The organism is Sphingopyxis sp. 10G20-10, from assembly GCF_057365075.1.
Genome location: NZ_CP195117.1, coordinates 2,386,386 through 2,444,056, shown reverse-complemented (window position 1 = coordinate 2,444,056; position 57,671 = coordinate 2,386,386). Strand labels below are relative to the sequence as shown.

Genomic DNA, 57,671 nt, shown 5'->3' with positions numbered 1-57,671 from the left:
GCGCAAAACCAGTTTGTGACCGAAATTGTGCGTTTGAAGCATATCGATTCGGTCGCGGCGGTCGAAACACTGCGCCCGCTGATCAGCCCGCAAGGGTCGCTGACCGCCAATCGCAACGCCAACAGTCTGGTCATCGCCGACTTTGCCGACAATATCCGGCGCGTTCGGGCGCTGGTTGCGCGCATCGACAAGGATAATTCGACCAGCCAGCTTGTGACCTTGCGCAATGCCGGAGCGCGCGAAATTGCGACCGCGTTGCAGGCATTGGCACCGGCGACGAATGAGGGCGGGGCGGCTCCGCTGACCGTGGTTCCGATTGACAGCAGCAATGCGATTGCCCTGCGCGGCGATGCCACCATGGTGGCGCGCTTTGTCCAGATGGCGGGCGAACTGGACCAGCGCGCCGCCGCTGGCACCGAATTGCGCGTTTATTGGCTGGAACATGCCAATGCCGAAACCTTACTGCCCACTTTGCAGCAACTGATTGGCGGCGGGAGCGGCCCCGCGCCTTCGGCTACGAACACAGCGTCGTCGGGCGGAGAGCAGGGCGGGGCGGGCGTCAAACCTGCCGCGCCTGTGGTGGCCGCTTCTTCTGGCGGCGACGGAAACGGTATCGCCAAGCGCGGGCCCGCTATCGTCACCCGTTATGAAGGAGCCAATGCGATTATCGTCGCCGCCAATCCAGATGTACAACGGATGCTGGGCGAGTTGATCCGTCAGCTCGACACGCGCCGCGAACAGGTGCTGGTCGAGGCTATTATCGTCGAAATCGGCAATGACGCGGCGAAGCGGCTGGGCGTCCAATTCCTTGTCGGCGGCAAAAATGCTCCTTTTGCGGCTACCAATTACAGCAATGCCGTCCCCAATATCCTGACCATTGGCGGCGCGGTGGCCGCGAATGAATTGTCGCAGCAAACCACGACGGTCAACGGCACGACGACAGTGACCCAGACCAGCAGCGCACTCGGCAACAGCTTGCAGGAAGCCGCCGCAGCCTCGATCCTCAGCGCCACGGGCGGGTTCGGCGGCTTTGCGGGGACGCTTGGCAAAAATACGGTGTTCGGAGCGATTTTGAACGCGGTGAAGTCGGACACAGAATCCAACCTGCTCGCAACCCCGCACATCGTCACGCTCGACAATCAACAGGCGAAATTCCTGGTCGGGCAAGAGGTACCGATTACGACTGGCGAAGCCCTCTCAAAGAATTTTGATAACGCCTTTCGCACCGTTCAACGCGAAGAGGTGGGCATCAAGCTGGAAGTCACGCCGCAGGTCAATGCGGCGGGCGAGGTCAAATTATTTCTGCGTCAGGAAGTGTCGAGCGTTGCGGGGCCTGTATCCTCGCGCAGCAGCGACCTTATCCTCAATAAACGTTCGTTCGAAACAACGCTGACGGTCGATGATGGCGAGATTTTGGCCATCGGCGGCTTGCTCAACGATGATGAACGGCGGACGATCGAGAAAATTCCGCTGCTCAGTGATATTCCGTTGATTGGCGAGCTGTTCAAATCGCGCAGCCGCACGCGGTCAAAGACCAATTTGATGGTATTTATCCGCCCTACAATTCTGCGCAATCGCGAGGACAATGCGGCGCTGACGGCGCGGCGATATGGCTATATACGTGACGTTCAGAAACGGCGCAATCCGGACGAAGAGCCCGCAATCGATGCTCTGGTACGCGACTATATGGGCACCGTTCCGCCTTCACTCCCGTCGCCGGACGATGTGCGGGTCGGCCCTGTCGATCTGCCCGCGCTGCGGAGTTCAGACGGTTCGGTGACGCCCGCCGATGTGCCGCCGTCCGCCGCTGCCACGACCGCTCAGCCCGACGGGGCACCAAGGTGAGCGATATCGCGCCTATCCCTGTGGCGCACGGCGCGGCGGTTGATATTCCCTACGGTTTTGCGCGCCAGCATGGCGTCGTGATCGCCGCCAACGACGAACGGGGATGGCTTGCGACTATGCGAGAAGGCAGCGATCCGGCGGTGTTGATCGAGGTCAAACGCTATCTTGCGCAACCACTGCGCGTCGTGACTGCCAATCCGACTGATTTCGACCGACTTTTGTCCGATCACTATGCCGTGGATAGTACGGCAGCCGCGATGGCGGGCTCGCTCGAAGGCGGGGATATCGACCTTAGCCTGCCGAGCGCAGAGGACTTGCTGGACAGCGCCGACGATGCTCCTGCCATTCGGCTCATCAATGCGATTATCGCTGAAGCGGTACGACAGGGGGTCAGTGATATCCATATCGAGCCCTATGAAAGCGGGCTTGTCGTGCGGATGCGGACCGACGGGGTGTTGCGCGAACATTTGCGGATGCCGCCGCATGTTGCTCCGGTCGTCGTCAGTCGTATCAAGGTGATGGCACGGCTCGACATCGCCGAACGTCGCGTGCCGCAAGATGGCCGCATCGGGCTGACCCTCGCTGGCAAGGCGGTCGATGTCCGTGTTTCGACTTTGCCCAGCCGCGCCGGGGAACGGGTGGTCATGCGTATCCTTGATAAGGATGCAGCGGGGATTGATTTCGATGTTTTGGGCTTGTCTGGGGAGGCCGACCGGATTTTGCGTGAGGTTTTAGCTGAGCCGAATGGGATCATTTTGGTCACTGGACCAACTGGATCGGGTAAAACGACCAGTCTCTATGCTGCACTCAAACAATTGAATGATGGTCAGCGCAATATATTGACCGTCGAGGATCCGGTCGAATTCGCCGTCGATGGCATCGGTCAAACACAGGTTAATACCAAGGTCGGCCTGACCTTCGCCGCCGGTTTGCGCGCCATATTGCGTCAGGACCCCGACGTGGTGATGGTAGGCGAAATCCGCGACCGCGAAACCGCCGACATCGCCGTGCAGGCGTCGCTGACCGGCCATCTGGTGCTGTCGACTGTCCACACCAATGACGCGGTCGGCGCGATTACGCGGCTCAAGGATCTGAAGGTCGAACCCTTTTTGCTCGCCTCGACTTTGCGCGCTGTGCTGGCTCAAAGACTAGTGCGTAAATTGTGCCAGACGTGCCGCGAACCGGTGCAGGCTGACAATGGCATCGCAGCGATGCTAGGGCTTGATATCGGGACGCTGATCTGGCGCCCCAAAGGTTGCGATCAGTGCGGAGGCACAGGGTATAAGGGCAGGATAGGGGTGTTCGAAGCGATCAAGGTCGACGAAACCGTACGCCACTATATCTACAATGGCGGCGACGAAGCGATGATCGCCCGCCATGCCTTTTTGAAATCGCCGACATTGGCATCTGCGGCGCGGGTGATGGTCAGCAAGGGGCTGACAACAGCCGAAGAAGCGATCCGCGTCGCGCGGCGCGAAGATGTCGATGCCTGATTATCGCTATATTGCGATTGATCCCAAGGGTCGTGAGCGCAAGGGTAGGTTGAGCGCCGTGAACGATGATGCCGCGCGCGCCGACCTCATCGCGCGTAAGTTTTACATTGTTGCCATTGACAGTGCCGGAGCCAAGCCGTCCGCGCGCGCGTTGCTCAACTGGCGGCGCACGCGCTTGTCGAGCAAACAATTATCACTGTTCACACGTCAGCTTGCGACTTTGGTCGAGGTTGCGCCGCTCGAAGAATCGCTACGCACGCTAATGCGGCAAAGCGAGGCGGAGACGGCGCGTATCGTGATTGGCGACGTCCATGCCGGTTTGCTGGAGGGGCGGCGTCTCGCCGATGCGATGACCCGTCAGCCTGACAGTTTTCCACCGCTTTATCGCGCTATGGTCGCGGCGGGCGAAACCACCGGCAGCTTGCAGACCATATTGGCGCGCCTCGCCGATTTGCTCGAACGTCAGGCCGAGGTGCGCGGCAAGTTGATCGCGGCGCTGGCCTATCCGGTTGTGCTCGCGATTGTGGCGATGGGCGTTGTCGCGGCGCTGATGATCTTTGTCGTCCCGCGCGTTGTCGAACAGTTCAACGACGTCGGCCAGCAATTGCCCTTTCTGACCCGCGCCGTCATCGGCTTATCCAATTTGGCGGCGCAATGGTGGTGGCTCTTTCTGTTGGTGTTTGCTGGCGTGACAATTGGCTGGGTTCAGGCGATGCGGCGGCCCGATTTCAAGGCGGCGGTCGATGCCCGCCTGTTGCGTCTGCCGCTGCTTGGCCGCCTGTTACGCGATCTCCATGCGGCACGCTTTGCTCGCACCTTGGCGACGATGGTGTCGAGCCGCTTGCCTTTGGTTGAGGGTCTGCGCCTGACGGTGCCGACGATCCGCAACCGCAAACTGGCCGACGCGACCGAAGCTCTGGTTGCGCAGGTGCGGGCTGGCGGCAGCCTTTCGGCCGGTCTGCGCGATGCGGGGGTGTTCCCGCCCTTGCTGGTCTATATGACCGCCAGCGGTGAAAGCGCGGGGCGTCTGGATGTGATGCTGGAACGCGCCGCTGATTATCTGGAACGCGAATTCGACCGCTTTACCGCTGCTTCGATGGCGTTACTAGAGCCCGTCATAATTGTCATAATGGGGTCATGTGTCGCTCTTATCATTCTCGCAATTCTTCTCCCTATCCTTCAGTTGCAGAATCTAGCCGGATTATAATGTATATGTCGCTGATGCAGTTGTTCTTTCGTCTTATGATCGATCCCACCCGTCCTCAAAGACGAGACAGGAAAAAGCGTGAATCCGGATTCACCCTGACCGAGCTGATGGTGGTGATTTTCATCATTGGATTGCTGGCTACGGTTGTCATCATCAACGTCCTGCCCAGTCAGGACAAAGCCATGGTGACCAAGGCCAAGGCGGATATTGCGACGCTGGAAAACGCCCTTGAAATGTACCGACTCGATAATCTGACCTATCCTGCCGGCAATAACGGGCTTGGCGCGCTTGTGACCCAGCCGCCTGGGCTGAGCCAGCCCGAGCGCTATCGCCGCGGTGGCTATATTAAGAAATTGCCTGACGATCCGTGGGGACGGCCCTATAATTATCAGTCGCCGGGCCCGCAGGGGAAGCCGTTTGACGTCTGGTCTTTGGGGGCCGATGGTGCGCCCGGTGGAACGGACGACAATGCGGATATCCATGGCGGCGATTTATAGAGGGCAGGCGCCCGTCAAAGACGACCATAAGACGGCTGGTTTCACGCTAGTTGAATTGATGGTCGTTTTGGCGATCATGGCGCTGACGGCGACAGTCGTTGTCCTGACCCTTCCCAATGATGACAGTCTGTTGCGTAGCGAGTCCGACCGGCTGTCCGCGCGGCTTGCCGCCGCGCGCGATGTCGCGGTGATCGACGGGCGCAGCGTCGCGGTCAGTTTTGCGCCGTCGGGCTATGGTTTTGAACGCAGATTTGATGGTGCTTGGCAGGCGTTGCCCGGTCGCGCCTTTGCCCAGCGCAACTGGCCCTCGGACATCCGATTTTCGAGCGACAATGCGCAGCCGGTGGCGCGGGTGATCTTTGACACGGTCGGGACAAGCCCGACGCCGAAAGTGATCGTGCTGACGGCGGGGGATGCGCGTCAGACTGTGCGCGTCACGGCGACCGGAGAGATCAGCCGTGGGAAATAATTTGTCGTCGCCTGATCCTTTGGACGAAGCGGGCTTTACGCTTATCGAAATGCTCGTCGCGCTGAGTATTATCAGCATTGCCGCGCTGACGCTGGTGCGGCTCGATGCCTATGCCATTCGCACGGCTGGCGATCTGGATGACACGACGCTGGCCGGAATAGTCGCCCAGAACCGCAGCGTTGAATTGCTGACAGATACTGCACCGCCGACCATCGGCACACGCCGCATCACCGTCACCAATGCGGGGCGCAACTGGACGGTCGAGCAGCGGGTGGCGCCCACCGCCGACAGTTCGCTATTGCGCATCGACCTGATCGCTCGCCCGCAAACAGGGCGCGGTCAGGCGGCGCTGACCATCATTAGGCCCAGCCAATGATCAGGGAAACGCCCCTCCGCCTCAGCCCCGAACAGACCGGCTTCACGCTGGTTGAGATGCTGGTTTCGCTGTCGCTGTTTGCGGCCATCGCCGCCATGGGTGTCGGCCTGTTGCGCAGCAGCGTTGGCACGCAAGGCGCCGTGCAGGGTCGGCTTCAATCCATGGGCGGCATCAACCGCTTGCGCGCCATCATGGGCAACGACCTTGCGCAGTCGGTGCCGCGTGCGACACGCGGCGTTGGCGGAGGGGCTGTTCCGGCCTTTTTGGGGTCGGCCAGCGGCTTTGCTTTTGTCCATGCCGGTGCGGCGAACTTTGACGGAGCGCCGCGCCCACGCCTGCAACGGGTCGGCTATGCGCTCGTCGGCGATGAATGGCGCCGCGCGACCCAGCCGATGCTCGACGGGAAAAATCTGGGTGACGGGGACCGGCTGATCGACGAAGTAAGCGGCGTTGCGGTGCGCTATCGGGACGCGCGCGGGCAATGGCACCAAAGCTGGACCTCTGACCCCGGCGACGTGCTGCCTGTGGCGGTCGAGGTGCAGTTGACCCGACGCGCGCGTCCGTCGCTGACCATGCTCTTTCTCACTGCACCAACACCGCCGCTATCCAAGCAAGCGCCGGGCGATCCGGTGTCCGTGCCATGAACGGTCCGCAATCCGGAGAACGCGGCGCGGCGCTGTTGAGTGTGTTGTTGCTCGTGGCGGTCATGGCGGTCATTGCTGCGACCGCGCTCGACCGGCTGACCGTGGCCACCCGCATCGCTGCCAGCGCGGCGACGGTCGATCAGGGCCGCGCCTTTGCCATGGCGGCGGAGCAAATCGCTTTGCGTCGTGTCGCTGACCTGAAAAACCGCGACCCCGGTAAGCTCAGCTTGGCAGGCGATTGGTTGGGCCGCGATTTCATCCTACCCTTGCCGTCCGGCGAGGGTCGGGCAAAGTTGAGCGACGCCAATAATTGTTTTAACCTCAACAGCTTGGCGGCGGAGACATTCCCCGGCAGACTAACCCAGCGGCGACAGGCGGTGGCCCAATTTGCCGCGTTGATGACCGCGGTTGGCGTGGAAGCGGGGCAGGCCGCGCCAATCGCCGGAGCCGCGGCGGACTGGATCGACAGCGACAATATTGCGGGGCCATTGGGGGCCGAGGATGCGGCCTATCGGTCGATGGCGGGCGGTTATTTGCCCGCAAACCGCAAGATGGCGGACGTTAGCGAGCTGCGTGCGGTGCGCGGCGTCACACCGAAAATCTATGCGCGGCTGCGTCCCTGGATTTGTGTCTTGCCGGTCGCCGAACAAGTGAAACTGAACGTCAATACACTGGCCCCCGCGCAGGCGCCGTTGTTATCAATGCTGTTGCCCAATGACATCAGCCTGTCGGCGGCGCGGGCAGCGCTGGCGGCGCGGCCTGCGGGCGGCTATGGCAGCAGCGTAAGATTCTGGCAGTCGGGTCCCCTGCGCGGGATTGATCCGCCTGTCGATGTCGCCGAACAAGCCGGCGTGACCAGCCGTTGGTTTGCGCTTTCGACCAATATTGCGATGGGGGACGGACAATTGACGGCACAATCGCTCATCGATGCCAATGGCGGCGCGCCGACATTCGGGCCGGAAAATCCGCCGCGCATTGTGCGACGCGACTGGGGCGAGCCTGATTAGCATGGGGCAGACCCTTATCCTGTGGCTGCCCCCGTTAGCGATGCTTGCCGATGAACAGGCACCAGTGACGTCGGTCCCGTGGTTGCGCGTTGACGATTCCGTCGTTGTCGATTCGGGACAAGACGATCTTTGGGTTGATGCCTGGGTCACCAATACCAAAGCAGATGCCCCGTCTGATCAGCTTGTTGCGCTTGCCCCGGCAATCGACGTTCCCGTCCGCTGGCGGCACTATCCCGACGCCGCACCAGCACAGGCCGCCGCCGCCGCACGCATCGACACGCTGCGTGATAGTCTGGGCGATGCCGCAGACCTGCATATCGTAGCGGGATTGCCGGCGACTGCGGGGCAGGCGGTGCCGGTTGCGGTGACAACGCAGGCGGCGATGATAGCGTGGCAGGACTGGCTTACGGCGCATAAGCTGACGCCGAGCGCGATCATTCCCGCGGCAGCCATGATCCCGCCGCCCACCGACGATGCGGCCTGGTCGACTGAAGTTGGCGACGAGCAGCTGATCCGCTTGCCCGATCAGGCGTTCTTGTCCGACCCTGACCTTGATACTTTGATCATCGGGGATCGGGTGCTTACGCCGTTGCCGCCGGAGCAAATGCGCGAGGCGCTGATGCTGTCTCTGGCCGCACCGCCACTCGATTTGTTGAGCGGGGCGTGGAAGGCAAAGCGGACGTTGGCGCTCGATCCGGCATGGATCTGGTGGATGAAGCGGCTGCTTGTGGCGCTCATCCTCGTCACATTGCTTGTCCCTATTGTCCACGCGGTTCGCCTTGGAGCCGATACACGGCGTGCCGATGCCGCCGTTCTGGACACAGCAAAAAGCATTGGTGTCACCGCAAATGACGCCGCCGGGGCCGAGGCCGAACTCGACCGCCGTCTTGCCGCGAGCGGAGGGGGGCCGCTGGCCTTTTCGGTACCGGCATCGGCTCTTTATGCCGCGATACGCGACATACCGGGGCTTTCGCTGCGGACCCTGTCGCATCGCACCGACGGAACGCTGACGACAACGCTCGCCGCGCCGCGCGTCGAAGATATTAATCAGGCGCTGCTCGCGCTCCAGTCGCGCGGTTATCGCATCACCGCGCAGCCAATGGCCGGAACCAATGGTGAGCAGCAAGCCGTCGTCACGATAAGGACCGTGCCATGATCGAGCGCGCGCGGACATGGTGGAGCGGGCTGTCATCGCGCGAACGCTGGTTGGTCGCTATCGCCGGTGCGCTCGCCGCTGCGGTGTTGCTCTGGGCGCTAGGTCGACCGGTCTATGCTGGCTTTGCCAATCTCGACACGGCCCATCGCGCCGCGATCGAGCGCGAAGGACGGGTGGCGACCAAGGTGCAATTGCTCGAACATATCACCCCCGCGTCGTCGACTGCCCCGGCTTCCACGACCAGCATCGAACAATATCTTGCGCAGTCGGCCAGCGAAATCGGCCTGACGCTCGACCGGAACGAGGCGCGCGGTGACCGGCAGGCAAGCATCGCTATCGCAAGCGCGCGGGCGTCGGTTCTTACCGGCTGGCTTGCGGCACTCGAAGATCAGGGATTTGTCGTTGATCAGTTGACCATGACGCCGGGAACCGACGGAAATGTCGGGATGACCGCAGAGCTGCATCGGGGCGGGACATGACGATGCGCGCGCGGTGGTGGACTGCTGCGGCGCTGTTCGCGCTGCTGTTGATCGTGGCAACCTTTCCGATGCGGCTCGCACTTCAGCTGGCGGGCGCCGGTCAGTCGGGCTTCACCGCGCGCGAAGTTGTTGGGCCGGTATGGTGGGCGGGTATTGGCGATGCGCGGCTTGGTGTGTTTCAGCTCGGGACGCTCGACGCATGGCTTGCCCCCGGGCCGCTTTTTTTGGGGCGGACGGAAATTGGTTTTCGGCGGCTGGACCCCCGACTTGGGGCACTGTCGGGGCGATTGCGTAGCGGTTCTATGCTCGGCGTCACAGACCTGAGTGGATCGACAAGCGCCGCCGCCGGATTGGGCATTGTCCCTGTCGATACAATCAGTTTTGACGGTGTCGAGGCGCTGTTCGACAAGGATGGACGCTGCCAGTCGGCCCATGGTCGGGTGCGGTTGAACGTCGGCGCGTCGATTGCCGGGCTGGATTTGTCGCGCGGGCTGTCGGGCGCGCTGCGTTGCGTAAAAGGGCACATTCAGACGACGCTTTCCAGCCAGTCGGGAATGGAAAAACTGACCGTCAATTTTACCGCCAATGGTGCCTATCAGGCGCGCTTTGCCATTAGCGTAGATCGCGACCCGTCGATGGCGGAGGCGCTCGGCGTATTGGGGTTCCAATCTGCGGCGGGCGGCTATGTGCTGACCAGTTCGGGCCGCTTTTAGACTATGCTGTCGATGCTGGATCGGCTGCCGACCAGTGCCGGGATGGCGCTTGCGGCACTGCTCGGCGTTGCCCTTGGCAGCTTTATCGCGACGCTGGTGCTGCGATGGCCTGCAGGCCGATCGGTCCTGTCGGGGCGTTCGGCCTGCGATGGCTGCGGGCGACGGCTGACGGTCCGCGACCTTATTCCCATAGTGTCGAGCCTAACGTCGCGCGGGAAATGCCGGACCTGTGGCCAGTCAATCGACCCGTTACACAGCCGCACCGAATGGGCAGCGGGATTGATCGGGACGGCGGCGTTACTGGTCATGCCGGGAGCCGGCGGCTGGCTATGGGCGCTGTTCGGCTGGTTTCTGCTGCCCCTCGCGCTGTTCGATGCCCGCCACCATTGGCTTCCGGACAGGCTCACCGCCGTGCTGGCCATTGTGGGATTGTTGGTCGCCGGGCCGTTGCTTGGCACCGTTCTGCTCGACCGCTGGATTGGCGCCTTGCTCGGCGGGGGGGCTCTGGCGCTGATCGCCTGGGCCTATCGTCGTTGGCGCGGCGTCGTGGGAATGGGCGGCGGCGACCCCAAGCTGGTGGCCGCAATTGGCACGTGGCTCGGCTGGCAGGCGCTGCCGCTGATGTTGTTACTGGCCAGCGGCGGCGGGCTGCTCTGGGCGCTCGCTACAGCGCGAAAAGGGGACCTGACACCGGCGCGGCGACAGATCCCCTTCGGAGCTTTTGCGGCGCTCGCGGCATGGGCCGCAGTGCCGTTATGGCCGCTTGTTTTCGGCCGCTTTGGTTAGCGCGCGATGACCACGGTCACGGCGCGACGGTTCTTGGCATAGGCTTCTTCGGTCGATCCCAGTTCGGCAGGTCGTTCCTTGCCATAGCTGATAACCTGAATGCGCGACGGGTCGATGCCCAGCGTCGCGAGGTAATTTTTGGCCGAGTTGGCACGGCGTTCGCCGAGGGCAAGGTTGTAATCGCGTGTTCCGCGTTCGTCGGCATGACCTTCGACAATCACGCGCACAGCGGGGTTGGCGCGCAGCCATGTTGCCTGACTTTGCAACGTCGCCATGTCTTCGGCATCAATATTATACTGGTCAAAATCAAAGAAGATGCGGTCGGCAGAGATTTTGGAGAGGAAGTCCTGCTGTGATCCCGGAATGATGGCATTGCCGATGTCCGAACCAGAGCCGGCAGAGGTGTCGCCGCCATCGGGCGCAGGCGGCAGGGCTTTTGGCGCTTTGGGTGCACAGGCCCCGACGGCCAACATGGTAATGGCCGCCATCATGGCGGTGGTTTTCCGTATCGTCATTGTTTTCGTCCCTTTGCTGTTGGTCGCGAAAGTCTGTCGGTTTTGCGATTAATCCATGTTGACCCTAAATATGCAACCCTAATGACGGGGTTTTGGTTCCGCAGAGCGCGGATTCGGTCGAGTCAGGGCAATACAGGCCCCCAACTCGGGTCCGATCCGTCCTGCGGGGTTGGCAAGCGGCGCAGATTTACGCCAGTCAGGTCAACCTGCCACAGGCTGGATTTTCCGTTTTTCCCGCGCGTGGTGCGAAAAAACTGCAGCACGCGGCCATTGGGCGACCATGTCGGCGCTTCGTCTTGCCAGTCATTGGTCAGCAAATGCACGCTGCCGCCGCTCGGCGTCATCACCCCGATGCGGATTTCGCCGCCACCGATGCGGGTAAAGGCGATCAGGTCACCGCGCGGCGACCATTCGGGTGTGGCATAGCGTCCGCCGCTAAAGCTGATCCGCTGCTGGTTCGAACCGTCGATGTTCATCGTATAAAGTTGCTGCCCGCCCGACCGGTCGCTTTCGAACACGATCTTGCGGCCATCGGGGGAAAAGCTGCCGCCGACATCGATGCCCGGATTGTCGGTCAGCCGCACCGGCGTCCCGCCCTCGGCGGAGATTCGATAAATGTCGGTATTCCCGCCCTGCGCCATAGAGAACAGGATTTGGCGGCCATCGGGGGACCAGCGCGGAGCAAAAGTCGTGTTGCTGCTTTCGGTCACCAGTTTCTGGGTGCCTGCTGCGACATCATAGATAAACACGCGGACCCGGTTGTTCAAATAGCTGACATAAACGATCTTTTTATAGTCGGGGGAAAAGCGCGGGGAAATGGCCAGTGCCTGACCATTGGTGATGAAGCGGTGGTTGCCGCCGTCGCTGTCCATAATCGCCAGCCGCTTGATCCGGTTCCCCTTGGGGCCGCTTTCGGCGATATAGGCGATGCGGCTGTCGAAAAAGGGCGCTTCGCCCGAAAGCCGCGAATAGATGCTGTCGGCGCATTTATGCGCGGCGCGGCGCCAGTCGCCTGGCTGGATAACAAAACCTTGCCGCACCAGTTCGCTTTTCAGGGCGACGTCATACAGATAGCAACCAACGGTTAGGCTGCCGTCGCCATTGGCGCGGACAAAGCCCTGAACCAGATTTTCGGCATCGCGCGAGGCCCAGTCGCTAAAAATGGGCGCCGTCACTTCGCTCATCCCGATGGCGCGCACGCCGCTGGGTCCTTGCGGAGCGTAAAGGCCGCTGCGTTCCAGATCGGCGGAAATAACTTCTGCCAATTGACGCCCCAGTGTGTCTGTACGCAGCCCGGCGACGGTAACAGCTGCGGGGGTGGCGAGCGGGGGAATGGCAATGACCGTGCGGTCTTGCGACAAGGTGCCCTCGATGGTTTCGCGTGGTTCGGTTTGCGTCGGTGCGGGTGTCGGCTGCGGCGCGGCATCCTGCGCCAGCGTGGGCGTAGCGGTCAGCAGCAGGGACAAGGTTGCAGCCAGAAGGCGGAGGGCCATGATCATTACCTCTTGATGAAATCGAGTGTGTAATTCTGCCAAAAATCATAACTGTCGGCAGGAAGGTCGAACGGGGCAGCGAGTTCAATAGCACGTTTGGCGCATTCCTGATGACGCGAAACTTGCGACTTGTTGCTGTCATTCTGGCCACTGGTGCTGACGCTGGTGAAACCCGCCAGCGCCCCCGACTGGGTCAGGCGAAAGCGGACGACCGTTTTAAGCTGGGCAACCTCAAAACCGCTGACGGTGCAACTGTTCCAGCGCGGGGCGATGGCTGACTTGATACTGACGTCGATGGATTTTCTGACTTCGGCGGCTGTGGCGGCGGCGGGCGCGCCTTTGCTGGTTGATTTGGTCGCATTGGGGGACAGGCCATCGACCAGACCGTCGAGCCGCCCAGTGGGCCGCGTTGTCTTGGGTTTGGCCGGTTTGGCTGCGGCGGCCTTGCGCGGGGTCGGTTTACTCGCTGCCGGCTTGGGTTTGGCGGGTGCCGAACGCTGCGTCGCTTTGGCGGCGGGGGCCGGAGTGGGCGCTGCTATTGGTTCGGGAACCGGCGCGGCAACGACGGGTTGCGGCGGCGACAGGTCGGTCGAATATTCATCACCCAGCCGCGCGGCGGGCGGGGTGTCGCTGAGGATCGGCGCGGTCGAGGTCGCCGCCGTTTCGGCGATCAGGTCGACTTCCATCGGGGGATTATCAAAGCGACGGTCGCCCGCCGTCCACTGCACCGACAACAGACCGATGACGACGACATGCAGGACAATGGCGGCGGTCAGACCCGCCTTTTCGCCTTTGCTCCTGTTTTTCGTCATACTGACCATTGTCCTGACCCTATTGGTCGCTGTCTGAACCGGTTGTGACCAGCGCAATGCGGCTAAGCCCCGCGCGATTGAGCTCACCCATCACCCGCATCACCCGGCCATAATCAAGGCCCTTGTCGGCGCGCAGCATGATCTGGCGCGGCTTTTCCTTGCCCGCGTCGGCTTGCGCAATCGCCTGCAACCGGTCGGGCAGTGCGGATTCACTAATCTCTTCATCGCCGAGATAGAGCTTGCCGTCGCCGATGATCGACAGTTGCACAGGTTCTTCTTCTTGCTGCTCGACCGGCTTGGCGCGGCTGTCGGGCAGGTCGACCGGCACGCCTGCGACGAGCAAAGGCGCGGTGATCATGAAGATGATAAGCAGCACCAGCATCACATCGACCAGCGGGGTGACGTTGATTTCGGCCATCGGCGCGCGGCGGCGGGTTCGCGCGCGCCCGCGGCTGGGGCCTTGGGGGACACCCATCGCCATCAGCCTTCGACCTCAAGCTCGCGGCTGAAGGTGGCGTGCAGGCCGTCTGCAAAGCGGCCGAGCCGCGATTCCAGACGATTGAGCCGTTGCGAAAAGCTGTTGTAGGCGATGACCGCCGGTATGGCCGCAAACAACCCGATGGCGGTCGCGAACAACGCTTCGGCAATGCCCGGCGCAACGACGGCGAGGCTGCTGTTATTTTCCGCCGCAATCGCGGTAAAGCTGCGCATGATGCCCCATACGGTGCCGAACAAGCCGACGAAGGGCGCTACGGATCCAATGGTGGCCAGCACACCGATGCGATCGGCCAGCCGGTCGGTCTCGGCGGCCAGCGCAGCGTTCATCGCCACGCCCAGCCGTTCGCGCGTCCCTTCGCGGTCGACGTTTTTGCCCTTGGTCGAGCGTCGCCACTCGGTAATTCCGGCGGTCAGAACACGGGCGCTGGGCAGTTCATCGCGCCCGTTCTCGTCAAAGAATTTGTCGATATTACCCGCGCGCCAGAAGTCGCGTTCAAATTTTTCCGACGCCCGCATCATCTTGCTGACACTGTGGCCATGGCCGATGATGACCGTCCAGACATAGATGGATGCAACGAGCAGACCGATCATCACGGCCTTCACAACAATATCGGCCTGAAGGAACAGCGCCACAGGGGACAGGGTCGCGGCGTCGGCGGCCAAGGATATCTGGTCTAACAAGGCGTGGGTTCTCCGTTCATGATGCGGGTAAATCGGTCGGCCCAACCGGCGGGTTGGCGGCGTGGGCGGCCAGTAGGGGACAGAAAGGCGGCGGTGACAAGGGCTTCGGTCAACGTCTCATCGCCGCGAAGGATGCGTTGGGCGATAATCACGCTGGCGCCGCGCACCGCCTCGACCGTGCTGACCACCAGCATGTCGTCGTCGAGTTTGGCGGGGCGGCGGTATTTGATGGCGAGATCAGTGACCGCCCAAGCGCCTTCGCCAGCCTCCATCGCGGTGCGCTGGTTGATACCGGCTAGCCGCAGCATGTCGGAGCGGGCGCGTTCCATATAGCGCAGATAATTGGCGTGATAGACGATGCCCGACAGGTCGGTGTCCTCGAAATAGACGCGGGCGCGATAATGATGCGCCGCACCGACGAACGCGCCGGGAATGAAGGGAGGTGGAACTTCGGTCATTTCCGCGTGGAATAGCCGCCATGCGACTCGGCGGAAAGAGGAGATATGCACTTTGTCGCAGCTTCGCACCCGTTCGCGGATGCCCGGCTTTGAAAAGAGGGCGGACGAAGGCGGAAAACTGTCCTGTCCTGCAGATAGAGGAAGCCGCCATGCGCACTCGCGGTGGAGGCAATGTTCGCGGCAGGGCGCGGCGGTGGGTGATGAGCCACTGCCTTCACAGGGGGGCGCGTTATTTGCCTTCGTTGAACAGGCTGTCCTGCGATCCGGCGGGGGGATTGAGGCCGAGATGTTTCCAGCCCGAGGCGTTGAGGCAGCGCCCGCGCGCGGTGCGGGCGATGAGGCCGACTTGCAGCAGATAGGGTTCGATGACATCCTCTATGGTGTCGCGCGGCTCTGACAATCCTGCCGCGAGGGTTTCGACGCCGACCGGTCCGCCGCGATAAATGTCTGCAATCATTGTGAGATAGCGCCGGTCCATCGCGTCGAGGCCAAGGGCGTCCACTTCGAGCCGGTTGAGCGCCGCGTCGGCGGCGGCGCGGTCGACGATGTCCTGGCCCGCGACATGCGCAAAGTCGCGGACGCGGCGGAGCAGCCGACCCGCGATGCGCGGGGTACCGCGCGCACGGCGGGCGATTTCGAGCGCACCATCGGGAGCAACGGCCAGGCCGAGCAGCTTGGCGGCGCGGGTGATGACCTGTTCCAGTTCGGCATGGCTATAGAAATTGAGCCGCACCGGAATCCCGAACCGGTCGCGCAGCGGGGTGGTGAGAAGCCCCTGCCGCGTCGTCGCGCCGACAAGGGTGAATTTGGGCAGATCGATGCGGACGCTACGCGCCGATGGCCCTTCGCCGATCATGATGTCGAGCGCGCGGTCCTCCATCGCGGGATAGAGGATTTCTTCGACCGCGGGGCTGAGCCGGTGAATCTCGTCGATGAACAGGACATCGCCGTCCTCCAGATTGGTGAGCAGCGCGGCGAGGTCGCCCGCCTTGGCGATCACCGGGCCGCTGGTCGAGCGAAACCCGACGCCAAGTTCGCGCGCGACGATCTGCGCGAGGGTGGTTTTGCCGAGCCCCGGCGGGCCGAAGAACAGCACATGGTCGAGGGCATCGGCGCGCGATTTCGCCGCCTCGATAAAGATACGCAAATTCTCGCGCGCCGCCGCCTGCCCGACAAATTCAGCGAGCGTTTTCGGGCGCAGCGCGGCGTCGGCGTCTTCCGGCGTGCGGATGGGGGTGGTGAGGGATTCGGTCACTTCGCCGCCTTCTTCAGGGCCACGCGGACCAGCGCGTCGAGGGTTGCTCCTTCGCCCAGTTCGGCGTGGGCCGCCGCAACCGCCGCGCTGGCTTCGCCCGGTTTGAAGCCGAGACCGGTGAGGGCGGTTATGGCGTCGGTGAGTGGGCCGCCTGCGGGGACGGGAACGCCGCCGCTACCTGCGATGCCGCCAAGCGCGCCAGCCTTGTCCTGAAGCTCGTTGCAGATGCGCAGCGCCAATTTGGGGCCGACGCCGTTGGCGCGGGCGACCATTGCGCTGTCGCCGCTGGCCAGCGCGCGTTGGAGGTCGGCGATTTCGAGCGCGGAGAGGATGGCGAGGGCGACTTTAGCGCCGACGCCCTGAACGCTGGTCAAAAGACGGAACCAGTCGCGTTCCTCGGCCTTGGCAAAGCCGAGCAGGCGGAGGAAATCTTCGCCGACGAGCATTTCGGTGTGGATGGTGACGTCGCTGCCAATCGCGCCCAGCGCGTCGAGCGTGCGCGCCGAAGCCTCGACCAGATAGCCGACCCCGCCGACGTCGATGATGGCGGATCCTGCGCTGCTGCTGTCCAGCCGTCCGGTGAGTTTGGCGATCATGTTTTACGGGTTAGCGCGGGCGACCGGCGACCGCAAGAAAAGAGAACAGGAGGCGAACTTCGTTTGTCCCACTCCAGCGGGTAAGGGTGAATTAGCGCGGGCGGTGGTTGGCGTGGGTAATGGCGACGGCAAGGGCGTCGGCGGCGTCGGGGCCGGTGACTTTGGCGCCGGGGAGGAGGATGCGAAGCATCGCCTGAATTTGCTCTTTGGCTGCGGCGCCGGTGCCGACGATGGATTTTTTGACGAGGCGCGGGGCATATTCAGCGACGTCGAGACCGGCGCGGGCACAGCCGAGCAGCGCGACGCCGCGAGCGTGCGCGAGTTTGAGCGTCGATTGGGGGTTGTCGTTGACGAACACTTCCTCGACCGCCGCTGTTTCGGGGGCGTGATCAGCAATGACGGCGGCGAGTGCACTGTCGAGATGCGAGAGGCGCATGGCGAGGGGTGATTTGGGATCGGTTTTGATCTGACCATTGGCGATATGGGTCAGCCGGCTGCCCTCGCTGCGGATCAGGCCCCAACCGGTGGTGCCAAGGCCGGGGTCGAGGCCGAGGATGATCATATTTTAAGCCCCTCCCCTTCAGGAGAGGGGGTTGGGGTGGGGGGTGCCGAGATTGAGCAAGACCGCTGGCCCCCATCCCCGGCCCCTCCCGCCTGCGGGAGGGGAGATTGTGGTCACCCCATTTTTTCCAATATCTCGTCGGGGATGTCGTAATTGCCCCAAACGGTCTGGACATCGTCGTCGTCGTCGAGCGTGTCGATGAGTTTGAACAGGGTTTCGGCGGTGCTTTGGTCGGTGACTTCGCTTTTCAGCGTCGGGCGCCAGGCGAGTTTGACGCCTTCGGCTTCGCCAAGTTTGGCCTCGATGGCCTTGGCCACTTCGTGCAGGTTTTCGACGCTGGTCCAGATTTCATGGCCGTCTTCGGACGATTCAACATCCTCTGCGCCGGCCTCGAACGCGGCCTCGAACACCGTGTCGGCATCGCCGACTGCGGCGGGGTAAGTGATCTGGCCGAGGCGGTCGAAACCATGCGCGACGCTGCCGCTGGTGCCAAGGTTTCCGCCGTTCTTGCTGAACGCCGTGCGAACGTTGGTGGCGGTGCGGTTGCGGTTGTCGGTCAGCGCTTCGACGATCAGCGACACGCCGCCGGGACCATAGCCTTCGTAACGCATCTCTTCATAATTGTCGCTGTCGCCGCCGGTTGCCTTGTCGATCGAGCGCTGGATATTATCCTTGGGCACCGATTGCGCCTTGGCCGCGTTGATCGCGGCGCGCAGGCGCGCATTGGCGTCGGGATCGGGCAGACCCATTTTGGCCGCGACCGTGATTTCGCGGCTGAGCTTGGAAAAGAGCGAACTGCGCTTTCTATCCTGAGCACCCTTGCGGTACATGATGTTTTTGAACTTGCTATGGCCGGCCATGGCAGGCTCCTTCGTTATGCTTGAAAACTGGCGTCGCCCTAGCGTGGGCGGCGAGGCTAGACAACCACTGCCGTGCCGCTGGCCGAGACCATCAGCATCGACCCGTTCTGGCCGATGACTTCATAGTCGAGGTCAACACCGATGACGGCATTGCCGCCGAGGCGGACGGCTTCGCCCTCCATTTCGCTCAAGGCTTCCTTGCGGGCGCGGGCGAGGACATTTTCATATTTGCCCGAGCGGCCACCGACAATGTCGGTGATACTGGCGAACAGATCGCGAAACAGGTTTGCGCCGACGATGACTTCGCCGGTGACGATGCCCAGATATTCGCGGACCGGATGGCCTTCGAGGGTGTTGGTGGTCGTGCTGAACATAAGCTCTCTCCTCAGTCGATTCCGAGCGCCGACTTGTAAACGTCCAGAATCGCTTCCATTTCCTTGCGATCATTGATCGGCAATTTGCGCAGGCGGACGATCTGGCGCATGATTTTGGGGTCATAGCCCTGCGATTTGGCTTCGTTATAGGTGTCGCGGATATCGTCGGCGACGCCTTTTTTCTCTTCTTCCATCCGCTCGATACGCTCGATGAACAGGCGCAATTGCTGGTCGGATACGGTGGCTTCGCTCATTATAGGCTCCATGGAATGGGAATGGGGTGGCGCAAGAATTGCGCCTGCCGCGTCCCTAACGAGGTCAGGGATTTTTCGCCATGCTTTCTTCCATCCGCGCGATTTGTTCGGGCGAGGCGGGGGTTTTGTGCAGCGCTTTCCACTCGGCGGTGGGCATACCGTGGACGATGGCGCGCGCCGCTTCCTTGTCGAGGTCGCCCGCTTCCGCGACCCAATCGCCGAGGCAATTGCGGCAGCATCCGGCGAGGCCCATCAGGTCGATATTGGCGGCGTCGCTGCGGTGCCGGAGCAGGCGGACGAGACGGCGAAAGGCCGCCGCGGCGACGGCATCGTCGAGACTGTCGAGCGCATCGGGGGCGGTGGGGCTGGTTTCACTGCACGACATGAAAATATCCTTGTCCATGGAAAGGCGGGATGAATAGCTATACGCGGCTTGCCTTGTCGCAATCAACGCGACTAGGCAAACGCAACCCTTATCATCGGAGCGACTGTGACCCAAAGCTTTACCCCCCGCCAGCGCAAGGTTCGGATTTTGGCGACGCTTGGCCCCGCCAGTGGTAATGCCGAAATGATCGCCAAGCTGCACCGGGCAGGGGCCGATGCTTTTCGCGTCAATATGAGCCATGGCGACCATGCCGGTCATGCCAAGGTCATCGCCGCGATCCGTGCGCTGGAAAAGAAAACGGGGCGGCCGACGACGATTTTGGTGGATTTACAGGGGCCAAAGCTGCGCGTCGGGACCTTTGCCAAGGGGGCGGTGGAACTGGTCAAGGGTAAGGCGTTTGCGCTTGATGCGGACAAAAACCCTGGTGATGCGACGCGGGTATGTCTGCCGCATCCCGAATTATTTGCCGCGCTGGAGGCGGGCACCCGGCTGCTGATCGACGATGGCAAGCTGGTGCTGCGGGTCAAGAGCGTCGCGCCCGACCGGATCGACACGGTGGTCGAGGTTGGCGGCACAATTTCGGACCGCAAAGGCGTCAATGTTCCCGATGTTGTCGTGCCGCTGGCCGCGCTGACCGAAAAGGACCGTCGCGACCTGTCCTTTGCGCTTGAGCAGCATGTTGACTGGATTGCGCTGTCGTTCGTCCAGCGGCCCGAAGATGTCGCCGAGGCGCGGCGGTTGATCGGGGGCAAGGCGGCACTGTTGGTGAAATTTGAAAAGCCGTCGGGGGTTCAGCGGATCGACGAGATATTGGAAATTGCCGATGCGGCGATGGTCGCACGCGGCGACTTGGGCGTGGAATTGCCGCCCGAGGCCGTGCCGCCGCTGCAAAAGCGGATCGTCGCTACGGCGCGGCGGATGGGCAAGCCGGTGGTGGTGGCGACGCAGATGCTGGAATCGATGATCACATCACCCTCGCCGACGCGGGCCGAAGTGTCGGACGTGGCAACCGCTGTTTATGACGGCGCCGACGTCATCATGCTGTCGGCCGAGACCGCAGCGGGCGCGTGGCCTGAAGAGGCGGTGACGATGATGGATAGTATCGCGCGATCGGTCGAGAGCGATCCTGATTATTTTCGCCGTCTGCACTTTACCGAAACCAAGCCCGATGCGACCACCGCCGACGCGCTGGCCGAAGCGGCAGGGAGTATCATCTCGACCATCGCCGCCGATGCGATCATCTGTTTCACTTCTTCGGGATCGACGGCGCGGCGGGTCGCGCGCGAGCGGCCCGGTGCGCCGTTGCTGGTGCTGACGCCAAAGCGCGAGACGGCGCGGCGGCTGGGGCTGTTGTGGGGCGCCCATGCGGTGCAGACCAAGGACATCGGCAGCTTTGAGGAAATGATCGCCAAGGGCAAACGTATGGCGCTGCGCCATGGTGTCGCCAAGGCAGGTGCCAAGCTGGTGATGATGGCGGGCGTGCCGTTCGGAACGCCCGGTTCGACTAATGTGCTGCACGTCGCAACGCTGACCGGCAATGAATTGCGCGGCTATAATGATTAGAGGCGGCGGCATTGTCCTGCCTTGCGACAAAGCATGAGTCGGTATGAACGGGCGTGGTTAAAGCCGGAATTGATTCATAGCGGGACGGCAAAATCTGGTAAATTGACTTTGCACCTTAGACAGTGCGAGGCATAGTCACTGCCTTAGTGATTGCCGATTTAGAGTCGCCGCCGCGCTGCAGTGTCGACGATTGATGCCAGGAGGGTCCTTACCGCGTGTCCGCCCCGTTTCGTTTCCCCCGATTTTTCGTCACCAGCCCGTCGCCCTGCCCCTATATAGAGGGAAAGACAGAGCGTAAGGTGTTTACCGAACTCAATGGTGCCAATGCGGGTGAGTTGAACGATGCCTTGGGCCGCATCGGATTCCGGCGCAGCCAGTCCGTCGCCTATCGCCCCAGTTGCAGCGATTGTGCTGCCTGTGTTTCAGTCCGCGTCTGCGCCGCCGACTTTTCCGCCAGCAACTCACAAAAGCGTAACCTGCGCCGCAATGGCGATCTGGTCGCCACCGCGTGCAAGGCCTGGGCTACGGATGAACAATATGCGCTGCTGCGATCCTATCTGAGCTCACGTCATCCCGAAGGCGGGATGGCCGATATGGACGAGCAGGATTTCACCGACATGGTTGAGCAGACCCCTGTCGATAGCTGTTTGGTCGAATATCGCGAACCGACCAGTGATGGCAGCCAGGGGCGTCTGGTCGCTTGTTGTCTGACCGATCGTCAAGGCGACGGCTTGTCGATGATTTACAGCTTTTTCGAGGCCAATCATCCGCTGCGTGAAGGGCTGGGAACCTATGTTATCCTGGACCATATCAAACACGCCGCGCGCGCAAAATTGCCCTATGTCTATCTGGGCTACTGGATCGATGGCTCGACTCGTATGGCCTATAAGGCGCGTTTCCAGCCGCTCGAAAGATTGGGTCCCGATGGCTGGTCGCCATTTGATTCTGTGCGCGCCTCCGCATCCGACGCGCAGTTGGAGTGGGCCTGACCGCACCAAAATTTCAGTGCAGGCGGTTGACCTTCGACCAGTATCAAGGGCATAGCTTTGTCATCAGGGCAAAAGCCCGGGTCGCATCCATTGAAATTCGCCGGGGGCTGGCGATCAGGGGGAAGGATGCCCGTTCGCGTGATGATTTCACTGATATTATCAAAGGGTGTTGACGCACCATATCGACGGGTGTGCGCATGAGCGAGCCGGTCAAGGTCGCTATTATCGGTTCGGGTCCTGCCGGCCTCAGCGCGGCATCGCGCGCGGCACAGCTGGGCATGAGCCATGTGTTGCTGGAAAAAACCGACCATCTGTCGGACACGATCTTCAAATATCAAAAGGGCAAGCATGTCATGGCGACGCCCAATCGACTCGACCTGCGGTCCGACTGTCGATTTGACGAAGGATCGCGCGAAGCCATTTTGGCGAACTGGGACGAAGATGCCCAGTCAAATACGGTCAACGTCGCCTATCATAGCGAAGTCGTTGAAGTGTCGGGCGCGCAAGGCAATTTCACCCTGAAAACGGCGAAGGGCGAAACGATCACGGCCGAGAATATTGTCATGGCCATCGGGACGCAGGGCAATCCGAACCGGATGCGTTGTGACGGGGCCGACCTGCCGCACATCATCTATCAGGTCGATGACCCTGCCGATTTTCAGGACAAGCATATCACGGTGGTCGGGTCGGGCGACGCCGGGATTGAAAATGCCTTGGGCGTTGCAGAAGAGGCGCTGGAAAACACCGTCACGATTTTGAACCGGTCGAAGGATTTTGCCCGGGCCAAGGCCAAGAATGTGTCCGACCTGATGGAGGCCGGGGCCAACGGCTCGATGAACGTGCGGACAGAGACGACGCCCGCGAAAGTCGAACCCGGCTGGTTGACGCTTGAAACCCCGACCGGCGAAGTGCGGATAGAGGCCGATGTGATTGTCGCGCGGCTGGGGTCGGTGGCCCCGCGCGGTTTTGTTGAGAGCATGGGGATTGAATTCACCGGTCCCGACCGTGAGGCCTTTCCCAAATTGTCGCCGACCTTTGAATCGACCGTGCCCGGCATTTTCGTGATTGGCGCGCTGGCGGGCTATCCCTTGATCAAGCATTGCATGAATCAGGGTTATGACGTTGTCGAGTTCATCAACGGCAATACCAGTCTGACCCCGGCCGACGAAAAGGATCTGGCGGCGATTTTCGCCAATCTGCCGCAGCAAAAATCGGTGTCCGAGTGGCTGGAGTTCCTGCGGACGAGAGTGCGCATCTTTGCCGATGTGTCGCCGTTGCAGATGCGCGAGTTCATTCTCGATTCCAAGGTCGCCTTTTATCAAAAGGGCGAGGTCGTGTTCGAACGCGATGATCCGGGGTCGTCGTTGTTCGCGATTGCCCAGGGCCATGTGCTGGTCGAAATTAACCCCAATGACCCCTCGGTCACCGTGCCGATTGAGGAAGGGTCGATCTTTGGCGAGGTGGGCCTGATTTCGGGGCGCAAACGCGGCGCGACCATCCGCGCGGGTGAAGACGGCATCTTTGTCGAAGTGTCGCGCACCGCTGCGATAAAGCTGATGGGAGCAGTGCCGGGAGCCAAGCGCGCAATCACCCGCATCTCGCTCGAACGACAATTGTTGCAGATTTTCCGTGGCGGGCTGGTCGCCGAAGATTTGGACCCTGTGCTCGAAGACGCCGAAGTGATGAAGCTGCGCGCGGGTCAGGTCGTGCTCGCCGAAGGCGATGAGGGCGATGATATTTTCATTGTGCGCACCGGATCGATGGTGGTCGAAAAGGATATTGGCGGCAAACCCATCTTCCTGTCCTATCTGCCCGCCGGTTCCTATTTTGGCGAGATGGCGGTGCTGGGTGGCGGTCGCCGTACCGCGAGCGTCAAGGCAGCGGTGAGCAGCGAAGTCATCAAGCTGAAGGGTGAAGCGTTCCGCAAATTGCTGGCCACCAAACCGAAAGTGCGTGAAGCGACCGAAAAAGCGATGACCGACCGCAAGGTGGTCAATGATTATATCGAGGGACGCAAATCGGGTTATGCGAGCGCGGTGGACCTTTATTCGGACACCGCATCCTTTCTGATCGATCGCGGACTGGGTGAGGCGACCGATGCTTTGCTGATCGACGAAAATCTGTGCGTCGGTTGCGACAATTGCGAAAAAGCCTGCGCCGACAGCCACGAAGGCTTGTCGCGGCTCGACCGTGAGGCGGGTAAGACCTTTGCCCATCTGCATGTGCCGACCAGTTGCCGTCATTGCGAGCATCCGCACTGCATGGCCGACTGTCCGCCCAATGTGATTCACCGTGGCCCCGACGGCGAAGTGTTTATGGAGGAAGGCTGCATCGGCTGTGGCAATTGTATGCGCAATTGTCCCTATGGCGTGATCCGCATGGAAGCGACGCCGCCGCAAAAGCCCAGCCTGCTCCGTTGGCTGCTGACCGGTTTTGGCCCCGGCCCCGGCGAGCCGTCGCCCAAATGGACCAAGTCGCAATTGCCTGAAGGCACCAAGCCCAAGAAAATCGCGGTCAAATGCGATATGTGCAAGGGAATTGCGGGCGGTCCTGCCTGTGTTCGCGCCTGTCCGACCGGAGCTGCTATCCGGGTTTCGCCCGAAGAATTTCTGTCGCTTGCGCGGCTGCAAGGGGATGAGGGCTGATGGCAGGAGGAGGGCTGTTTCGACGCAATCGCCGCGTGCGGGCGGCGCAGACCGAGCGGGTGCGCGAAAGCCGCCACGAAGGGTTCCTGCGCCATGCCAATTTCCGCTGGGCCAAAATTTCGGGCGGACTGTGCCTGCTGGTCATCCTGTCCTATGCACTGATTGATGTGACCCCGCGCCCCAATGGCGGGACGTGGTTCGGCTATACGCTGGGGACGATGGGGGCCGGGCTGATCCTGTGGCTGACCGCGCTTGGCTATCGCAAGCGCAAGATGACGAGCAACGCCTGGTCGCTGAAGGCATGGACATCGGCGCATGTCTATCTGGGGCTCAGCCTGATTGTCATCGGCACCTGGCACACCGGATTCCAGCTGGGGTGGAATGTCCACACGCTGGCGTGGGTGTTGATGATGCTGGTCATCCTGTCGGGGATGTTCGGCGTGGTCGCCTATGCGATGCTACCCGCAGCCTTGTCGAACAATCGCGACGAAATGACGCAAATGCAGATGCTGGAGGCGATCCGTTCCTTTGACCGGCAATTGCATGGAGCGGCTCAACCCTTGACCCCCGCCGATACCGAACCGGTACTCGCGGCGCTGGACCAAGACCCGTTCGGCGGCGGTATTCGCGCCCGACTGAGTGGACGATACCCCCATTGCGCGACGACAGCGGCGCACCGCGCGCTCGCCGGATCGCATGAAAGCGATGCCGAAGCGCGCGACAAAGTGATTGGACTGTTGGGGCAGAAAGAGGCGGCGCTGGCGCGGCTGCGTGCCCATTTGCGTATCCGTGCGCTGCTTGAAATATGGCTTTACGTGCATGTGCCGCTGACCTTTGCGCTGATCGCGGCGCTGTCGGCGCATATCATCAGCGTGTTTTTTTACTGGTGAGCGGGGAGGGTAAATCATGAGCTTTATCCTGCGCCGTATCTCGACGACCAAGTCGGGCAAGCAGATTATCCGCGACCAGCCTTTACCCGGGGAATCGCTGACGCTCGGCCGCGATGGCAGCAACGTCATTCATATCGCCGATCTGGCGGTCAATCCGCAGCATGCGACCATCACCAGCAGCGATGGCCGTCATGTGCGGGTGGCAGCGCAGGAAGGTCTGGGGTTCGACTTTAATGGCCGCACCGTTGACGTCGCCGATTTTGACAGCGCGTCGGGTGGTGAATTGCGCTTTGGCGGTCATCGACTGACGATCGCACGCGAGAGGGATGATATCATCCTGCTTGTCGAACGCGTCGATGAATTGTCGCAATCGAGCAAGGATGTTGATGAAGTCCGCGCTTTTTCGCTGCAAAGCGTGATGCCGGGCAAGCGCGTGGGCGCGTGGAGCTTTGCCATTGTCATGCTGATCGCCTTTCTGGTCGGACCGATCTGGGCATGGCACAGCTATCAAAAGGTCGATGTGCGCCCGCAGGGTTATCATGCCGATGAAAGCTGGATGTCGGGGCCGCTATCAAGCGCGCATGCCAACCTGAAAAATGACTGTCAGTCTTGCCATGTCGAACCCTTTGTCGCGGTAACTGACAAAGCGTGTGTCGGCTGCCACACTGGCGAGCATAAAGCGATGAGCGCAAGCCATGCCAATGCCTCGACAACGATGCTGATTGCCGCGCGTGCGCCGCCAGGACTGGGCAAGAAGGTATTGGCGAGTTTTGCCAGTGCCTTTAACCGGCCGCAGGGGCGGTGCGTCGAATGCCATACCGAGCATGAGGGCGCGGGACGTATGCCCGCGACACCACAGAAATTCTGTTCCGACTGTCACGACGGCATGTCGAGCCGTATCAAGACGAAGCTGGCCGACGCCAGCGACTTTGGCACCGGACATCCCGAATTCCGTCCGCTGGTCCGTATGGCACCGGGGGTCAAACCCGAGCGCGCTTCAACCAAAATGCCGCTTGATTATGACGGATTGAAATTCCCGCACGCGCTGCATCTCGACACTAATGGCGGCGTCGCCCGTATGGCGCAAAGCTTTCGGGGTAGATATAATTTTGGCAAGAAACTGGAATGCAGCAATTGCCACCAGCCCGAAGCCGACGGGGTGCGGATTGCTCCGGTCAAGATGGAACGTGATTGCGCGATGTGTCACAGCCTCGCCTTTGAAGAGGTCGGCGGCGTCACCCGCACGCTTCGCCATGGTGAGCCCGATCAGGTGGTTGCGGACTTGACCGCCTATTATCGATCAACATCACCGTCACGGCCTTTGCAGCTTGGCGGCATGTCGCGGCGTCGGCCCGGTCAATATGCCGAAGGGCAGGTGTATAATATCTATTTCCGCGAAGTTGCGGTGCGTCCCTCGCGGGCACAGGATGCGGTGCGTGCGGTCTTTTCCAAGGGCGGCGCCTGTTATGACTGCCACACCATCACGTCGCCAAAGTCGGGCAATAATTGGCAGGTGATGAAGGTGCATCAGACCGCGCGCTTCCTGCAAAAAGGCTGGTTTGACCATGACGCGCACAAGGAAACCGCCTGCGCCGATTGTCACACCATGGCACCGACGTCGAAAAAATCGGCAGATCTGCTGATCCCCGACCTGCGCCAGTGCCGCGATTGCCATGTCGGCGAACAGGGTGGTCATCTGGTCAAGCTGAAAGAACAAGCAACGCCATCGCCCTGTGCCATGTGCCATGAATATCATTCGGATGGCGGAAAACCGTGGACACCGCGCCGATCACGCAAGGATGTGACCCAAATCACAGAGCGCCCCAAGCGCAGCCTGTATCAATTGTCCTGGCGCCACGGGTCGGATTCGCTGGCGGGACTGGGCGGATGAGCGGGCGACCAGTCTGCATCGTCCGCAGCAGGGGAGCCATATGCTGATCGCGCAGATCACGGATATTCATATCGGGTTTGAACCGGATAATCCGGCCGAATATAACCGCAAGCGGCTCGATGATGTGCTTGATGTCCTTATCGACGGGCCGAACCGCCCCGATCTGCTGCTCGCCACCGGAGACATTGCCGATATGGGGGACGCGAGCAGCTATCGCCGCCTTGCCACCGCCTTTTCACGCTGCCCCTTTCCGGTATGGCCGAGCGTCGGCAACCATGACTTGCGTGTTCCCTTCAACGCGCAATTTCCCGGATTTCTGGATGCCAACGGTTTTGTCCAATATAGTATCGAACTGGATGCGCTGCGGCTGGTGACGGTCGATACGTTGGAAGAGGGCCGCCACGGCGGCGCCTTTTGCGAGACGCGCGCGGCGTGGCTTGATGCCGAGCTGGCCAAGGTGCCCGACAAGCCGACCTATATCATCATGCACCATCCGCCGGTCGAAAGCGGCATCGACTGGATGAACACCCACCCCGATGAACCCTGGGTCAGCATTTTTTCCGAGGTCGTGCGCCGCCACCCACAGGTGCGCGGACTGATCTGCGGCCACCTGCACCGGTCGGTGACCGTGTCGTGGGAAGGGCGGACGGTTGCAATTTGCTCGTCGACCGCGCCGCAAGTCTCGCTCGATCTTCGGCCCATCGACCCGGAAAATCCCGATGACCGCCCGATGATCATTGCCGAAGATCCGGCTTATGCGCTCCACCATTGGAACGGGCGCGAACTGGTGAGTTTTTATGACCATGCCGGTGGTCACACGATGCTGGCCAAATATGACGCGCGGTTGCAGCCATTGGTGCGCGAGTTGAAGGCCGAACGGCCAAATTAGGGATTTTATGATCTTTCGTTTGCAGAATTTATTTTAGACATTTTCATTTTTAATAAGGCACTTGTGCCATTTTTCTCTTCGCTTCCTCTGGTTTGCGTGGAGGCGGAGCAAATCAGAAAAGGGCTGTTGCCGATGAAGAAATTATACAGAATGCGTCTTTTGGGACAAAGTCGGTCCGGATTGACCTATGGGGCTGCCATGGCCTTGCTCACGGTTTCAGGTATCTCAGCAGCGACATTCAGTTCGTCGGCCTATGCGGAGCCACATCTCGATGGACTGACAGGTCAAAACGTCACCCGGGCCAATTTCGATCAAGGCTATTTTGCCGATAACGGCGGTGGTAAATGGATCGAATATGGAAGTGATGGCCGGCCCAGATTTACTTTTGAAGAAACGGGACGCGACGACTGGTCCGTCTACATGTTTGATCATTCTCGTAGTACAAGATTACAGATCGATATTTTCCGCAATATGATCTTGGTCGGTGATGGTCGGAACGGAGCGATGAACGATCTTTATCCTATATCGTCGGCTACTGCCCGTCGTCCAGTTCGTCGCAACTATCGCGATCATCGCCGCCAGACGCTCAATTATAATATTGAAGCCGGCCCGCTTTGGAATCAATCAGATGCCGAAAATAAGTGTCGAAAGATTGCGCAAGACGTTCGCGGACAGTGGACAGGAGAGTGGCGGACAACCATCCAGGGGAAAATGTCGGTCTGTGCAGTCCGATTTGGGCGTTAGCACCTGATGTCGGCTAGGCTGACAAGGCTCACATGCAGGCGACGGGTCTGTCGGCTCCGCTTTTGTGTTAATATCCCAGTTTCAAATCCACCCGCGGCTCAACGGCTTCGCCCTTGTGCCAGCGGTCGAGGTTTTCGAGGAAACGTTCGGCGGCGCGGATGAACATCTTGTCTTGCGCGCGGCCCGACAGGTGCATGGTGATATGCGCGTTGTCGAGGCTCCATAGTTCATTGTCGGCGGGCACGGGTTCGGGGGTGGTGACGTCGAGGAAGGCCGCGCCGATGCTTTTGGCTTTCAGAGCATCGATGAGCGCCGCCTGATCGACGACGCTGCCGCGCGCGATGTTGATGAGCGTGGCGGTCGGCTTCATCGCCTCAAGTTCTGCCGCACCAATCATGCCATCGGTTTCAGGGGTGGCGGGAACGGCCAATATGACCCAGTCGAAGTCGCCCAGTCGCTCGCGCCATTGATCGGGGGTCAGCGTATTGGGGCCAGCCGTGCGGCGGACCACGGTGACATCGACGGCAAAGGCTTTGAGCCGCTCCTCGACCAACTTGCCGATCGCGCCATAGCCGAGCAGCAGCGCCTTGCTGCCGAACAGCTCCGCCTTGCCGGGAGAATCCATCAACCATTCGCGGCGATCCTGCGCGTGGACGACTTCGCGAAAACCCTTTGCGGTGGTGAGCATGCCCATGACAACATATTCGGCGATGGTGATCGCGTTGATACCAGCGCCATTGGTGACGATGGTCCCGCGTTCGCGAAGCTGGTCGAGCGGCATACCATCGACCCCGGCATAGATGGAGTTGAGCCATTTCAGGCCGGTCGCGGCGGTGATGACGGCGGCCATGTCGCCTTTGTCATACATGTCGAACCAGCCGATTTCGGCGGTGGGCGCGAGGTCCAGTGCTTCCTCTTTGGTCATGAAAAAGCGCGGCTCGACCCAATCGGGCAGGCGGCCTTCGATCAAGGGGCGGATAAGGCCGGACAGGACGGTGATGGTTTTGGTCATGGGCTATTCCTCTACGAGCATAGTCGAGATGCCTATCGGTCACGCATTCCCTTGAGGTGTCTCGACTATGCTCGACACGAACGGAACGCGAGGTCGCTTATATGTCCAGCCGCCAGTCCCAGCCGAGCGGGTCGCCGTCCATGACTTCGACGCCTTGCGCCGTTAGTTCGTCGCGCAGCGCGTCGGAGCGGGCGAAATCCTTGTCGGCGCGAGCCTGTTTGCGGGTGGCGAGCGCGGTTTCGATTTCGGCCTCGGTGATGGTCGCGGATTTGGGACGGATGCGAAGATCGGCGCGGGTTAGGGTAAGGAGGTTGAGGCCGAGGACTGCGTCCATATCCTTTACTACGGCCAGCCGTTCGCCGGCGTTGTATTTCTTCAGACTCAAGACATCGTCCAGCCAGGTAAGCGCTTTCGGAGTGTTCAGATCGTCAGAAATTGCGTCCTCAAAAGCTCCCAGCCACTCTGCCCACCATTCAATCGGTTTCGCGGGCGGCTGAGAGCTGGTGGACTTCAACTGTTCAAAACCCATCACCATCCGCTTCAACCGCGTCAGTGCCGCACCCAAGCCCTCCCAAGAAAACTCCAGTTCGCTGCGGTAATGGGCCTGTAGGCACATCAGGCGATAGGCGAGGGGGTGATAGCCTTTGTCGATGAGCAGTTGCAGGCGGAGGAATTCGCCCGCGCTTTTGCTCATCTTGCCCGAACGGTCGATCAGGAAATTATTGTGCATCCAGATGCGCGCGCCGCTGTGGTCGGAGCAGCTGTGCGCCTGATTTTGCGCGATTTCATTGGGGTGGTGGATTTCGCGATGGTCGATGCCGCCGGTGTGGATGTCGAACGGCAGGCCGAGCAGCGCCTCGCTCATCACGCTGCATTCGAGGTGCCAGCCCGGCGCGCCTTTGCCCCACGGGCTGTCCCATTCCATCTGGCGCGTTTCGCCCGGCGGGGTGGTGCGCCAGATGGCGAAGTCGGCGGCGTTGCGTTTGCCCTTTACCGTGTCGATGCGGCCTTCGCCCTCGTCGGTCCTGGCGCGCGCGAGGCGGCCATAATCGGCGACCGTCGAAGTGTCGAAATAGAGGCCGCTGTCGAGTTGATAGCAATGTTTGTCGGCGATGCCCCTGGCATAGTCGATCATCGCGGGAACATAGTCGGTGGCAATCGACCAATGCGCGGGCTGGCGGATGTTGAGCGCCTTCACATCGTCCCAATAGGCCTGCGTATAATGGCGGGCGATATCCCAGATGGATTGGGCTTTTTCGGCGGCCATTTTCTCCAGCTTGTCCTCGCCCGCATCGCCGTCGTCGGTCAGATGGCCGACGTCGGTGATGTTGATGACATGGGTGAGCTGATAGCCTTTGAACGTCAGGGCGCGGCCCAATGTGTCGGCGAAGACGTAAGCGCGCATATTGCCGATATGCGGATAATTATAAACCGTTGGACCACAGCTATAGACGCGCGCCTCGCCCGCATGGACGGGGGCGAAGGTTTCAAGGCTGCGCGTCAGGCTGTTGAACAGCCGGAGCGGTGCGGGGGCAGGGGCGTCGGTCATGGCAGCGGCCATGCCCCGTGACGGGGCAAAACGTCAACTGCTGTCATCGCCGCGCCGCTTATTCGGCGGGCTTTGACCATAGATCATCATTGCCTGCGCCAGTGACCGGATCGTCGAGCAATGGTGCGCCGGGCAGGGGGTCAATGTCGCGCAATTCGATGAGCGGTAGCGTAATGCCGCCCGAGCCGTCGTCGGTATCTGCGTCGTCATCGCCATTGCTGTCGACGATATCCTGAACCGGGAAATCGTCGTGAATATCCGGTATGACCGGCGCCCCGCAGCTTGCAACATTGGCAATCAAACAGCCGTTGAAGGTGGACCGCGGATCAAAGCTGGCGGTGGTTGATCCGGTCTGGCTCGATCCGCTGCTGATATTCAGAAGCGCGATGGTGTCAATCCCGTTGACCGTGCCGTTGGGGCCGATCTGTTGTCCATTAACGACAATGCGGGTGGTCGAGGACGCGGTTGTGACATTGAACCCCAGCGCCCCGAATGTCAGCCCGCGACGTTGTGCAAAATCGGTTCCGGCCCCGCTATTTTGAACATAGAAACCGCCGACCACATTGACATCGATGCCGCCAGCATAAAGCGCGCCGTCATCGCTGGTGAAGCCGTCATTTAGGGCCAGTCGCGCCTCTATGGCGTCGGTGCTGCCCGCTGTCGCGACATCGTCGATGGCATCGGACGTCGCAACGATGATGTCATCGGATTGCAAGTTCAGCATACCAGCGGGGGTGCTGCCCGTGCCGGTGAGGCGGATCGTTCCCTGACCCATGATAACCTCAATCGCGTCGTCGGCGTACAGGTTGAAGCTGTTGTTGTCCGACAGACCGGTCAGGCTGGCATTGCCGATCACGCGCGCTTTTCCGGGGGTCAAAATCGTGAATCCGCCATTGGGACCAAGGTTGGACGTAGGACCGCCCGCAGTGAGAACAAAATCGTCGATAATGACATCCGGCGGCGCGCTGCTGCCCACCGATTGGAAGCCCGACGAGAGAACTTCGGGGGCAAGAACGGTGATGTCCGCCCCGAAGATGCGGGTCATTTCGGCGGCGTCGAGATGATAGCCGTTGCGCGTTCCGGTGCCGCCGATGAACGTCTGATTATCGCTGTTATTGTTGCGAATATCGAGTGTGTCAGTGCTGCCCCCAGTGCCAAGACGGCCATCGGTGTCGATGACGATATCCGCCGAAAGGACCGACATGGCGCGGCCTGTGACGCCGCTTATGATGTTGATCGTCTGGTCTGCTTCGGCTTGCAGGAGATTGGTGGCGGTAACGGTCGACAATGTCATGTCGTTGCCTGCGGCAAGGATCACATCATTGGCGTCGAGCTGGACAATGTTGAGGTTGTTGCTGGCAGACAGATCAGCCCGCCCCGCGATTGCCGATGCGTTGACGTCGAGATTGCCGCTGGTGTCCACCACCGCATCGCCGACGTCGGTATCGAGCTGTTCGAAAACGAGATTGTTGCTGCCGCCAATCGCGATACTGTCACCGACGGCATAGACCGGGCCGGTCGACGCAAGGTTGTTGACTTGAACCGCGCCTGCGTCGCTGAAAAGATCAGTCTCTCCGCCGCCGCTGACGGAGTTTGCGAAAACGCCCGTGATGCCGTTGAGCGAGAGAAGGCCGCCGCCGGTGGTTGACGCACTCAATATGTCGATGTTGGTTCCGGCGTCGAAAACAAGATCGCCGCCAGCCAGCGAATGGCCGCCGGTGATTGCGTTGGTGGTGGTAATCGAAAGGTCGCGCCCGATCGTGAGCGTGTCGAGGACAACGCCCAATGATGTCGTCAAAAGCGCCATGTCGACGGAGTCCGCCGCGACGGTCATATCGCGCCCCGCAGCAACTGCGCCGGTGATCGACGCAGTGCCGGTCGAATCAATCTCTATATCGTCAAAGGCATCGAGATTGGCGAAACTGGCATCGCCGCTTTGCGTTGTGATGCTGCTGCCTGTGTCGGTCGAACCGACCCCCAGCGTCGTTGCACCACCGAGGGCCAGCGTCGTTGCAGCGGAAAGAAGGATGTCGTCGCCCGCGGACAGGGTGCCCGCGTCAATCGCTCCGTTGAAGGCGGTGAGAGTGATGTCGGCGCCGTCGGCGGCGGCGGCGCTGGTCTGGAACATCGAGGGCAGGCCGGTGCCTCCGCCCGCGACAAAGAGGAGGTCGCGGTCGTCGTTGCCGGTGCCGGTTGCACTGACGCGCAGGGCGGTGATCGTGCCATCGGCCTCTACATCCACATCGTCGCCCGCCGATACATCGGTCAGCGCCACCGTGGTTCCGGCAAGCAATTGCATGTCCTCGCCCGCACTTGCATTGGTGACCGATATAGCTTGCCCGGCATTGACCCCGAACATGGTCGCGGCGGCGCTGTTGGTCAGCGTCGCATTGCCCGCCGCGATGACAAAAACTGTGCCCTCCGAGAGGGCGCCATTGCCGTTAACAAAGCCGCCATTGGCGGTGGCTGATGCGTTGACATTGGCGTTGGATTGCAGGTCGACATTGCCGCCCGACACATAACTTCCCGACAAATCGCCTTCGGCAAAGACCGAAATATCGCCGACCGTATCGGCCCCGTTGATCGTCGCCGCACCGCCCGTGGCAGAAGCGAACAGCGTATCGCCGCCCTGCAGGCTGTTGTTGACCGCGATGCTGTTGCCGAACAGGCTGACGCTGCCGCCTGCGGCAATGTTGTCGCCGCTGATGCCTTCGGCACCAGGGGCCGTTCCGCTGGCGCTGAGGGTGACGGTCGAACCGGCGTCGAGGGCGACAAAGTTGATCGACTGGCCGAAAACCTGAATAAACCCGCCTGCGGTGGAGTTGCCCAGATCGACGGCACCGGGGGCGTTGATGTTGATGTCGCCGCCGGTGATGAGCGAGTTCAGCCCGGTACGGAAACTGGCGACATCGGCGGTGAAGTTATCCGCCGTTTCGCTGTGGTCGATGTCGGTGTCGCCTGCGGTGATGACAACATTGCTGCCATCCTCTTCATTATCGCCGCCCGATCCGTCGGTATTCATCGTTCCGATGGAGAGTGCGCCCGAAAAATTCAGGTTGATGTCATCGCCGGCGAACAGCGAATCGATCTGGCCGTCTGTTCCGGCGGTGATCGTCAGATCGGTGCCGGCGGTGATGTCGCCGCCGAAAACGCCGTCAAAAGCGTCAATATCGGTCGAGGTGCCGCTGTCGATCGAGCCGAAGCTGACGTCGCTTCCGTTTGAGACTAGCGTCGTGCTGCCGCCTGATCCTGCGAAGCCAACACCGACAAAGCCGCCTTCGGCGTAGAGATCGCCGCCTGCTTCGGCGACCGCAACGTCAATGCTTCCGTCTGCTAAAAGCGACAAATCGCCATTCGCACTGAGATAGGTGTTTTCATCGGAGAGAATATCTCCGCTGCTTGAAAAAGATAAATCGCCAGCGACCGAGACGCTGGGGTTGAAATTGTCCGCATTGCCGTTGCTTGCAGTAATCAGCGTGCTGCTGAACACGTCGAGCGAGCCATTGATCACTAGTTGTCCGTCGCCCAGCATATCAAATGCGATCGTGCCATCACTGGTCAGCGAGGTATCGCCATCGACAAGAATTTGGCCGTTGCTGCTAGCAATATAGATACCGCTGTCGAACGGCGAGGAGGGGACGGAGGTTGCCGGTGAACCAAATGCAGATGCGTCGAGGCTGGCCAATGAAATTCCCAAGCCGTCGCTGCTGTTCAAAATATTGATCCGGCCGGCGATATTGCCGCTAACGTCGATACTGGTGTCGGCAAAGTCGATTAGCCCCGAACCCGATTCTGAATCCTGGGATTCAAGTGTCACGACACCGCCACGGTTGAAACCGCTTACCCCAGACGCGCCAGCGACCGCTGTGCCAGAACCGCCGCTGCCGCCCGACCCTTCCGTACCGCCGCTTGTGATCTCAACCGGAAATCCGTTCGAGTCGATTGTGCCGCCGTTGGCAAGAAAGTGAACCGAGCCGCCGGTGCCATTCCCCCCATCGCCGCCGTTGCCGCCGACTTCGTTGCCGCCTTGTTGCTGGCTGATGTTCGCGGCTCCGGCGCCGCCATTGCCTCCCGTTCCATTCCCGCCGAAGGTCGCGATTCCTGCATCGTCTATGCCGAGCGAAGCGGAGCCACCATTGGCGATGATCTCGATTGTGCCGCCGGTGCCATTGCCCCCATTGCCGCCGTTCGGACCAACGGCAGGATTGTTTCCAAACGCCAGAAATGCGTCACCGCCATTGCCGCCGGTGCCGCCAGTGCGAAAGATCGACTGGTCGGCATTTGCATTTGCGTTTTCTCCCTCCAGCTGAACGCGCGACGTTCCGCCGGTCGCCGATCCGCCATTGCCGCCGGTGCCGTCCATACCGTCGGCACCACTGCCGCCAAGCGCACTGGAATCGATGCGGAGTATCAGAGTTCCGGCATCGAAATCATTGATCACAAACTGTGCCAGACCGCCCTGGGCTGTGCCGCCATTGCCGCCGATGCTGTTGAAGCCGCCCGCGCCGCCGAGACCCTGGGCGATGCTGCCGACATCGCCGGTCGCGGTGATGGCCGTCATCGTGGTGATGGTTGCGGTGCCGCCTGTCCCGTCGCCGCCATCGCCGCCGACGCCAATGCCGGTCGGCGGGCCACTGGCACTGAATGCACTGAAGGAACCGCCATCGCCGCCGATTCCCGACGCATCGGAGGCGATATTTCCGGCATTCAATGTGCCTTGAATGATATTGATATCGGCGGACCCGCCCGTTCCATCGCCGCCATCTCCGGTATCTTCGACTCCGCCGAAATCGGCGATATAATCGCCGCCATCGCCGCCGATGCCTCTGGATGACGCGTCGATATTCTGTGCGGTAACGCTGGATGTGCCGTTGAGGTTGATCACCGCTGTGCCGCCAAAGCCGCTGCCGCCATCGGTAGCCAGGGTTGGGGGAGAGTCGCTATCGCGGCCTCTCAGGCCAAAACCGCCATAGCCGTCGGCTGAGACTGTTATGTCCGTTCCCGTAAAATCGCCCGCAAAGAAATTGATTATCGCCGTGCCGCCAAATCCATCACCGCTTAGGCCGCTGCCATTGGAAAAGCCTCCGTTACCCTCTGCCGACACCCGTAAATCGGCGATATTCGCCGTGCCGCCGCTTTGGGTGAAGATCGCGGTTCCGCCAAATCCACTGCCGCCCAGTGCGTCGTTCTTGCCACCATAGCCGTCTGAAGAAATGTAGAGAGAGTTAGCTGTCAGGGTGCCGCCTTGAACATCGATGGCCAAATTGCCGCCTATGGCGTTGGCCGATCCCGGGCCATCGGTTGGCGGCGGCCCTTCGAACTCCATACCAGTGTATCCATTGGTGGAGAGGTCGACGTCGCTGAAGGAGATCGCGCTTGCTGACGAAAGATTATTGAGCAACCGCACAAGAATCGTGCCGCCAACACCCGTCGTTGCCGTGGTCGCATTGGAATCTGTATTGCCGCCCGTTCTGCCATTGGCGGAAAAGGATGAGAAACCTAATGGAAGATTGATCTGACCGCCATCGGCGATGAACTGAATTGTCCCGCCAGTGGCATTGGTGCCTCCGGACGAAAAACCGGTGACGGCGTCGGCATTAAAGAAATTGGAAGAGAAGGTGCCATCGGCTTCTATAACGCCATTGTTCGATGCGAGCAGGTCGATCGTCCCGCCCTGTGCTGAACCGCCAAGGCCATCCACATCGGCAGTTCCGGCATTGGCGGAGAGTGAAAATTCGCCTGCCATGATCGTGCCGCCATCGGCAGAGAAAAGGATATCGCCACCGGTGCTGCTGCCGACTGACGCCATGATACCAAAGTTGTATGATCCACCGCCTGCATCGATATTAAAATCGTTCAACGCGCTGATGGTTGCACCGCTGGTCGCTTGAACTGTTACAAAACCACCGGTGCCGCTTCCTCCATTTTCACCGAATAAGGCATCGCCGCTCGCATCCAGACCTATGTCACCGTCGCTTTCGATCGCGGACCCCGTATCGGCTGTCACAGTGATGGTGCCGGCGAGGGCATCACCGGTTGTGGCCGTCCTTGCCAAGGAGTTGTAGCCACCCCCAGCCTCTGCTCTGGCCGACAGGATAAGTGAATCGGGATTGGTATAGATTCCGCCTGTCGCCGAAACCGTGGCGGTGCCGCCGCGTGCGTCGCCGCCGCGCGATCCGTCCCCGTCGCTGCCGCCGCCCAATGCGCTGGCGGACACAGCAACATTGCCCAAAGTGGCAAATGTGGAGATGTCGCCGTTCAAGACCAATTCTGCCATCCCGCCCCTGCCATCACCGCCATTTTGGGTGACGAGTGGAGGGAGCGCGGGCCTGACTAGAAAGCCACCGCCCATACCGTCAGCGGTGATTACGGTCTGAGAAGCGCTGAAATCAGAACCAGTGCCCGAAATCTGGATGCTTGCACTGCCGCCTGTTCCGTTGCCCGATTGGATGGTTCCGGTTTGGCCCTGCCCATTGGCTTCGGCTGTGACGGACGTGTCGGCGTTGATTCTGCCGCCGTTGGATACCGAAACGACGGCTGTTCCACCCACAGCGTCGCCGCCATTGTCGACGGCCAATGTCTCGCCGTTCTGTCCCAGGAACAGACCACCGCCGGTGGCGCTTGCTTGCGCTGTGACGTTACTGGCGAACAGGATACCGGTTCCCGCAACCGAGATGCCAGCGTCGCCGCCATTGGCATTGCCGCCATCACCATTTGCGTCAAGACCCCCTGTCGCATTGGCGGCGACAAGGACGTCGCCGGTGTTCGCGGTGCCAGCGGATATCACAAGGCTGGCATTGCCACCGCGACTCGATCCATCCGGCTGCACCGTGCCATTCGCCAGAATCGACAGATCGCCTGAAATGGTCAGATTGCCGCCATTCATCGTGATACTGGCGTTGCCGGGTGTCCCGTTTGCACCATTGGCCTGAACCGTTAAATTGCCGGTTGCACTGATGGTTTGGCCCGCCCCGACGGTGAGGGCTGCGCCGGCGTCGCCGATAAAGTTGGCGTCACCCGTGATTGTGATTGAGCCACTGGCCCCCAGTGGCGCGCCGCCAAATTCGCCGCTGGCCCGGGCCATGGTGTTGCTGAGAAAGTCCGTGTTGCGGACATTGATGCCGGCGGCTGTGCCGTTGACCGGCGTGCTGTCGATCGCGCCATTGGTGACGTTATAGCCTGCCGACAGGACCACGGCCCCGTCGGGATCGACTTGCGCCGCGGCGGCGTCCTGATAGCCGACCTGACCCGAAACCAGCATGGTGACGGCATCATTTTTCGGGATCGCGACCATATAGACGCGGTTGTCGTTGGTATCACCCTGCAGGTGCGCGGGGCCGGTGGTGGTGCCCGTGTGACTGATGACATTCCCACCCTCTGCGCCTACGAGGACATTGATGTCGAACAGGCCATTGTTGATGCGAATATCGGCCTGTTCGGCGGCGACATAAGCCGTTGATCCGTCAGCGCTGACGACGCCATTTTGCACAATGCGCGGTGCCACCAGTGCCACATAGGAACTGCCCGGATTGCCGTTGCTGGCTGTAATCGACGCGCCCTGACTGATCTGAACAGCCGACGTGCTGCCCGATGTGCCGCGAAAGCGGATGTTGTTGGTGTTGCTGAACAAGCCGCCGCTGGTGTCGATGTCATTGGCAGTCAGCAACAGGCTGCCGACATTGATCGCCGCGCCATTGCCGATCAGGATGCCGCCCGCATTGTAGAACCAGATATTGCCGCCCTGAACACTGTTCGGGTTGGTGGGCGCGCCGACAAAGCTGTTGACCGTCCCATTAAGCGCGACCACCCGGCTGAGCGACAGGCCGCCGCTGGAAACAAAGCGGTTGAGGACGGTATATTGGCCCGTGGCACCGTAAAAATTGAGCGTATTGCCTGCGGGTAGAAAGTCGATGGCTCCGCCGGTCGCGGCGTTATCAGTTGGGGTCCAATTGATTATGGTCTGAGCGGTGCTGGTGACGACATCGGTCGTGTTCGCAGGCGCGCCGGGCGCGATGGTTGCATTTCCAAGTGTGACATTTCCGCTGCCGACGACGCCTTGCGCATGTGCGGGACCGGCCATGGCCAGCGCCATCAAACCGGCGGCGACGGCGCAGCTGCCCAGCAGGCGCAGTTTTCCCTGATGAATGGTTCGCGGTGATGGGGTCGGACGCATGGTCAATATCCTTGGCAGGAAAAATCCTATCAGTGAGCTCGCACCCCGAATTGGGTCGTGAGCGAAATCAGTATGCGTGGGTCAGGTTTTTTGACGAGGAACCCGGCGCGATTCAGCGGAGCCGCCACTGTCACATCGAGTCGTCCCAGACCGCCATAGGCAAGGCGGACACCGCCACCTGCTGAGTATAGTTTCTGCGGATTGAGACCGTTGAAGGCCGTATCCTTGTTCCACACCCAGGCGGCGTCAAAAAAGACGAAGGGTTGAAATGACACCGAATGATTGTCGGCGGGAACGAGCGAGCCATAGCGTGCCTCTGTCGCGACACCGACGCCGCTATCCCCAATAATCGTGCCGGGATCAAAGCCGCGTCCGACTGTGAAATTACCCGCCGAAAACTCTTCATAGGCGAGCAGGGGATCATTGGCCCATTGCATACGGGGCGCGACCGACAGGGTGAATAATTTATGCGGCCGCCATTCGGCCTGTGCATTGGCGCGCACCACAAAGGCGTCGGGTTTGCCCTCGATGCGGGTGAGCGGGACGACGCCCGGGACGAAACATGCCGCGCCAGCGACGCCGCAATCGTCACTGGCACCCAGTCCCTTGATGCCTTTGCGCGCCTCTAAAGATGCGGAAAAGGACCAGCGCGGCTCGGCCGGACTGTATCCGCCGCGCCCTGCAATCGACGAAGGATCGATCCAGCTCGCATCGGCGCGCAGGTTAAAGACACGTAGCCGGTCCCGGTTGAGCGCCACGCCGCCAAGTCCGATGTCCTGATCGATAAAATCAACCCCGCCGCCAACATTCAGTCGATGGGCCTGGGTCAGCGTCACGGGATAATTTGCAAACAGGCTGGCGATTTGCGTGTCTGATTTCAGCGGCAAACCGGCAATGTCCGGGCGTGTCCAGGCATAGGTATAGCTGCCCCCGATTTTCAGGCCTTCGCTCCCGATCCGAAATTCATGGGCCGCCTGAATAACTTGCTGTTCCTTGAGGTCGGCGGTCGAGTAGATGCTGAGCGTCGTCATGTCGCCCAGCCCGGTCAGCCCGTTGATCCGCGCGCGCGCAATGCCGCCAAAGCGGCCAACGTCGCGGGGGCCGAAATTCTGGATATTCGCATCGAGGACTAACGGGGTCCGCGAAACCTCCACTTCGCCGACCACTTCGCCGGGTGTGCCGCTGGGCCGCAGGGTCAATCGTGCGTCCAGCCCGGGGATATCGCGCGCCAACAGCAAATAACGTTCGGCATCGGTGATATTAAAGACCGGCTGGCCTTCGATCTTGGACAAATAGGCCTGCAGCAATTTTTCCGACCGCCCGGCATCGCCGCGCACTTCGATCCGGGTCAGCCGCGCAGCCAGGATGTCGAGCCGAATGATGCCATCGTCAATCGTTTGCGGTGGAACGCGCACGGCGGCCAAATAGCCTTTTGACCGCAGCAATGTGGCGGCGCGATCACGAATGTCGCACACGACCGATATGGGCAGGGTTTGCCCCTGTTTATCGGACCAGCTGGACGTCAGAATGGACGCGTCAATGCCGTCGGGTGAGGTGAATTCCACGCCCTTCAGCGTGATGCTGACATTGGCAAATTCCGGGTTGGCCAGCGGACAGGGCGCCCGCTCGATGCTGTCATCGGCTGTTAAAATCTGCCCTGATTGCGTCGGGGCCGTCGTCGGGGCCGGTGGCTGCAGTTCCTCACGCGTCGGAATCTGCGGCGTCGCCTGCCACGCCAATGCCGCTACCGGCGCGCCAGCCAGCATCAACCCCATGGTGGCAAGCCCGATGCGTGCGGAGCGCCGATTGGCAGAAAAGTGCCATGTGACGCGCAAAATATTATGAAAATCAGCCGTCATCAGTCCCCCATGCGTGATCGCATATTACCAGTAGCGCCCCGGAATCGCCCCACGCGAACCCGATTCGTATCCCGTTTCGACCCGATAAGAAAACTTGCGCTCTTGCGGCAGCTTAGTTGGTTAGAACCTTATCAGAACAGGACCGGCGTATCAACGCCGGTCCACCGACATCAGCCAGCGGCCCCATCGGTTTCGGCCATGGTATCGACAAGCCGGTCAAGCTGTGGTGAGCAACTTTTGCTGACCAGCATATTGACCGATTCTTCGGCCGATTGTGGCGGCGTGTCGACCTTGGTGAAATGAATCTTGACCGGTGCAGTCAGGCCAGCGCCCGAAAGGCGATAATCGACGCCATATTGGATTGGCATAGTTTCGGTGGGCCATTTGCGGTAATTCGCTCCGCTGACTAGCGCCACCGTGTCCGACTTGGCGCTGGCGCCCTCACCGGTTTCGATCTTGAGTAGCGTATCGGTGCCCATGTCGGGACGCCACAAGAGCAAGGTTGCCGGGTCGAGGACGCAGAAATTGCCGCTCTGGCGATAATCGAGCAACCACAAATTGGGTGCCCGCACATCGGTCAGTACCGGGTCGGGAGCACCGCGCGAAAACCCGCCGCGCGGGCGACCGGGCGACCGGGCGATCATCCGCGACACGGTTGAGTTCAACGTCTGACTGGCCTGCACCGTTCCCGACGCGCCAAATGTGCCGGGTCCGGACAAAGTGCGCGTCTTGCCGCTTTGCAAGAGGACCACCCGATCACCGTTCACCAGCGATAGCCGGTCCGTCGGCTTGAATTTGGTACCGATAGGATATTTGCTCGCCGATGGGCCGGTCGAGCGCACAATCATCGATTGCGCCGCGGCGGTGCCGGTCCAGGCGACCGCCATGACGATGGCGGTCGCCGCGAACATCCAGCGGCGGTTGGTTTTAGGAAAGGGCATAGCTTTCTCCTTTTTGGGTTTGATCCAAACGATCTATCAAAAACATGATGGCTGTATCCTGACTCATTTCTGATCGTAGCTCTGTGGCACAGGTCACATAGGCCTTTTTATTCGCTTGATCATGCGCCGAGACCAGCGCCGACACCAGATCTCGCTGCTCCTTCGTGAGATCAGGGCGCGGCGTGAAAACATCGACCGGCTGCGCTCTGCCGCGCAAGGTGACGCGGCCCATAGGGATCAGATCGTCGCGCTCTGACCGTTCGGCGGCTTCGCGGCTGATGAGCACTCCGTTCTTGAGGCTCTTGTTCGCAGATTCGAGCCGCGCGGCGGTGTTCATGCTGTCGCCAAGCGCGGTATATTGTATGCGGCCTTCGCCACCGAAATTGCCGACAATCGCATCGCCGACATGCAGTCCGACGCGGGTCATGCCGATCGGCGGCACGCCCTCTGCCATGTCGCGGCGGAATGCTTCGCCCGCTTCGTGCATGGCGAAGGCCGCCGCGGCCGCTTTTTCGCCATCATCGGGCCGCCGCAGCGGGGCGCCCCAAAAGGCCACCACGGCATCGCCAACAAATTTGTCGATTGTGCCGCCATGCATCAGCACCACTTCGCTCAAACGGTCGAGATATTCGTTGAGCAAGCGCGCCACCGTTTCCGGTGTGATCGCATGGCTGAGTTTCGTAAAGCCTTCAAGGTCGGTGAAAACGCAAAAAATCTCGCGCTTTTCGCCGTGCAATGCCAGTTGGTCGGGGTCGCGCATAATCTTTGCCGCGACATCGACGGGCAAATATTTGCCGAGCGCCGACTGCGCAAAGGCGCGCTGTCGCGAGCCGATGGTACGCGCTGCCGTTCCCACGGCGGCATAACCGAGGAACCAGCCGACCGCCCAGCCAAAGGCTGGCAGGGTGGTGGTGTCGACACCTTGCCTTTGAAGCCAGAAGGGGAAAGCGACAAAAAATATCAATTGCCCGCCGAAAACCAGCGCAGCCCAGCGCGCGCGCAATTCGCTGAGGCTGGTCAGGCCACCAGCCGCGACCACCAAAATGGCGAGCAACCACAGCGAAACGGGCGGGATGGGATTGGGCCAGATGTCATCGAGCTGTTGTGCCAGCATATGTGCGTGCACCTCTAGCCCGATCATCGTTCCGCGGATGCCGGTCTGCAGGTCTGGGAGACGGGTGAGCGGCGTGTTAAATTGATCATTGCCGATAATATCGCCGCCGATCAGAACATAGCGACCTTTGACCGCCTCGGCAAAAGCGGCGCGCATGTCATCGTCCATATCGATAGCAAAGCTGTCGATAGGAATTTTGACGAAGACGGTTTCCTCCTGTCCCTTTGTCACACGCTTGGGAAGGAGGAAGCGGATATTGCCCTGATAATTGGCATAAGCCGGATTTACCGGCGCCATCGCATTGGCCATCAAAGGCGGCAGATTGGCGGGGCGATTGGGCCAGTGCCGGATCACGCCATCATCATCGGTTTGAAACAACACACTGGTGGGCCGGGTGTGTTCGGTCGTCACATCGGCCAGATAGCGTTTCAGATATTCTTGCTGTTCATATTGGATGGCATTGGGATTGCTCGATTGTTCGGCATAGGCGAGCCATGTTGGCGTTTGCATCGCGCGCAACTGCGCCTTGAGTTCCGGATCGTCGGGACGCGGTGAATCAAAGGCAATATCGATGCCGATCGCCTTGGCCCCCATTTTGTCGATATTGCCCAGCGCGCGCGCCAATAAAGATCGGTCAAGCGGCGACCGGATGCCGGTGTTGAACAGGGTTTCGTCGGTATAGGTGATCATGACGATGCGCTGGTCCTGTTCCACGCGCGGCGCCATCAGCGTGGCGCGGGTGTCATAGAGTGCGCGCTCGGCATCTTGGGCAAGAGGGAGCGACCAGCTTAGACGCGCAATCAAAATCGCGATCAACAGGAATAAGATCGTCGCCACCATCCGGGTGGGACCAAGCTGCATCACCATGCGACGAACGCGCTTTCGCATTGGAACGCGCGCGGGCGCGGCTTCAGTCGCGGGGTCCTGTACCGGATTATCCGTCATCAATCAGCGCGCAGCATCGTGCAGGGGCTTGCCAACCAGAGCTGTCGTGGTCGGGCTGGGGGTTTTGGGGCGGATGACCGGTTGGTTTCCGTCACCGATGATGGCGAAGCCCGCCCAATAATAAGGGTGTGAGGTCTGCGGGTCGGCCATTAGCCTTTTCTGCGCACCCCATAGTGCATCGACCATCGGCGTCCCGGCGGGCGAGGTGAACAGGCCGTCGATCAGGCGATTGGTTGCGTCAAAATCATCGGGGACCGGCCAGTGGCTGGCGACCACCGAACGGCTGCCCGCGCCGATGAAGGCGCGCACCAGCCCGTCGAGGGCGTTGCCGCCGCCGCTGGATATGCCGGCGGCGCGGGTGGCGCTGACCGATGCGGCGCCCGCCGTGTCACAGGCGGACAGGATGACAAGATCGGCGTTGAGTTTGAGGTCGAAAATTTCCTGAAAGGTCAGCAATCCATCCGAGCCGTCTTTGCCAAAGGATGTCACCAGCGCCGGGCGTGCAGGGCAGCCGATGCGCGGCGCCGTCACCAAGCCGTGGGTAGCAAAATGCAGGATGCGGTAATTGGCCAGATCGGTGCGCGCCAAGACGGCGTCGTCCGAAAAACCGGCCCCGGTCAGAACCATAGAGTCGTCGCGGCCCAATATCGACCGGGCTTTGATCAGTTCCTTGGCAGAGATGGGCCGGTTCCACACCGACAGATCCCATTGGCATTGCTGGTCAGGCCCGCCCGGAATCGCGCCGCGGTGGGCAACCGCGGGCTGGCTGGCCAGCGCCGGCTGATTCTGGCCAAAGCCGAAATATTCGTCGGTCGCGTTCGATGGCGCGGCCAGTCGGGCGTTGTGAAACGCCGACGGCGACACAGCCGTGCTGGCGCGGGTTGTTTTGCCCAGCCAGGCAATGTTGCGCATGTCAAAGGGGTTGGCGCTGGGATCAATCACCCGTTCTTCATAGGCGGCAAGCCCCGTATCCGACGTAATCAACAGGTTGATCGGAAGGCGCAGCATGGCGCCATCGGGTTCAAAGATCAGCTTGGCAATCTGGGGCAGGCGATCCGTGACGGGGCCAAAAAGCTGCTTATAGAGCTTACGTGATGTCGCGGCGTCAAAGGGATAGGTGAGGCGGCGACCATTTTCGACGACCGAGATTGTCGAGCGCAGCGCGTCGACTTCCTGAGTCAGATCATCATCGCTGATATCGGCGCGCCACAAATGCGCGTCATTGGGTTCGATCAGCATCACATAGACGCCTTGGCCAACCACGAGCATTTTTACATAGGCCTCGTCGTCTTTCAGCGTCGATTGCAGTCCAGCCAGATCGACCTTGTCCTGTGACACCGCACGATACTGCGGAAAGGCGCTGAGCCGGATCAAGGATTCGGACTGCTGGAAGGTCAAATTGGTCAGTCTGCGCGCGAGGTTGGTCCGTGTTGCCACAATGTCGGGCGTTGCTTCGAGTTGGGCGAGGCGGGCATCCTCAATCCGCGCGCGCTCTATATCGCGGTTGAGCGTCGTAACCTGACGGAAGAGTCGTGCGCTTTCGTTGGTGCCGCCCGATAGTTCGCGCGCCAGCACGGCCTGCGTGTCGGCGACACCAGGACGCACCTGAAGCTGGCTGGCAAAGAAAAAGTCGGTGATCGCGGTGGGATCGCTTGCCGCGCGTTCGGCAAGCAAGCGGTAATAGGGGGCCATCAGATTGGCCATGCCGGTGGTGGACCGTTGGGTCGCCGCGAGGTCGCCGATGATTTGCTTGTAAATCGTCAGCGCCGCGTCATCTTCTCCGTGTCGGGCCAGAAAAGATGCAAAGCGTGCGCGTGCCGAGGCCAGCGCATTGGTCTCGGGATATTCAACCGCGAGGACATTGACTGATTCCTGAAATCTGGAACGCGCCGTGTCCATCTTGCCCAAAGCTTCTTCGGCCAGTGCAAGTTCGCCCAAAATCTGGGACCGCAATCGGACGATTGACGTAACCCGCCCTTCGCGAACGGCCACGGCATCGGTGAGTGCCTTGTTCTGATCCCGTTCCGCCGCCTTGGGGTCGCCGCGCAATCGTTCGGTCGTGCCCAGCAAATGAACCGCTTGGGCATCGATGATCTGCGCCCGCTCTATCGGGGTTAAATGTTCGCGATCAGAGCTTTGCTGGACCGTGCGCGCATTGTCGCTGCTGTTGATTCCGGCTGCGATATCCGGCGTCAGCGTTACGGCACCATCACTTACCGTCAACGCGCTGGGAATCGCGGGGAGCGGATTGGTCAAAATCTCTGCGGCCGTCACATAATCGCGCTGGTTAAGTGCGTGGATAGCGCGAAAATTACGGCGCAGACGCATTTGCACCATGTCGACGGTCGGTATGGCTTCGACTTCTTTGAAAAGTCGCTCGGCCTCGTCAAATTCGCCCAGATTGGATTTCTGCAGGGCGCGGTTGAGCGTGAATTCGGTGGGGTCGAGCCCCGCGTCGCCTTCTTCCCCAATGGTGCGCCGCGACAGGGCCTCGAAAAATTCCGCGGCTTCGGCATAATTGCCACTTTGGTTGCGGCGATAGCCTTCGGCGAGAGCTTTATCGACGTCGATATTGCCGGCCAGCGTCCGCGCGAAACCATCATTGGCGCCCACCGATACCGAGGCAACATTGATGACCCCTGATTTGATCTTGTGATCCTTGATCGATTCCAGCGCGATGTTCAGCGCGTCGTCATAGGCGGCGAAGCCCTCTGCGACATAGCTGGTGTTTCCGCTTGATTCGAGGCGCGTTTTCCATGCGATGTTGCTGTCCTTGACCGTGCATGCGCCGTCCGCATCGCAAGAGACTGTATCGGCCCGGTTGCTGTTGATCCGTGCCAGCGCGGCGTCGGGGTCGGCGCGCAACATGCGGACATAGCCGACCGGTTGGCTGGCATCGCGGCAGATGATGACCCAGGCGCGATCGAACATGCCGGAAATGACACCATCGCGCACCGTTGCCTGCACTTCGCACAGCGATCCGCCCTTGTCGCCAATGGCAAAGCTGTCGCGCATTGTCGGGTCGTCGGTTTGCGCTTGTACCGTCGTCGGCAGGCTCAACGCAGCGATGGCAATGCCAGCCAACCAGCGGTGATGTAAAACGGACATAGCGCATTCCCCCAAATCACCATCGCGCACGCACAGCCATTCAAGCCAGACGATGGTGTTAAAATCAATTCTGTGGTGCGACCCATTCCCGTTGCGGGCAGCCTAACGCCCTATAACACAAAATGGAAGTGATCTGCCGCACAAAGCGAATGAAGGCGCCTGCGCGCTTGCGCCGCTGTTGCGGGCAACCTATCTGTGAAGGACAACTTTTGATGTGAGGGCATAATGCAAAGTTTCGACGACAGACAAAAAGCATTTGAGGCGAAGTTTGCGCGCGATCAGGAGCTGCAATTCAAAATTTCGGCCCGCCGCAACCGGCTGTTGGGCGAATGGGCGGCGGTGAAAATGGGGCTGACGCCCGAAGAAACCGACTCCTATGCCAAATCTGTCGTGCAGGCGGATTTTGAAGAAGTGGGCGACGAAGATGTCATCCGCAAATTGGCGGGCGACCTGACCGCGGCGAAAATCGAGATCAGCGATGCCGAAATCCGCGCGGCGCTGAACGATATGGCGGTCGAGGCGCGCCGCCAGTTTATGGACACGATGTAGGCTGCGCGGAGAAACGGGATGGCAATGCAGCAAGCAGAATTGCAGGCGATGATTGCGGCGGCTTTGCCCGATGCGACCGTGTCGATCACCGATCTGGCGGGGGATGGCGACCATTATTCCGCCCATGTGGTGAGCGAGACTTTTCGCGGATTATCGAGGGTTGCCCAACATAAAGCGGTTTATGCCGCGCTTGGCGGACGCATGGGCGGCGAACTGCATGCCTTGCAATTGACCACCGGCGTCCCTTCATAGGGACCAGAGCAAGATTTTGCGGGACGCGCCTTTCGCCCCCGCCTGGAGACAAGACTATGACCGACACCGCCCAGGATCGTATCACCGCAATGGTGAAGGAAAGCCCCGTCCTTTTGTTTATGAAGGGCACGCCCCTGTTCCCGCAATGCGGATTTTCGGCGCGCGCGATTGCGATGCTCGACCGAATCGGCGTCGAATATGGCACCGTCGATGTGCTGCAGGACATGGAAGTGCGTCAGGGCATCAAGGAATTTTCCGACTGGCCGACCATCCCTCAGCTGTATGTGAAGGGCGAATTTGTCGGCGGGTCCGACATCATGATGGAAATGTATGAAGCCGGCGAACTGCACGGTTTGATGGCGGGGGTTCCTGCCAAGGCGGAGTGACGTAGCTTAACTTACGTCTACTTTGGGGGTGGGAGTCGGACATCAATCGCCGTGCATGAACATCCCGCTGTAAAAGGCTAGCGCGAACAGAAGCGCTATAGTTACAGCGATAAATATGTAGCCTCGACGGTCCATGACCTTACATCGCAGAGGCGGCTGATGTCCGCAACTGGGTCGTAAGCAGCCGCGTCGGATCATGCCGGAATGAGGAAGCTTCGGGGGGCGGGGCCGTTGGGCCGCGCCGCCCCCGTTTGCTATCTAGGGTAAGTGGGGTTTTCCCGGGTGAGGGCGGGTGGCATCAGGGACCAGACTGATGCCACCCGCCGCTCCATGTTGAGCGGAACACTCAGGAACGTCTCATACTATTCAATTGCCGTGCCAATTTGTCCGCACGACGCATTTTGGCGGGTGACGCTGGTTAACCAAAGGTAAACGCCTGTGGGACCTGTCAAAATTCCCGACACTTGGCCCGCCGATGATTCCCTTTCCCTGCCATTCATCCCCCGTTCAGTTTAATGACTACATCTGTAGTCGTAGATCGAGTTGGCGTTGAACGGAGGGACGATCGATGGCCGAAAGAGCAAGCGAATCCGAAATGCAGGTGCTGTCCGCGCTGTGGGACGAAGCCCCGCAGACCGCGTCCGAACTGACCGCGCGCATTGGCGAGGCGAATGGCTGGACCCAAGCGACGATCAAGACTTTGCTGGCGCGGCTGGTGCAAAAGGGCGCGGTGACCGCCGAGACCGAGGGACGGCGCTTTCTGTATCGTCCGGCGGTGACGCGGGCCGAAGCGATGGGCGACGAGAGCCAGCGCTTTGTCGACCGGCTGTTCGGCGGGCGCGTGAGCCCGCTGATCGCACACCTCGCCGAGCGCGAGGCGCTGAGCGAGAGCGATATCAGCGAAATCGAGGACTTGCTGCGGAGGCTGAAGTCATGAGCGGGGTGGATCTGTTCGATTTTTGGAGCCACACGCTGCTGGTGACGGCGGCGCTGGTGCTGGCTGTGTTGGTGGTGCGGAAGCCGTTTGCGAAGGCTTTCGGGCCGCGATTGACCTATGCGCTGTGGCTGATCCCCGGTTTGCGGCTGGTGCTGCCGCCATTGCCCTTTGGCAATCCGGTTGCGCCGGTTGCACCGGTTGTCCTGTTGCCGGGTTCGGTTGGCGACGCGACGATGATGATGCCGATAGATGCGCCGCCGGCAGCTGCGGTGCCTGTTTCGATGCTGCCCGATCTTGAACCGCTGTTGTTCAGTGCGTGGACGGCGGGAATGTTCCTTGTGCTGGTGGCGGCGTTTGCCTCTCATCGCCGGTTTCGCCGCGATGTGCTGACGGGGGCCGTGGCGCTGGAATCGATCGGGTCGACGCGGTTGGTGATGTCGGACGCTATTTCGGGTCCCGTCGCCTTTGGCTTGCTGCGGCGTTATGTCGCGGTGCCGTATGATTTCTTTGCCCGTTATGACGGCGACGAGCGGGCGCTGGCGATGGATCATGAACTGATGCACCACCGCCACGGTGATTTATGGGCCAATGCCGCCGCGTTGATTTTGCTGGCGGCGCAATGGTTCAACCCTTTTGCCTGGGCGGCGCTGCGTGCCTTTCGTTTCGATCAGGAAGCGGCGTGCGATGCGCGGGTTCTGACTATGGCGCGTGCGGGTGAGGATGACGGCGAGCGCTTGTCGCGTACCGCCCAGTATGCCGCCGCAATCGCCAAGGCGGCGGTTGGGCCGCGCCTGATCCTGGCGGCCCCGATGGCGGCGCATGACAATTTGCAGGAGAGACTAACGATGTTGACGAGACAGGATATTTCGAAAGGGCGGGGCCTGTTCGGGCGCATGTTGCTGGGCGGTGTGGCGGTAGCGGCGCTTGTCACCACCGCAACATTGGTGCCGGCCCCGATCGCGAGTGCCGCCGATCCGTTGAATGATGTGCCCGCGCTGCCAGCCCCGCCCGCGCCGCCAGCCCCTCCAAGCCCGCTCGCGCCACCAAGTCCGCTCGCTGCTCCGGACGCGCCGGAACCCCCGGCGGCACCAGAGGCTCCGGCTGCGCCGCATCAAGCGCATCGGGTGATGGTCATCACGACCGACCGAACTGACGGACCAGACGCGCATCGGGAAATTCGCGAGATCGAAATTCGCCGTGCGGTCGAATTAGCCGAGAAGGCCCGTGTTCAGGCGCTGCGCGATGCCGGACAAGCCGTGGCAGAGGCCGAGGGCGCGCGCGCGCATGCGCTGGCCTTTGCCATGCAAGGCGGCAGTGGTCCCCAGCATCTGGAAATTCTTGCCAGCCTGTCGCGTGCAGACATTCTCGCGGCGTTGAAAGAGCAAGGGATTAGCGGGAAAAAGGCGGCGGCCGTTGCCGACAAGTTGGAGGCCAAGCGCAAGGACCATGGTGCGCGCACCCTATCATGGTCGAGCCGTGGTTCCGGACAAGCGATGGCGCTGGCGAACTGCTCCAATGGCGGCAAGCCCAAGATGCTGGTTGACCGCAGCGAAGATAAGGATGGTTCGGTTTCGGCGATCAAGATGCTTCGCTGTGGCGACACAACCATGGACCTGACGGCCCAGATTCAGGGAATGAAAAAGGCGCGCGAACAATTTGTGACGGGTGAAACCGCATCGAACCTGTCGGCCGAAATGCGCGCCAAGGTTGCCGCCGACCTCGACAAGGCGATCGCCGAAATGGAGAAGCACGGCAAATAAACGCGGACGATTGCAGCCTTAAATCGCCACCAACGTGTCTTCCCCGGCGCGGTTGGCGACGAAGGAGGGGAAGGGGGTCAAGATTTTGGTCCCCTTTTCTGCGCCCGCACCCTTTTCCTTTTGCGGGCGCAATGCCACATGGGAAGGGTGAGCGAAGAGAAGCCTTGGCCCGACAGCATCCGCGCGGGGGATTGCGAGCAGCACGAACCACTGGTGCGGCGCGTGCTCGCCCCCAATCCGTCGCCTTATACTTTTACAGGCACCCAGACATGGATCGTTGGTGCGGGTCGTGATGTCGCGGTGATCGACCCCGGCCCGACGGGCAGCGGGATGAGCATCGGCGATCCGCCTGACGCGCGCGGTGCGGGCCATGTTGATGCCATTTTGCGCGCGGTTGGCGATGCCAAGGTGACGGCGATCCTCTGTACCCACACCCACCGCGACCATAGCCCCGCCGCTGCGCCGCTAAAGCAAGCGACCGGCGCGCCGATCATTGGCTGCGCGGCGCTGGCGCTGAGCGACGATGGGCCGCGCGCCGATTCCGCCTTTGACCCCGACTATGCGCCCGACCATATTTTGACCGATGGCGAGCAGGTGAGCGGCGACGGCTGGACGCTGGAAGCGGTGGCGACCCCCGGCCACACGTCGAACCATCTTTGCTATGCCCTGCGTGAAAGCGATGCCTTGTTCACCGGCGATCATGTCATGGCGTGGTCGACCAGCGTCGTTAGCCCGCCCGACGGCGATATGGCGGCCTATATGGCGAGCCTGTCCAAGCTGTACGAGCGTGAGGACCGCATTTTTTACCCCGCGCATGGCCCAGCCGTGACCAAGACGCGCCAGCTGGTGCGCGGGATGCTGGGTCATCGCAAACAGCGCGAACGTCAGATTTTGCGGGAACTTGAGCGCGGCACAAACGCTATCCCTGTCATGGTATCGCATATGTACAAGGGGCTCGACCCGCGTTTGCATGGCGCCGCCGGACGGTCGGTCCTAGCGCATCTGATCGATCTGGAAGACAGGGGCCGCGTGGCGCGCGAGGCAGAGATATGGAGACTGGTGGCATGAATCGCGGGCTTTTCCGTCTCGGTCTTTTGCTGTTGTTTGCCGCCGCGCTGTTTATGGGTTGGCGTGCGTGGGACGGCTGGCAACGCAGCTTTGACCCCGAAACGGTGGTGGCGGCGAGCCTGCAGGGCTTGCAGGAACAGAATATACTCGTGCCCTTCACCGCGCGCTATGTTGCGGTCGTGACTTCGACGCAGAGCCGGTTGGGGCTGCAGGCCAAAAAGACGCTCATCATGCCCGGGACAGTGCGCTATGAGGTTGATCTGGCCCAGTTGAAACAAAAAGACCTGACATGGGACGGGGCCGACAAGGCGCTGACCATCACCTTGCCGCCGTTGCGGCTGGCTGGCCCCGAAATCGACATCAATGCGATCAGCGAGTTTCGCGATGGCGAGATTTTGCTGGCGCTGACCAATGCCGAGGATGTGCTGGACGCCGCCAACCGCAAGGCGGCACAGGCCGAGCTGATCAAGCAGGCCAAGGGCGCAACCCCGATGCGACTAGCGCGCGGCGCGGCGCGCAACGCCATCGAACAAAGCTTTGCCATGCCGTTGCGAGCGGCGGGTATTGATGCCACGGTGACGGCTGTGTTTGCCGGTAATGAAAGGCCGAATGAATGAGTGCTCCTATCCGTGAAAACCTGACCGGCCTTGACCTGCGGGCCGAGATTGACCGGCTGCGCAAAGAACGCAATGCCGTGATATTGGCGCATTATTATCAAAAGCCCGAGATTCAGGATCTGGCCGATTTCGTTGGAGATTCGCTAGAGCTTAGCCGCAAGGCCGCTGACACTGACGCCGATGTCATTGCCTTTTGCGGGGTCAAATTCATGGCCGAAACGGCAAAGATTTTGAGCCCGGAAAAGATTGTCGTTCTGCCCGATATGGATGCGGGTTGCAGCCTTGAGGATAGTTGCCCGCCCGACCAGTTCAAACGCTTTCGCGAAAAGCATCCCGACCATATCGCGCTGACCTATATCAACTGTTCGGCGGCGGTGAAGGCGCTCAGCGACATCATCGTTACCTCATCGAGTGCCGAGGCAATTATCAGCCAGATCCCCGAAAATCAGCCGATCATCTTTGGTCCTGACCGGCATCTGGGTGGCTATCTCAACCGAAAATTCGGGCGCGAAATGCTGCTGTGGCCGGGTGTGTGCATCGTCCATGAAGCGTTCAGCGAGACCGAGCTGCTCAAGCTCAAGGCGCAACACCCCGACGCCCCCGTCGCCGCACACCCCGAATGTCCGCCGCATGTGATCGACCATGCCGACTATGTGGGTTCGACCAGCGGCATCTTGAAATTCGCCAAGGAATTTCCCGGCGACACGCTGATCGTCGCGACCGAACCGCATATCATCCACCAGATGGAAAAGGCGGTTCCGGGCAAGACTTTCATCGGCGCACCGGGTGCCGACGGCAACTGCAACTGCAATATTTGCCCCTATATGGCGCTGAATACGCTGGAAAAACTTTATCTGGCCTTGCGTGACCTGAAACCACGGATCGAAATGGACGAAGAATTGCGGCTGGGCGCGAAGAAGAGCCTCGACCGGATGCTCGAAATGGCAAGCGGGACGGTTGGCAAGGGTGATTTGGGTGCCAAGACGGGGGACTGATCATACCCCTCGGCACCGGATAGCCCCTAGATGATCGCGCGTCTGCGTTCGGCGTGGGTGTCGATCAACGCCAGCTATTGGTTCTATCCGGCGCTGTTTACACTGGCCGCCATTGCGCTGGCGATGGGCACCATCTGGCTCGACCGCCATGGCGCGTCAGAAATTCTGGCACGCACCGAATTACTGACTCCGTCCCGCCCGCAAGGCGCTCGGAGCCTGTTGTCGCTGATTGCCGGGTCGATGATCGGCGTGGCCGCGACCGTCTTTTCGATTACCATTGCGGCGGTGGCCTATGCTTCGGGCACCTATGGTCCGCGGTTGCTGACCAATTTCATGGAAGATCGCGGCAACCAGTTATCGCTGGCGACCTTCATAGCCACCTTTGTCTATTCGCTGCTCGTGCTGCGAGTCATTCGCGGTGAAGATGAACAAGCGGTTTCGGCCAGTCATGCGGCGGCGACATTGGCGCCGGGATTTGTTCCGCAATTGTCACTGCTGATTGCCTTTGGCCTGACGTTGATGTCGGTGGCGGTGCTCGTCTATTTGCTCAATCATATCCCGTCGAGCATTCGCATCAACAAAGTCATCGAGCGGATTGGTCGCCGCTTGCTGAAAGACTTGAAAGAGCGATTTCCCGATGAGGGTGATGCCGAGCCTGTCACACATAAGCCGCGTGGTGCAGAGATTGTGTCGCATCGCGCCGGTTATATCGACATCATCGAATTTGAATCGCTTGATGAACTAGCCAAGGAATATGGGGGCGAGATTGTTCTGGCCCGTCGCACCGGGGATTTTGTCCATGGCACCGTGCCACTGTTGTACTGGAGCGGGGACAAATCCGTTGACGATGATCTGGCGAGCGAACTGCGCGCCTGTTTCGCGATTGCGTCGAGCCGGTCGGCGGCACAGGACATCGACTATCTGATTGACGAGCTGGTCGAAATTGCGCTCCGTGCCCTGTCGCCGGGGATCAACGACCCCTTTACTGCGATTTCTGCGCTCAATTGGCTGGGCGCAGCAACCGCCGAACTGGCAAGGCGCAACCTCGACTGCGGCCCCGAGCAGTCTGAATATGATATAGCGCGTGTTCACCCCTTTGCGGACGGGTTCGACCATTATTTGCAGCGCGGTTTCGGCTCGGCGATCATGACCGTGGCGACTAGTGATGTTGCCGCGGCCAATTTCTTTGAAATTGTCGACGATATGATTCCGGCTGCCGCCAATTCGGGTCGCCGCGATGCCATGCTGGATGTTCTTGATGCTATGTTGGACCATGCCAAATCCGCACTGGATGCGTCGGCATATGCGCGACTCGATGCGCGGCGCAAGGCTTTCGAGACCAGCTGATTGGCGTTGGTGAGTCGTATTGAAGGCCGTTATATGGTCATCGGCGAATCCGAAAATGCTGCACCTTTGTAACAAAAATGCTGCGCAGCATTTTGCTTGTTGCTAATGCCGGACTTATCCACAGCGACGAGCGTCAGGGCGCGACATTTGGTCGCTTTTTTGTTGGCACTCGGGCTGCTTCATGTCAGCTTCAAATCATCGGACGACCAAGACGTTGGACCACCGGGAAACGAAGGACGGTTGCAAGACTATCCGGAAGAAAACGGACTGGATCAACGAGGAAGTTGAAAGATAACCAGATCACGGAACGTAGCGATTCCCACGAGTTGATGCGAACCCGATCAGGTTCAGGAAAGGAGCCCATCGCTTAGAGAGCGACTGTTTCGACAGATGCTTGGACAAGATGATGAAGACCATTCCAGGTGCGGCCGGCCCCCGCGAGGGGGCCGACCAAGCCGCCGCCGGAACGCGCCGGGAGACCCCGGGCCGGTTATTGGACGGGCTGCTGACCGCAAGTGAAGCAGAACGAAGTAACCAGTTGGTGGTCGTCAGACGTGATACCGGATAGTGGGGGTTGACAGAAATGTCGGCCCCCATTTCGTTTGGGCGGCATTATCGGCCCGACCGCGCCATGCGCCATTGGTCTGCGCCCTGACTTTCCAGCCAATTAACCATAAGCCGAAACTTGTTATTTACCATGGTGTGATGGCTGTCACATCCCTGTCCGATATTGCCGTCTATCCCCTGTTTGCGACCCGGATCTGTTCCCGACCAGGAACTGATCCAACTTTCCCGGTCACTGTCCTTTTGGCGGTGACCGGGAACTTTTTCGCCTTCTCTTGCATTGTTAGAAGTATCGCCCGGACAACAGGGCGCTCCGGTGAAGGACTTGCCGGAACGAAGGCAAAAGCGCGGTTCTTTCGGGCTTTCGAATAGGGAAGGAATCATTATGGGAATCATTATTACGCTCATTGTTGGCGGAATTATCGGCTGGCTGGCCAGCATCGTAATGCGCACTGACGCCCAGCAGGGCATTTTGCTGAATGTCATTGTCGGTATAGTCGGAGCGTTTCTTGGCAATATTTTGGGCGGAATGTTCGGCATGGGGGCAAGCCTCAGCACTTTCAGTCCCATCGGGCTGCTTTGGGCCTTTATTGGCGCCGTGGTTCTGCTTGGCATCATCAACCTGATTCGTCGGGGCAGCGTTCGTTGATCCCCTGACAACAATATTGATCACGAAAAGGGCGGCGTAACCAAGGTTGCGTCGCCCTTTTCTGTGGCAGGCGCGCAATTTTGCGCTGCACATTTGCTGGTGTGACAGCGCGGCTCAGGCTATATCTCCATCTGAATAAACCGCCATACAGTAACGATATTCGGCGCTTGCAAGCGGTGATATAATCGGATAATACACCTCTGGCAGGACAGCTATCTTGCCAGACGGTTAAGGGGGCTGTTGTGGATGGATTTCTTCACATGCGGTTCTTGAAACGCCGGGAAGAAGGAAATTCGACGTGAATTACGAGCGGAAAGTGGATTCGATGGACATTTTGGCGGGGGATACCCAATCCATTTACGGGCAGCCGGATGCGGCGCGCCGACGCAAGACGATGATTATTGCGCTGGTGCTTATCGCATTGGCGCTGGTCGCCGCCTGGGCCGCTTACTCATCCTTTTCGAACAAAGACGGAGCGGCGACGGCATCCAACAATGGTTCGATCGGTGGCGATGGTAAGGCCGCAAGCGCGCCGACTGTCACTGTCGTTGTCCCGGGTCGCCAGTCGGTGCAGGCCACGATTTCCGCCAATGGCACGATCGCCGCGCGGGTGGAAATGCCCGTCGGTATCGCGGGTGAGGGCGGACAGGTCTCTCGCGTATTGGTCCAGCCCGGCCAATGGGTGAAGGCGGGCCAGGTTCTGGCCGTGATTGACCGGTCGGTTCAGGTACAGCAAGCCAATGCCTTGGCGGCGCAAATCCGTGTCGCGCAGGCCGATGCCAGTCTGGCGCAGGCCGAGTTGGAGCGGGCCGAAGCGCTG

The 57,671-nt window shown here is 60.7% G+C and carries 50 protein-coding genes (2 of these 50 cut by a window edge); 30 read left to right on the top strand and 20 right to left on the bottom strand.

Going from position 1 to position 57,671, the window contains the following annotated elements; translation table 11 throughout:
- The 12 genes in view from gspD to ACR3XE_RS11810 are tightly spaced (at most 12 nt apart) and all read left to right on the top strand, a layout consistent with a single transcriptional unit that may run on beyond the window.
- On the top strand, positions 1-1,845 hold the 3' portion of the coding sequence (gene gspD / locus ACR3XE_RS11865; RefSeq protein ID WP_473699985.1) for a type II secretion system secretin GspD. 339 nt of this gene lie to the left of the window's left edge; only the last 1,845 of its 2,184 coding nucleotides appear in the window; its start codon lies beyond the left edge, outside the window; its stop codon occupies positions 1,843-1,845.
- Positions 1,842-3,338, top strand: coding sequence for a GspE/PulE family protein (locus ACR3XE_RS11860; protein ID WP_473699986.1), 1,497 nt, complete (start codon positions 1,842-1,844; stop codon positions 3,336-3,338). The genes gspD and ACR3XE_RS11860 overlap by 4 nt, the downstream gene beginning before the upstream one ends.
- Positions 3,331-4,545, top strand: a complete 1,215-nt coding sequence (gspF, locus tag ACR3XE_RS11855) for a type II secretion system inner membrane protein GspF (RefSeq protein ID WP_473699987.1) — start codon at positions 3,331-3,333, stop codon at positions 4,543-4,545. The genes ACR3XE_RS11860 and gspF overlap by 8 nt, the downstream gene beginning before the upstream one ends.
- Before the next feature lie 5 nt (positions 4,546-4,550).
- On the top strand, positions 4,551-5,042 hold the full coding sequence (gspG, locus tag ACR3XE_RS11850) for a type II secretion system major pseudopilin GspG (protein ID WP_473700297.1): 492 nt from the start codon (positions 4,551-4,553) through the stop codon (positions 5,040-5,042).
- Complete coding sequence (locus tag ACR3XE_RS11845; RefSeq protein WP_473699988.1) at positions 5,026-5,511, top strand: GspH/FimT family pseudopilin; 486 nt, start codon at positions 5,026-5,028, stop codon at positions 5,509-5,511. Before gspG ends, ACR3XE_RS11845 begins: the two co-directional genes overlap by 17 nt.
- Entirely contained in the window at positions 5,501-5,887 is a 387-nt protein-coding gene (gene gspI / locus ACR3XE_RS11840) for a type II secretion system minor pseudopilin GspI (protein ID WP_473699989.1), read from the top strand. Before ACR3XE_RS11845 ends, gspI begins: the two co-directional genes overlap by 11 nt.
- The gene (gene gspJ / locus ACR3XE_RS11835; RefSeq protein WP_473699990.1) at positions 5,884-6,531 is read left to right on the top strand and encodes a type II secretion system minor pseudopilin GspJ; all 648 of its coding nucleotides are present in this window, start codon (positions 5,884-5,886) and stop codon (positions 6,529-6,531) included. The genes gspI and gspJ overlap by 4 nt, the downstream gene beginning before the upstream one ends.
- A complete protein-coding gene (gene gspK, locus ACR3XE_RS11830; RefSeq protein ID WP_473699991.1) occupies positions 6,528-7,538 on the top strand; it encodes a type II secretion system minor pseudopilin GspK in 1,011 nt (336 codons plus the stop codon). The genes gspJ and gspK overlap by 4 nt, the downstream gene beginning before the upstream one ends.
- A gap of 1 nt (position 7,539) precedes the next feature.
- Complete coding sequence (gspL, locus tag ACR3XE_RS11825; RefSeq protein WP_486185762.1) at positions 7,540-8,694, top strand: type II secretion system protein GspL; 1,155 nt, start codon at positions 7,540-7,542, stop codon at positions 8,692-8,694.
- Positions 8,691-9,173: a type II secretion system protein GspM gene (gene gspM / locus ACR3XE_RS11820; RefSeq protein WP_473699993.1), complete on the top strand. Its 483-nt coding sequence runs from the start codon at positions 8,691-8,693 to the stop codon at positions 9,171-9,173. Before gspL ends, gspM begins: the two co-directional genes overlap by 4 nt.
- A complete protein-coding gene (gene gspN, locus ACR3XE_RS11815) occupies positions 9,170-9,886 on the top strand; it encodes a type II secretion system protein N (protein ID WP_486185761.1) in 717 nt (238 codons plus the stop codon). Before gspM ends, gspN begins: the two co-directional genes overlap by 4 nt.
- A gap of 12 nt (positions 9,887-9,898) precedes the next feature.
- A complete protein-coding gene (locus tag ACR3XE_RS11810) occupies positions 9,899-10,672 on the top strand; it encodes a prepilin peptidase (RefSeq protein WP_473699996.1) in 774 nt (257 codons plus the stop codon).
- On the opposite strand, the gene pal is transcribed toward ACR3XE_RS11810, so the two are convergent.
- The 13 genes from pal to ACR3XE_RS11745 all read right to left on the bottom strand — a co-directional run bounded on the left by pal (position 10,669) and on the right by ACR3XE_RS11745 (position 19,415).
- A complete protein-coding gene (pal, locus tag ACR3XE_RS11805; protein ID WP_473699997.1) occupies positions 10,669-11,187 on the bottom strand; it encodes a peptidoglycan-associated lipoprotein Pal in 519 nt (172 codons plus the stop codon). The two genes, ACR3XE_RS11810 and pal, sit on opposite strands and share 4 nt — an antisense overlap.
- Before the next feature lie 122 nt (positions 11,188-11,309).
- The gene (gene tolB / locus ACR3XE_RS11800; protein WP_486185760.1) at positions 11,310-12,680 is read right to left on the bottom strand and encodes a Tol-Pal system beta propeller repeat protein TolB; all 1,371 of its coding nucleotides are present in this window, start codon (positions 12,678-12,680) and stop codon (positions 11,310-11,312) included.
- Positions 12,681-12,685: 5 nt separating this feature from the next.
- Complete coding sequence (locus ACR3XE_RS11795; RefSeq protein ID WP_473699998.1) at positions 12,686-13,492, bottom strand: hypothetical protein; 807 nt, start codon at positions 13,490-13,492, stop codon at positions 12,686-12,688.
- 19 nt (positions 13,493-13,511) lie between these two features.
- Complete coding sequence (gene tolR / locus ACR3XE_RS11790) at positions 13,512-13,973, bottom strand: protein TolR (RefSeq protein WP_473699999.1); 462 nt, start codon at positions 13,971-13,973, stop codon at positions 13,512-13,514.
- On the bottom strand, positions 13,973-14,671 hold the full coding sequence (tolQ, locus tag ACR3XE_RS11785; protein ID WP_473700000.1) for a protein TolQ: 699 nt from the start codon (positions 14,669-14,671) through the stop codon (positions 13,973-13,975). The genes tolR and tolQ overlap by 1 nt, the downstream gene beginning before the upstream one ends.
- Positions 14,665-15,129, bottom strand: coding sequence for a YbgC/FadM family acyl-CoA thioesterase (locus ACR3XE_RS11780; protein WP_473700001.1), 465 nt, complete (start codon positions 15,127-15,129; stop codon positions 14,665-14,667). The genes tolQ and ACR3XE_RS11780 overlap by 7 nt, the downstream gene beginning before the upstream one ends.
- Before the next feature lie 229 nt (positions 15,130-15,358).
- Positions 15,359-16,384: a Holliday junction branch migration DNA helicase RuvB gene (gene ruvB, locus ACR3XE_RS11775; protein WP_473700002.1), complete on the bottom strand. Its 1,026-nt coding sequence runs from the start codon at positions 16,382-16,384 to the stop codon at positions 15,359-15,361.
- Positions 16,381-16,980, bottom strand: coding sequence for a Holliday junction branch migration protein RuvA (ruvA, locus tag ACR3XE_RS11770; protein WP_473700003.1), 600 nt, complete (start codon positions 16,978-16,980; stop codon positions 16,381-16,383). Before ruvA ends, ruvB begins: the two co-directional genes overlap by 4 nt.
- Positions 16,981-17,071: 91 nt before the next feature.
- A complete protein-coding gene (ruvC, locus tag ACR3XE_RS11765; protein WP_473700004.1) occupies positions 17,072-17,542 on the bottom strand; it encodes a crossover junction endodeoxyribonuclease RuvC in 471 nt (156 codons plus the stop codon).
- Positions 17,543-17,655: 113 nt separating this feature from the next.
- Entirely contained in the window at positions 17,656-18,402 is a 747-nt protein-coding gene (locus ACR3XE_RS11760; RefSeq protein ID WP_473700005.1) for a YebC/PmpR family DNA-binding transcriptional regulator, read from the bottom strand.
- Positions 18,403-18,458: 56 nt separating this feature from the next.
- Positions 18,459-18,776 carry a YbjQ family protein gene (locus ACR3XE_RS11755; RefSeq protein ID WP_473700006.1) on the bottom strand — a complete coding sequence of 106 codons (318 nt, stop codon included), beginning with the start codon at positions 18,774-18,776 and terminating at the stop codon, positions 18,459-18,461.
- An 11-nt stretch (positions 18,777-18,787) separates the two neighbouring features.
- Positions 18,788-19,030: a DUF2312 domain-containing protein gene (locus ACR3XE_RS11750; RefSeq protein ID WP_473700007.1), complete on the bottom strand. Its 243-nt coding sequence runs from the start codon at positions 19,028-19,030 to the stop codon at positions 18,788-18,790.
- Positions 19,031-19,094: 64 nt separating this feature from the next.
- Complete coding sequence (locus ACR3XE_RS11745; protein ID WP_473700008.1) at positions 19,095-19,415, bottom strand: DUF1244 domain-containing protein; 321 nt, start codon at positions 19,413-19,415, stop codon at positions 19,095-19,097.
- Between the two features lie 105 nt (positions 19,416-19,520).
- On the opposite strand from ACR3XE_RS11745, the gene pyk reads away from it, so the two are divergent.
- The 7 genes from pyk to ACR3XE_RS11710 all read left to right on the top strand — a co-directional run bounded on the left by pyk (position 19,521) and on the right by ACR3XE_RS11710 (position 29,026).
- On the top strand, positions 19,521-20,978 hold the full coding sequence (gene pyk / locus ACR3XE_RS11740) for a pyruvate kinase (protein WP_473700009.1): 1,458 nt from the start codon (positions 19,521-19,523) through the stop codon (positions 20,976-20,978).
- Between the two features lie 215 nt (positions 20,979-21,193).
- Entirely contained in the window at positions 21,194-21,967 is a 774-nt protein-coding gene (locus ACR3XE_RS11735; RefSeq protein ID WP_473700010.1) for an arginyltransferase, read from the top strand.
- Positions 21,968-22,164: 197 nt separating this feature from the next.
- Positions 22,165-24,612, top strand: a complete 2,448-nt coding sequence (locus ACR3XE_RS11730; RefSeq protein WP_473700011.1) for a cyclic nucleotide-binding domain-containing protein — start codon at positions 22,165-22,167, stop codon at positions 24,610-24,612.
- A complete protein-coding gene (locus ACR3XE_RS11725) occupies positions 24,612-25,502 on the top strand; it encodes a hypothetical protein (protein ID WP_473700012.1) in 891 nt (296 codons plus the stop codon). Before ACR3XE_RS11730 ends, ACR3XE_RS11725 begins: the two co-directional genes overlap by 1 nt.
- A gap of 16 nt (positions 25,503-25,518) precedes the next feature.
- On the top strand, positions 25,519-27,393 hold the full coding sequence (locus tag ACR3XE_RS11720; protein ID WP_486185759.1) for a cytochrome c3 family protein: 1,875 nt from the start codon (positions 25,519-25,521) through the stop codon (positions 27,391-27,393).
- A 40-nt stretch (positions 27,394-27,433) separates the two neighbouring features.
- The gene (locus ACR3XE_RS11715) at positions 27,434-28,282 is read left to right on the top strand and encodes a phosphodiesterase (RefSeq protein WP_473700014.1); all 849 of its coding nucleotides are present in this window, start codon (positions 27,434-27,436) and stop codon (positions 28,280-28,282) included.
- 198 nt (positions 28,283-28,480) lie between these two features.
- The gene (locus tag ACR3XE_RS11710) at positions 28,481-29,026 is read left to right on the top strand and encodes a mannan-binding protein (protein WP_473700015.1); all 546 of its coding nucleotides are present in this window, start codon (positions 28,481-28,483) and stop codon (positions 29,024-29,026) included.
- 67 nt (positions 29,027-29,093) lie between these two features.
- Here the strand turns inward: ACR3XE_RS11710 and ACR3XE_RS11705 are convergent, their stop codons facing one another.
- From ACR3XE_RS11705 to ACR3XE_RS11675, 7 genes are all read right to left on the bottom strand, one after another.
- Positions 29,094-30,038 (bottom strand): D-2-hydroxyacid dehydrogenase, encoded by a 945-nt coding sequence (locus ACR3XE_RS11705; RefSeq protein ID WP_473700016.1) that lies wholly within the window; start codon positions 30,036-30,038, stop codon positions 29,094-29,096.
- 97 nt (positions 30,039-30,135) lie between these two features.
- Positions 30,136-31,587 carry a cysteine--tRNA ligase gene (gene cysS / locus ACR3XE_RS11700; protein ID WP_473700017.1) on the bottom strand — a complete coding sequence of 484 codons (1,452 nt, stop codon included), beginning with the start codon at positions 31,585-31,587 and terminating at the stop codon, positions 30,136-30,138.
- 58 nt (positions 31,588-31,645) lie between these two features.
- Positions 31,646-39,760, bottom strand: coding sequence for a beta strand repeat-containing protein (locus tag ACR3XE_RS11695; protein WP_473700018.1), 8,115 nt, complete (start codon positions 39,758-39,760; stop codon positions 31,646-31,648).
- Between the two features lie 29 nt (positions 39,761-39,789).
- A complete protein-coding gene (locus ACR3XE_RS11690; RefSeq protein WP_473700019.1) occupies positions 39,790-41,619 on the bottom strand; it encodes a ShlB/FhaC/HecB family hemolysin secretion/activation protein in 1,830 nt (609 codons plus the stop codon).
- Between the two features lie 170 nt (positions 41,620-41,789).
- On the bottom strand, positions 41,790-42,560 hold the full coding sequence (locus ACR3XE_RS11685) for a hypothetical protein (RefSeq protein ID WP_473700020.1): 771 nt from the start codon (positions 42,558-42,560) through the stop codon (positions 41,790-41,792).
- Entirely contained in the window at positions 42,547-44,619 is a 2,073-nt protein-coding gene (locus ACR3XE_RS11680; RefSeq protein ID WP_473700021.1) for a CHASE2 domain-containing protein, read from the bottom strand. The genes ACR3XE_RS11685 and ACR3XE_RS11680 overlap by 14 nt, the downstream gene beginning before the upstream one ends.
- A gap of 3 nt (positions 44,620-44,622) precedes the next feature.
- Positions 44,623-47,727 carry a CHAT domain-containing protein gene (locus ACR3XE_RS11675; protein ID WP_473700022.1) on the bottom strand — a complete coding sequence of 1,035 codons (3,105 nt, stop codon included), beginning with the start codon at positions 47,725-47,727 and terminating at the stop codon, positions 44,623-44,625.
- 225 nt (positions 47,728-47,952) lie between these two features.
- Between ACR3XE_RS11675 and ACR3XE_RS11670 the strand changes: the two genes are divergently transcribed.
- From ACR3XE_RS11670 to ACR3XE_RS11620, 11 genes are all read left to right on the top strand, one after another.
- A complete protein-coding gene (locus ACR3XE_RS11670; protein WP_473700023.1) occupies positions 47,953-48,276 on the top strand; it encodes a DUF1476 domain-containing protein in 324 nt (107 codons plus the stop codon).
- Between the two features lie 18 nt (positions 48,277-48,294).
- Positions 48,295-48,528 carry a BolA/IbaG family iron-sulfur metabolism protein gene (locus tag ACR3XE_RS11665; RefSeq protein ID WP_473700024.1) on the top strand — a complete coding sequence of 78 codons (234 nt, stop codon included), beginning with the start codon at positions 48,295-48,297 and terminating at the stop codon, positions 48,526-48,528.
- A 56-nt stretch (positions 48,529-48,584) separates the two neighbouring features.
- Positions 48,585-48,914, top strand: coding sequence for a Grx4 family monothiol glutaredoxin (gene grxD, locus ACR3XE_RS11660; protein ID WP_473700025.1), 330 nt, complete (start codon positions 48,585-48,587; stop codon positions 48,912-48,914).
- 568 nt (positions 48,915-49,482) lie between these two features.
- Positions 49,483-49,851: a BlaI/MecI/CopY family transcriptional regulator gene (locus tag ACR3XE_RS11655; RefSeq protein ID WP_473700026.1), complete on the top strand. Its 369-nt coding sequence runs from the start codon at positions 49,483-49,485 to the stop codon at positions 49,849-49,851.
- Entirely contained in the window at positions 49,848-51,611 is a 1,764-nt protein-coding gene (locus ACR3XE_RS11650) for a M56 family metallopeptidase (protein WP_473700027.1), read from the top strand. The genes ACR3XE_RS11655 and ACR3XE_RS11650 overlap by 4 nt, the downstream gene beginning before the upstream one ends.
- A 138-nt stretch (positions 51,612-51,749) precedes the next feature.
- A complete protein-coding gene (locus tag ACR3XE_RS11645) occupies positions 51,750-52,679 on the top strand; it encodes an MBL fold metallo-hydrolase (protein WP_473700028.1) in 930 nt (309 codons plus the stop codon).
- Complete coding sequence (locus tag ACR3XE_RS11640; protein ID WP_473700029.1) at positions 52,676-53,296, top strand: DUF4230 domain-containing protein; 621 nt, start codon at positions 52,676-52,678, stop codon at positions 53,294-53,296. The genes ACR3XE_RS11645 and ACR3XE_RS11640 overlap by 4 nt, the downstream gene beginning before the upstream one ends.
- The gene (gene nadA / locus ACR3XE_RS11635; RefSeq protein WP_473700030.1) at positions 53,293-54,291 is read left to right on the top strand and encodes a quinolinate synthase NadA; all 999 of its coding nucleotides are present in this window, start codon (positions 53,293-53,295) and stop codon (positions 54,289-54,291) included. The genes ACR3XE_RS11640 and nadA overlap by 4 nt, the downstream gene beginning before the upstream one ends.
- A gap of 30 nt (positions 54,292-54,321) precedes the next feature.
- Entirely contained in the window at positions 54,322-55,638 is a 1,317-nt protein-coding gene (locus ACR3XE_RS11630; protein WP_473700031.1) for a DUF2254 domain-containing protein, read from the top strand.
- A 949-nt stretch (positions 55,639-56,587) separates the two neighbouring features.
- Positions 56,588-56,851 (top strand): GlsB/YeaQ/YmgE family stress response membrane protein, encoded by a 264-nt coding sequence (locus ACR3XE_RS11625; RefSeq protein WP_473700032.1) that lies wholly within the window; start codon positions 56,588-56,590, stop codon positions 56,849-56,851.
- A 298-nt stretch (positions 56,852-57,149) separates the two neighbouring features.
- Positions 57,150-57,671, top strand: the beginning of a protein-coding gene (locus ACR3XE_RS11620; RefSeq protein ID WP_473700033.1) for an efflux RND transporter periplasmic adaptor subunit. Its footprint extends 702 nt past the window's final position; 522 of the gene's 1,224 nt are visible here — the first part of the coding sequence; the start codon lies at positions 57,150-57,152; its stop codon lies off the right edge, out of view.

Excerpts from the sequence above, each read along its gene's own strand:
- ACR3XE_RS11720 (WP_486185759.1), top strand. The coding sequence starts at position 25,519 with ATGAGCTTTATCCTGCGCCGTATCTCGACGACCAAGTCGGGCAAGCAG.
- ACR3XE_RS11810 (WP_473699996.1), top strand. The coding sequence starts at position 9,899 with ATGCTGGATCGGCTGCCGACCAGTGCCGGGATGGCGCTTGCGGCACTG.
- ACR3XE_RS11670 (WP_473700023.1), top strand. The coding sequence starts at position 47,953 with ATGCAAAGTTTCGACGACAGACAAAAAGCATTTGAGGCGAAGTTTGCG.
- gspF (WP_473699987.1), top strand. The coding sequence starts at position 3,331 with ATGCCTGATTATCGCTATATTGCGATTGATCCCAAGGGTCGTGAGCGC.
- ACR3XE_RS11655 (WP_473700026.1), top strand. The coding sequence starts at position 49,483 with ATGGCCGAAAGAGCAAGCGAATCCGAAATGCAGGTGCTGTCCGCGCTG.
- grxD (WP_473700025.1), top strand. The coding sequence starts at position 48,585 with ATGACCGACACCGCCCAGGATCGTATCACCGCAATGGTGAAGGAAAGC.
- ACR3XE_RS11725 (WP_473700012.1), top strand. The coding sequence starts at position 24,612 with ATGGCAGGAGGAGGGCTGTTTCGACGCAATCGCCGCGTGCGGGCGGCG.
- ACR3XE_RS11780 (WP_473700001.1), bottom strand. The coding sequence starts at position 15,129 with ATGACCGAAGTTCCACCTCCCTTCATTCCCGGCGCGTTCGTCGGTGCG.
- gspG (WP_473700297.1), top strand. The coding sequence starts at position 4,551 with ATGTCGCTGATGCAGTTGTTCTTTCGTCTTATGATCGATCCCACCCGT.
- ACR3XE_RS11695 (WP_473700018.1), bottom strand. The coding sequence starts at position 39,760 with ATGCGTCCGACCCCATCACCGCGAACCATTCATCAGGGAAAACTGCGC.
- gspK (WP_473699991.1), top strand. The coding sequence starts at position 6,528 with ATGAACGGTCCGCAATCCGGAGAACGCGGCGCGGCGCTGTTGAGTGTG.
- ACR3XE_RS11685 (WP_473700020.1), bottom strand. The coding sequence starts at position 42,560 with ATGCCCTTTCCTAAAACCAACCGCCGCTGGATGTTCGCGGCGACCGCC.
- pal (WP_473699997.1), bottom strand. The coding sequence starts at position 11,187 with ATGACGATACGGAAAACCACCGCCATGATGGCGGCCATTACCATGTTG.
- ACR3XE_RS11665 (WP_473700024.1), top strand. The coding sequence starts at position 48,295 with ATGGCAATGCAGCAAGCAGAATTGCAGGCGATGATTGCGGCGGCTTTG.
- cysS (WP_473700017.1), bottom strand. The coding sequence starts at position 31,587 with ATGACCGACGCCCCTGCCCCCGCACCGCTCCGGCTGTTCAACAGCCTG.
- ACR3XE_RS11730 (WP_473700011.1), top strand. The coding sequence starts at position 22,165 with ATGAGCGAGCCGGTCAAGGTCGCTATTATCGGTTCGGGTCCTGCCGGC.
- gspM (WP_473699993.1), top strand. The coding sequence starts at position 8,691 with ATGATCGAGCGCGCGCGGACATGGTGGAGCGGGCTGTCATCGCGCGAA.
- ruvC (WP_473700004.1), bottom strand. The coding sequence starts at position 17,542 with ATGATCATCCTCGGCCTCGACCCCGGCCTTGGCACCACCGGTTGGGGC.
- ACR3XE_RS11845 (WP_473699988.1), top strand. The coding sequence starts at position 5,026 with ATGGCGGCGATTTATAGAGGGCAGGCGCCCGTCAAAGACGACCATAAG.
- tolR (WP_473699999.1), bottom strand. The coding sequence starts at position 13,973 with ATGGCGATGGGTGTCCCCCAAGGCCCCAGCCGCGGGCGCGCGCGAACC.
- ACR3XE_RS11650 (WP_473700027.1), top strand. The coding sequence starts at position 49,848 with ATGAGCGGGGTGGATCTGTTCGATTTTTGGAGCCACACGCTGCTGGTG.
- ACR3XE_RS11715 (WP_473700014.1), top strand. The coding sequence starts at position 27,434 with ATGCTGATCGCGCAGATCACGGATATTCATATCGGGTTTGAACCGGAT.
- ACR3XE_RS11755 (WP_473700006.1), bottom strand. The coding sequence starts at position 18,776 with ATGTTCAGCACGACCACCAACACCCTCGAAGGCCATCCGGTCCGCGAA.
- ACR3XE_RS11645 (WP_473700028.1), top strand. The coding sequence starts at position 51,750 with ATGGGAAGGGTGAGCGAAGAGAAGCCTTGGCCCGACAGCATCCGCGCG.
- tolB (WP_486185760.1), bottom strand. The coding sequence starts at position 12,680 with ATGGCCCTCCGCCTTCTGGCTGCAACCTTGTCCCTGCTGCTGACCGCT.
- ACR3XE_RS11710 (WP_473700015.1), top strand. The coding sequence starts at position 28,481 with ATGGCCTTGCTCACGGTTTCAGGTATCTCAGCAGCGACATTCAGTTCG.
- gspN (WP_486185761.1), top strand. The coding sequence starts at position 9,170 with ATGACGATGCGCGCGCGGTGGTGGACTGCTGCGGCGCTGTTCGCGCTG.
- ACR3XE_RS11640 (WP_473700029.1), top strand. The coding sequence starts at position 52,676 with ATGAATCGCGGGCTTTTCCGTCTCGGTCTTTTGCTGTTGTTTGCCGCC.
- ACR3XE_RS11625 (WP_473700032.1), top strand. The coding sequence starts at position 56,588 with ATGGGAATCATTATTACGCTCATTGTTGGCGGAATTATCGGCTGGCTG.
- gspL (WP_486185762.1), top strand. The coding sequence starts at position 7,540 with ATGGGGCAGACCCTTATCCTGTGGCTGCCCCCGTTAGCGATGCTTGCC.
- gspJ (WP_473699990.1), top strand. The coding sequence starts at position 5,884 with ATGATCAGGGAAACGCCCCTCCGCCTCAGCCCCGAACAGACCGGCTTC.
- ruvA (WP_473700003.1), bottom strand. The coding sequence starts at position 16,980 with ATGATCGCCAAACTCACCGGACGGCTGGACAGCAGCAGCGCAGGATCC.
- ACR3XE_RS11795 (WP_473699998.1), bottom strand. The coding sequence starts at position 13,492 with ATGACGAAAAACAGGAGCAAAGGCGAAAAGGCGGGTCTGACCGCCGCC.
- nadA (WP_473700030.1), top strand. The coding sequence starts at position 53,293 with ATGAGTGCTCCTATCCGTGAAAACCTGACCGGCCTTGACCTGCGGGCC.
- ACR3XE_RS11760 (WP_473700005.1), bottom strand. The coding sequence starts at position 18,402 with ATGGCCGGCCATAGCAAGTTCAAAAACATCATGTACCGCAAGGGTGCT.
- ACR3XE_RS11750 (WP_473700007.1), bottom strand. The coding sequence starts at position 19,030 with ATGAGCGAAGCCACCGTATCCGACCAGCAATTGCGCCTGTTCATCGAG.
- ACR3XE_RS11675 (WP_473700022.1), bottom strand. The coding sequence starts at position 47,727 with ATGTCCGTTTTACATCACCGCTGGTTGGCTGGCATTGCCATCGCTGCG.
- ACR3XE_RS11745 (WP_473700008.1), bottom strand. The coding sequence starts at position 19,415 with ATGTCGTGCAGTGAAACCAGCCCCACCGCCCCCGATGCGCTCGACAGT.
- ACR3XE_RS11705 (WP_473700016.1), bottom strand. The coding sequence starts at position 30,038 with ATGACCAAAACCATCACCGTCCTGTCCGGCCTTATCCGCCCCTTGATC.
- ACR3XE_RS11630 (WP_473700031.1), top strand. The coding sequence starts at position 54,322 with ATGATCGCGCGTCTGCGTTCGGCGTGGGTGTCGATCAACGCCAGCTAT.
- ACR3XE_RS11690 (WP_473700019.1), bottom strand. The coding sequence starts at position 41,619 with ATGACGGCTGATTTTCATAATATTTTGCGCGTCACATGGCACTTTTCT.
- ACR3XE_RS11680 (WP_473700021.1), bottom strand. The coding sequence starts at position 44,619 with ATGACGGATAATCCGGTACAGGACCCCGCGACTGAAGCCGCGCCCGCG.